Consider the following 57,671-nt stretch of genomic DNA (forward strand, 5'->3'; position numbering starts at 1 on the left):
GGGTATTTGTACGGCTGTCCTCCTCATTTGCAATCTTCCTCATAGGACAGAGGGGATTTCTTCCTTCCGCAGCATCTCATTCTTCTCCCAGCTTGCGAAGAAGTCTTCCCATACGATATGGCAACGATCTTCATCTGTCCCCATCACGATGCCGATGGTTCCATCCACTACGAACACGACACGATCGCCGATGCGAAACATCGCGATCACCCTAACCGAAAGATGATCCCGTGACCACCTTTCGGATACTCCCACTTAATATTCTCATGCGGGCAGCCAATTCGGCAGCTTCCGCACTCATGACATCCCTCATACCCCACATGCATGCGAATATCTTCCCACTTATATACCTCTGCCGGGCAAAAAATCGTACAGATTTTGTCCGGACATTTCGTCGCGCAGGTATCATAATCCAACACATGCAAATGGGAGTTCGTGTCTGCTTTGAACCGAATCAAATATTGCTTCTCTTCAATCGACTGTCCCTTGGCTGCATTACTCATTTCATCACCCTCCATGCTTGAAACAAGTCGCGAGCAATCTTCATCTTCTCTCCTGCCGTACCGATCCCTTGCCAAATCTTCCGCTGCTTTTCTCGCTTCGACGTTCCGTCGACCGTAAACATTTGGCTTGCTGCACGGTTCAACATCGGGATATATTGCTCGAAGTAATGCGGGTACTTCTCGAAATGATGCGTCGCATCCTTATACTTCTTCAAATCTTCACCGACAAAGGAATCGAGCAATCGGCGCTTATATACATCCAACGTTTTTTCGGTAAAATCCCCTGCAGCGATCGCTTCAATAATCGTCTCAGCCGCGACTACACCAGAGGTCATCGCCATATTCGATCCTTCTCGGTGAATGGCATTCACCAACTGGGCTGCGTCGCCAACCACGAGCACGCCATCCCCGACGATTCGCGGCATGGAGCGATATCCTCCCTCAGGAATCAAATGGGCGAGATACTCCTGTTGATCCGTTCCTTGCAGATACGGACGAATCATCGGATGTGTCTTCACATATTCAAGCAATTCATAAGGTTTCAGCTTATGCTTGATGAGGCCTGACAGCATCGTGCCAACCCCAATATTCAAGCTATCCTTATTCGTGTACAGCCATGCGGTTCCGAGGATGCCTTTGGTAGAATCACCAAATATCTCAATGGTACAGCCTTGATCGCCTTCCAGATTGAACCGGTCTTCAATAATCCTCTTATCGAGCTTCAAGACTTCCATGACGGCTAGCGCCACTTCATCCGGCTTGAATTCCTTATGAAAACCGAGAGACTTCGCTAGCAGCGAATTCACGCCATCTGCTAGTACCACTACATTGGCGTAGATGTCTCCTTCAGGACGATCTGTACGCACACCAACTACGCGTCCGTTCTCGACAATACATGCTAAAGCGACCGTCTCATTCACAAGGACAGCGCCTTGCTCCACCGCTTTATCCGCGAACCATTGATCAAATTTCGCACGCAGCACCGTAAAATTGTTGTAGGGTTCCTTTCCCCACTCCATCCCTTTGTAACTGAAGGTCGCAGCAGACTCCTTATCCAGCATCATGAACCGCTGCTCAACGATCGGGCGCTCAATCGGGGCTTCCTTATAGAACCCGGGAATGATATCTTCCATCATCTTGCGATATAACACACCGCCCATGACATTCTTCGAACCAGGATATTCCCCCCTCTCCAGCAATAAAACGCTTACATTGTTCTTGGCTAAAGTATATGCGCAAGCGGTTCCGGCTGGACCGGCGCCAACCACGATCACATCAAATTTTTCAGCCATATTCCACCTCTTTCCCGAGTGCTTGTTGGAAGGCCTGGGTTAATAGGGGCACAATCTGGAATGCATCGCCCACAATCCCATAATGGCAAGCCTGGAAGATCGACGCATTCGGATCTTGATTGATGGCAATGATCAGACCGGAATTCTGCATGCCCACCAAGTGTTGAATCGCCCCAGAGATACCAATGGCAAAATAAATCTTCGGGGTCACGGTGACACCCGTCTGTCCGACCTGAGCGTGATGTTCAATCCACCCGGCCTCTACAGCATCCCGGCTTGCGCCCACGGATGCGCCGATCGTATTCGCGAATTCCCGAATCATTTCGAAGCCAGCTTTGCCGCCGAGGCCTTTCCCTCCAGCCACGATGATATCCGCCTCATCCAAGCGGATTCGTTGGACGGCAAATCGCACGATATCCAACACTTTCGTACGAATCTCTTCTTCGCGAAGCTCCACAGGCTCCTCCATAATTTCACCAGCACGGCTATAATCCGGTTCTAAAGCTTTTACAACCTTCGGACGAACCGTCGCCATTTGTGGCCGATCCTTCTTGCATAGAATCGTCGCCATGATATTACCGCCAAAGGCCGGACGACTAGCCTCTAGCAGCCCTGTTTCCGCGTCCACATCGAGCATCGTCGTATCTGCGGTCAATCCCGTTGCCAGATCCGTCGCCACCGCACTCGCTAGATCCTTGCCCGTCGAAGTGCCACCATAGAGGAAGATTTCAGGCTTATACTTCTGACAACCGGCGATAATAGCCTTCATGTAGGATTCTGTCCGATAGTACTTGAAGATGGGAGCATCGTACACATAGACACAATCCGCGCCATAAGCAATCGCATGTTCTGCGAGTGGTTTCACACCGTCGCCGATTAAGATCCCTGCTAGCGACACGCCCCTCTTATCGGCTAGACGCCGTCCCGCCCCCAGGAGTTCCAGCGATACAGGGACAATGGAGCCGCTTTTATGTTCAAGGAACACCCATACGCCATGATAATCTTCAATATTCACTGTGGTCCGCCTCCTTTACGCATGCCGACATCCCGGAACAATGTCTTTCTCTCCATGAGTATCGAGAATAACCGCTGCACCTGTTCTTCGCTTGTGCCTTGGAGCATCTCGCCCCCCTTCGGCTTCTCAGGTGGCCATACCTTTGCAACAATCGTCGGGGATCCTTTCAGTCCCAGTAGTGTCCGATCGACATCGCCCAAGTCATCGACGGACCAGACGACAGGCTGATACCTTGCTGCTCTCAGCATATTCGGAAGGGTCGAATACGGAATCTCATTAATCTCCTTCTCGACGGAGAGTAGACAGGGGAGTGAGGTCTGGATCACTTCATACCCATCCTCCAGCTTACGGTGCACAATCGCAATGCCCGCTTCCTGCTCAAGCTCCACAACTTTATTCACGCTCGTTAACGGCGGGATGTCCAACCGCCGCGCAATGCCCGGACCCACTTGGCCGGTATCCCCATCGATGGTCATTTTGCCGCAAATGATCAAATCGATCGGATGAAGGGTCCCAATCTTCTCAAGTGCCTTGGTCAATGAATAACTCGTAGCCAGCGTATCCGCCCCGGCAAACGCACGATCCGTAATCAAATATCCCTCGTCCGCTCCGATCTCAATGCATTTGCGAATCGCCTTCACGGCTGGCGGAGGCCCCATCGTAACGACGGATACCTTCCCCCCATATCTCGCTTTCAGCCGAACAGCTTCTTCCACCGCATGGGCATCATACGGATTTAGGATGGCAGGAGCGCTGGAACGATCCATGGTGTTCGTCTTGGGGTTCATTTTGATGATTTTCGTATCCGGGACCTGCTTAATACAAGCGACAATGTGAAGCATAAGCAACCACTCCTTTATCATGGCTGGATCGACACATTTCTTCTTATCACTTTATTGTTGCAACGCCTGTTCTATGCCCGCTAATAGACAAAATAACCCCACAAAGTGGGGATTTGGCTTCGAAGCTGATTCAGGTACTTTGCGGGGGGCCCCGGAAATGCAAAAAAATCGCCCGTACGGCCCCTATTCAGAGCCTTACAGACGATTTATGCCATGAAATATTTATTTGATTAAAGATAAGAATTCATTCCGAAGCGTTGCGCTCTTACGGAAGCTTCCCCGTACGCCGGAGGTCACTGTCTTGCTGCCCGGCTTCTTCACACCACGTGCACACATGCACAAATGTTCTCCCTCGACAACAACCATCACCCCATGGGGCTGCAGCACTTCTTGCATAATATCTGCAATTTCAGACGTAATGCGTTCCTGCACTTGCAGCTTGCGTGTCACGGCTTCAACCAAACGCGCCAGCTTGCTTAATCCAGCAATTTTACCGCTTGGAATATATCCAATATGGATCTTTCCGAAGAAAGGCGCCATATGATGCTCGCACTGGCTGTAATACGTAATGTCTTTCACGATCACGAGTTCTTCATGTTGTTCATCGAACGTGACGCCAATCACTTCACGTGGATCTACCGCATATCCTGCAAAAATCTCTTCATACATGCGAGCGACACGCGCAGGCGTCTCGATCAGACCTTCCCGTTCAACGTCCTCGCCAATTAATTTCAGAATTTGCTGCACATGGTACTCGATCTTCTCGCGATTCTGTTCCACGTTTTCATTCACGTAATCTTTTGCTCCCGACAAGATGTTCCCCACTTTCTTACCACAATAGATAAGAGCTACCCTCTTAACGCGGTCGTTCATCTTCGAATGGACCGCGGGTAAAGGTTTTTCTCACGTATCGCTTACTTAAATTTACGGCCCCCGCCTTGACTCTTCATCATTTGCTGCGCCTTCTGCATTTGCTTGCTATTCATGTTATAACCCATTTGCTTCGCCATCTTGGCAAGCATTTGCGGATCATTCTGCATCTTCGTCATTTGTCTGCGCAGATAGAATACGCCGATGACAAATCCAAGAATCAATCCCACAACCAACGTAATAATAGGCAATGCAATATTCATTGTATACGGTCACCCCAACTTGTTATTTAACACCTTAAATCAGATTAAACATTCAAACTGTCGAATGACATTTTGAAGAACCTCTTGTAGGTGCATTATTTCCACATATCATAGCATGTCACTAACCCACTGACAAACTGAAAATCAATCCTGCCGCTGCTCTAGCGCAAGAAGGATTTGTTTCTTATCTAACCCGCCGCCGTAACCTACCATCGCACCGCTTGCGCCAATCACGCGATGACAAGGCACGATGATCGATACCGGATTCTTATTATTCGCTCCGCCTACCGCGCGAACGGCCTTTGGCTGGCCAATCTGTTCTGCCACTTGCTTATAAGACCACGTCTCCCCGTAAGGGATTTCCGTAAGGGCTTGCCAGACTTTCCGTTGGAAAGGAGTTCCTTGCATATCCAGCGGAATATCGAACGTTGTACGCTGCCCGCCAAAGTACTCTTTCAACTGGCCTACAATATCATCCAAAGCCGCCGAGTTAGGTATCAGTTCAGGATGTTCGTACCAACGGCTTGTCCATTGCTGAATTTTCTCTTCACGATCGGCATATGTGCCAAATTCAATATGACAGAGCCCTTTCATCGAACGAATGAGTGTTAAGGTTCCTATAGGAGAATCCATCTCTCGGTAAAATAACGGCTCCGTGTCTGCACCAAGCTTCACTCGCGCACGTTGAATAGCTTCCAGCACCTCGATATGCGATTCCCGTTGTATGACATCATTCAATACATCCATGGATGCTTCTCCCCCAATCTTGCTCAAAGCCCACGCTGCTGTATAACGCAGCTCATATCTCGGATCTTCCCGCATAACAGTATGCAAATGTGGAATGGCAGTTGCGTCCTTGAAATTCCCTAACCCAATAATCACATTGCGCTGAATTGGTTTCTTACCGCGCCATGAGGAGGCATTACTGCCAAATCTCGCTTTGAATTCCTTGTTGCTTAAGCTGAGTAACGGAATTAATAACGGCTTCACGGTCTCCGGATCCGGTTGCAATTCCGGATGCTGGGTCCAGTTCTTGCCGCGATTCGGCGGACAGACAATCTGACATGTATCACAGCCATAGAGTCGGTTCCCGATCTTCGTCATGAACTCTTCGCTTAACGTGCCTTTGGTCTGGGTGAGAAATGATATGCAGCGCTGAGCATTCAATTGCCCTGGCCCTACAAGTGCGCCTGTTGGACAAGCATCAATACAGCGATTGCAATCCCCGCATCCCTCTTCCACAGGGGTATCCGGCTCAAAAGGCAGATTCGTGATCATTTCCCCCAGATACATCCACGAACCCAACTTGGGCGAAATAATCGAGCAGTTCTTCGCGCTCCAGCCAATCCCTGCCCGCTCTGCAACGGCACGATCGGAAAGCGCTCCGGTATCTACCATACTCTCCATCCGGGCTTCCGGAACCCGTTCTTGAATAAATGCCTCTAACCTTGCCAACCGCTCGCGAAGTGCTTGATGATAGTCTTGGCCCCAGGCGGATCGCGATAAGATACCGCGATATGCACCTGGTTCGGATTTCGGTGGATCTATGAGCTTGGACGGATAGGCGACCGCAATGGCAATAATCGATTGTGGTCGATCGAATAAGAGTGCCGGTTGGACACGCTTGTCCAGATCCGGCTCCTCGAACCCGGATTCATATCCCTTGGCCCGATGCTCGATAAGCCTATTTTTCAGCGTCGTGAACGGATCCGCCGATGCGAAACCGATGCTATCGATCCCGAGTGACGGAGCCGCTTCTATGATGTCTGACTTCAGTTGCGCCCATCGTTCAGCCTCTGCCTGCGCAGTCGGCTTCCATGGTTCCGACACTTGTAATTCACCTCTTTGTATTATTTATCGCTAAGTTAACACGTTCCAACTATAACCATCGGAAATTCGATAGCGGCCACACAATCATATCTGCCCTTCCAATAATGTCTGAGCTGTGCACAGGCCCGAATCGACGGCTATCCTTGCTTTTCTCGTGATGACGGTTATCCCCCATCACAAAATATTCATCTACTTGCAAGGTCAAATGAAACGGCTTATTATCTTCAATCCCGGTGTTCGTATAAGATTCGGACTGAACGACACCATTCACAATTAATTGATGGTTGGATATTTGCAGTTCGTCTCCCGGTATGGCCACGACTCGCTTCACCAGATACTGCTTCCCAACATCCGGTGAGGGATCACGCAGAATAACCACTTCTCCACGTTTGGGTTTGGCGAAAGCGTAGACAATTTTATCGACAAACAGTCGATCTTGTTCATGAAGAGTCGGCTGCATCGACTCCCCCTTCACCTTCGACAGATTAAACACGTAGGTCTGCAGCAGCACAACGATGACCATGGCGATGATCAGCGCTTTGATCCAATCAACGAGATTCGATCTCCATTTGCGCGGCGGTCCTGCATTCGTCTGAAGTGATTCCTTCTCCGTGAACACCGAATTATCCATAGGCAATTACTCCCCGACGTATTGTTGTCTCCATAAATCGTAATACGACACCACAAGATCATCTTGAAACGGAGCCTTCTGATTCTGGATGCGGTTCAACAATTGTGCGAGGCCCTCAGTCACTTTGTTCTGAACAATGTCTGAGTAGTGGTAACTTACCTTATGTCGTTCATATTCATCGCGGTCTACTATATCTATATGCCCATTGGCGTAAAGTACAACATCCAAATCATAATCAATGTAGGTTACAACATTTCCATGCATGTACGGCGGTGAAGCAATATTGCAATAATATCGCACGCCCGTCTCTTCCATTAAAGCAACGATATTGTACCATGCTCCTGGGATAAAAAACGATACCGCTGGTACTTTGCTGACCCACTGCTTGCCATCTGCCTCCATAATCGGAGTCTGGCAATTGATTAACACAACCATATTCTCATGGGTATGGGACGGGTCTAAGCTTTCCCTGGGAATCAACCAATTTTTTAGCCACTGGCGATGTAAATGTCCATTATGTTTGAAGCTTTTTATCAATATAGGTGTGTAAGTTAAATTCTCCATAGTAATAGAAAAGCATATCTTCTACCCATTTGCAATGGCGTTCGAAGATATGCTCTATAAAGGATGATTCTGCTCGATTAACCGGTCACGATTCTAAGTTTCTGAAAAGCCTGGAGTACACTTGCAGCTCCAAAGCCCATCGATGCGAATAACGGTAAAATCGGTTCGTTGTGTTCGTCGCCAGCAATACAAATCTTTTTCACATTACGGCCTTCAAAACGCTGCTGCATCGCCGTAATCAAAGATTTGCCGACGCCTTGGTTACGCGCCTCTGGATGAACAGCTAGTCTGTAATAGCATCCATGATTATTGTCTATAGTTCCGATAATAGCTCCCTTGACTTCACCATCTTGATGGTGTACTAGGACAAGATCGCTATCCCACGATAACTGCCTTGCAAAAGCCTCCATTGTCTGTTCGTAGCACGTCTCTGACAACGCCTCCTCAAACAACTGAGTTACCTGCATATAATCCGACAACTGAAAGGAACGAACATCCATGCTTAAATCTCCTTTATTCATAAGCTGAAATGATAAACACGAGACCCAGAAAACTATATTGTTATAATACAACAAAAATCGACGAAAATCCTCTTATTTTTTTAATAAATCCTTAATAATCTTCAAAATACTCCGTTTTTCTCTTGAAAGCGCTTAAAATTAACCGCTTTCAGAAAATGGGAAAAATCGTTTCCATTTCGTGTTTCTCTAGGCTTTTTTCTGCATTTATAATCTGGATTTATGAAAAGTTTCAGAATAAGCTGGAAAATATGAGAAAACCTCTATTCGAGGTACTTTCGAAGATGAGCGACCGCGTTTAGAGGTAGGTTTTATCGCCAAATAGAATTTTTTAGTTTCGTTACGTCGAAACTTGATAAATTCTATTGTGGTGGGAAAAGCCTCTATTCGAGGTACTTTCGAAGATGAGCGACCGCGTTTAGAGGGGCAACCCCACGATCCCTTATTGTGTGAACCTCTATGTTGGTGGATAGGTGAGATGGGTTGGTGCTTCAGTTCAGCTGTCGTAGATACGAGATCTTGACAAATTAAATAAACACCTTGTATATAACGGACATGAGAGACCTTATTGTCTGCTATGCTCATAGATTAGACGTTTTTTCGGACTCAGATGCACTTATTCCATTCGAATCATGAGTATATAGCTTATGTTTAGCATAATAAGAGCTGCTGTGTCCGTTCACCCTGCATTTTGAGTGCTTTTGGCATCATTAAGGTCTCCTGTGTCCGTTAATGTCTCACTCCGTTCCCTGCACCTAATTTGATTTCGGCATCTCTCGAATCGCATCCATCCTCATTCCTTCTTTCATAGAAAATGAATACATCATGCGCCCGCAGAGTAAAAGTTTATACACGCTCTCTTAGGAGGCAATTGGCGGTTCTCGTAGGCGCAATATGACGGGTTTTTATTCAGGATCGAATCCCAGTACTACCTTCATCATTTGATTTGTTATTACTCATCTTTGACGAAATGATTTCTCTTGCGTCCATTTAGTTTCGATACGTCGAAACTTTATAAATTCTATTCCATTTAGGTTTCAACTTGGGAATATTGGGGTAATTTATTAGAGTTGGGTGGATGAATCGATGATCGGATTTTGCGGTTTTAGTCGATTCACAGACTTTACATACATTTATGTTGATTTATTATGTTAAATGGGTTTTAATTAAGAAGTAAACTACATATTTCGGGAGGGTATTTATTATGGCACATCAATTACCAGCACTACCTTATGCTAACAATGCACTAGAACCACATATCGACGAAACAACAATGATGATTCACCACGATCGTCACCATAACACGTATGTAACAAACCTTAACGCAGCATTGGAATCAGCTCCAGAGCTTCAATCCAAAAGCGTTGAAGATTTGATCGCAGATTTGAACAGCGTACCTGAAGCGATCCGTACAGCAGTTCGCAACAACGGTGGCGGACATGCGAACCACTCCTTGTTCTGGGAAATTATCGGACCAAACGGCGGCGGCGCTCCAACTGGCGCGTTAGCGGATGCAATCAACAGCGAGCTTGGCGGCTTAGACAAGTTCAAAGAAGATTTCGCAAAAGCAGCTACAACTCGCTTCGGTAGCGGTTGGGCATTCCTTGCTCTAACAAAAGAAGGCAACTTGAAAGTATACAGCTTGCCTAACCAAGATAGCCCAATCATGGAAGGCGATACGCCATTGCTTGGTCTTGATGTATGGGAGCATGCTTACTACTTGAAATATCAAAACAAACGTCCTGACTACATCGCAGCGTTCTGGAACGTTGTGAACTGGGAAGAAGTTGGCAAACGTTACGCAGCAGCGAAAAACTAATTTCGCAGCTTAAACACAGAACAACCAAAAAGGCTCGAACCTCTGCAGCAATGCAAGGGTTTGAGCCTTTTTTCATGGTAACTGTTACACCATAGCGAAATACGAATTCAGAATCGTAAGGAACACCTTCGGGAAAGCTAGCTCCTCCATATCCTTCGCTTCAATATACCGATAGTTCGCTGGCAATGACGAATCATTCGCTGCAGCAGTACATCGATACACGCGCAAATTCCAATGGATATGGCTAAAGGTATGTTCCGCCTGCATGTGGAAGTGATCCGGCACAACCGAAATACCTTCTTCATACAATACACCGCGCAGCATGTCCATTTGTTCGGCGTCATCGGCACCTGCGAGGGCCGCTTGTTGCGGAGCTAATTCATGAGGCAGCTCCCACATGCGAGCCAGAAGTCCTTCCGAAGGACGTTGACGAATCAGAACTTTCCCCTTCTCTGCCCCCACACCTTCCACGAGCGCAACCGCACGATACTCCGGACGCGGCGGCTTCGCCTTCGTCTTCACCGGCAGCGATTCCTCCATCCCCGCAATCCGTCCTGCACAGTGCTCCATCACGGGACAAGTCAGACATTGTGGAGATTTCGGCGTACAGACGAGTGCCCCGAGCTCCATGAGCGCCTGATTGAAGTTCGATGCTTCCCCTTCCGGGATCAACTCGACCACCAAGCCCTCCATGAAAGCGCGCGTGCTCCCCTTCATAATATCTTCTTCAATCAGAAAATATCGGGATAATACGCGCATCACGTTGCCATCAACCGCAGGCTCAGGCTGATTGTAGGCAATACTGAGAATCGCGCCCGTTGTATACGGACCTACGCCTTTGAGATCGGAGACGGCTTTCTTATCTGATGGGACTTGTCCCCCATACTGCTCCTTCACTTCCCGCGCAGCGGACTGTAAGTTGCGGGCACGCGAATAATAACCAAGCCCTTCCCAACACTTCAACACATCCTCTTCAGGCGCATCGGCTAAGGCTTCAATGCTGGGGAATTTATCAATAAACCGATGAAAATAAGGAATAACGGTATCCACACGTGTCTGCTGGAGCATGATTTCTGAGACCCAGATATAATAGGGATTCCGATGCCGACGCCAGGGTAAATCTCGCTTGCTTCGGTTATACCAGGCGAGCAGTTCACGGCTAAAATAATGTTTGGCTTCAAGACTATAGGTGTTCAATGTGTAAAAATCTCCTTCTCGTCTTACGAAATCCTGCGAAGAACGCAATATTTCTATTATACAGGCAAGTCGATTGGGTTTGAATATGGAATATATGCAAAAAAGGTTCAAATTATGTTCGGAAGGCAGGCTTGTTAGTCGGGAGACGCTAGCCTATACTGAGGAAGGAAACAATTTATTGGAGGAATCTACCATGACATTTCATACAAAAATACGTTCGTTCTGCATCATAGGCTTACTCTCCATCACGCTTCTGGCTCTAACCGCTTGCGGAAGCACAAGCAGCAAAAGCGGAGGTAATGAAACTTCATCGTCAGCTTTGGATGGCCCTGCTGAGACGATGCAGCTCTTTAAGCAAAAATGCGTGAGCTGCCATGCTACAGATTTGAAAGGCCGTATGGGCCCGGATACCGATCTCACGCAAATTGGAACCAAGATGACCCAAGAACAAATCGTGAAGCAAATTACCGAAGGCAGTACGCGTATGCCTGCTTTTAAGAAAATGCTCGAAACCGCGGAAATCGATCAGCTTGCGGAATGGTTAGCGACCAAAAAATGAGCAAACCTCTATCGTGGCCTTTCGAAGATGAGCGACCTACAAGTTTTGCTTGCAAAACTCGCTTCGAAGGCAAGGTAGGTTTTATCGCCAATTTTATCACCAATTAGAAAGTCGTTTTCGTGTGTCGAAAACTTATCTTACTTATGTGGTAAATAGGTGTCTATCACCCGATGGCACTCTTACCCATCAACCCGGCGCTCGAATATTGCGAAAGCGGATGCCAGCGTCGGCTGATGGGTTATACTGACATGAATGTGATAGGTTTGATGTTCCGAATGATGATCAGTTGGTGCATCCATTAGCCGGCGCCACGCTTGTTCTGATAATGTGCAATGCGGTTTGCCTTGATGATCGGGCAGGATTTCGATATCCATAAAGCCGACCTTATCTCCGATTCCGCAGCCTAAGGCTTTGACAACCGCTTCCTTTGCCGCAAAACGACCTGCTACAAATTCAACGACTCTCCCGCTGCGCTGTTCTGCAAGCTGCCGCTCCTCTTCCGTTAGGATCCGCTCCAAAAATCTCGGCCAAGTGGAACGTTCCCGCATCTGTGAAATTCTCGCAATTTCAACTAAATCATGCCCAATCCCGTATATCATGAACATCCTCCCTCTTCGCTAGGCTCCATGTATTAACCCGTCCTATGATTCTCGGTTCATTATAACAGAACGGCTTTCTGATGCCTATGTGACGACGAAGTAAACCAGGCTTACTTACTCAGCAGTTCCCGAGAACAACTTGATTTTGGGTAGATTAGAAGTATAAGCTTGAACATATTCGTTAAAATCAATGTTGGGCCAGGTGTAAGGAGGTTCCAGAATGGACAGAGAACGTCAACAAGAGCTGCGAGAAAAGGACCGACAATATGTCTGGCATCCTTTTACCCAAATGAAGGACTATGCAGCGCAAGATCATGTGTTAATAGAGAAAGCCGACGGAATTATGCTCTATGATGCGGACGGCAAATCGTATTACGATACGATTTCATCCTGGTGGTGCAACGTCCACGGGCACGGCAATCCGCGCATCAAAGAAGCCATTCGCCGCCAGCTGGAGCAATTCGATCATATCATGTTCAGCGGATTGACCCACCAGCCGGGGATCGAGTTGGCAGAACAACTCGTTCAGGTTACACCGGATGGGCTAACCAAAGTATTCTACTCAGACAATGGATCGACCGCCGTGGAGGTGGCGATCAAGATGTCTTTCCAATACTGGCAGCAAATCGGTCAACAATCGAAGACGAATTTCGTCTTCATGGAGAATAGCTACCACGGCGACACCATCGGCGCGGTGAGTGTGGGCGGGGTGGATCTCTACCATGCGATGTTCAAGCCGCTGCTCTTCAACGCCATCCGCGTGCCTTCGCCGGATGTGCGCCAGCTCGGCAACGAGCGGACGCCAGAGCGCGAAGCCGCCCTCGTGGCGGACGCGCTCGATGCCGTGCGCACGCTATTCCGCGAGCGCGCGCACGAACTGGCGGGAATCATCGTGGAACCGATGATTCAAGCTGCTGGCGGCATGGTCATCTACCCTGCCGCATATCTGCGTGGACTGCGCGAGCTCTGCGCGCAGTTCAATGTCCACCTCATTGCCGATGAGGTGGCCACGGGGTTTGGGCGAACAGGCCGCATGTTCGCCTGTGAGCACGCGGGCATCAGCCCCGACATCCTTTGCCTCAGCAAAGGGCTGACAGCGGGGATGATGCCGCTCGCGGCGACGTTGTGCCGCGAGGAGATCTATGCCGCGTTCTACGATGATTACGCGACACAGAAGACCTTCTTCCATGGGCATAGCTTTACAGGCAACCCTGTTGCCTGCGCTGTAGCCCTAGAGAGCTTACGGCTGTTCCGAGATGAAGCCGTCTTAGAACAGTCGCAAGCCGCAGCGAATACCTTAACGGAGCAAATGAACACTTTCACCAGCTTGCCGCATGTCGCTGATGTTCGTCAGCTCGGGATGATCGCGGCACTCGATCTGTATCGTGATCCAGAGACTCGCACGCCATTCGCTTCCGACCTGCGGATAGGAACCCGGATGTATCATGCAGGTCTAGCAGAAGGGCTCATCTTACGGCCGCTCGGGGATACGATCTATTATTGGCTCCCATTATGTACGACACCTTCTCAAATCGAAGATATTGTCGAGCGAACACAACGGGTCCTTCGTCAAGTGACGGCACCGCTATCTTAAATTGGAGGTATTAAAATGATGTCTACTTCATTCCATCTTAAGCTAGAGCCTCATCGCACGATTCGTTACAGTGTATTCTCAGGAAATCAGCCAAATGAGACGGGGTCTACGGCATCCTCTCGCGGTCTGCTCATCCTGTCTCATGGGTTCAAAGGGTTTAAGGATTGGGGTATGTTCCCCTATGCTGCCGAGCAAATCGCCAAGCTTGCCGGCGTGGATGTCATCACCTATAACTTCTCGCATAATGGCGTTGGGGAGCAGCTAACCGAGTTCACTGAACTAGACAAATTTGCGCGCAATACGCCTCATCGACAGTTAGAAGATCTGAAGGCTCTCATCTCCGCTGTACATGCCAATGAGGGCATGCACTCTATGAGCCGTCCCCTCTTCCTTCTAGGGCATAGCTGGGCGGCTAGCATGAGTTTGATTCATGCCCTTGATCACCCCGACACCGTAGCCGGCGTGATTGCTTGGAACGGTTCATCGCATCCTGACATCTTCTCCGAACAAGAGAAGCAAGAGATGCGCGATCACGGTGTTGCCTATACGTTAAATGGGCGAACGAAGCAGCAGATGCCCCTTTCCGTTGAAATACTGCAGGACTTAGAAGCCCATACAGACCAATATGCCATCGTGGACCGCATCTCACAGGCTTCTTTTCCTATTGCACTCATCCAAGGGACGGACGACTTCGAACGGCTGCGGCGCGGATCCGAGATGCTTATACAGCAGAACCCGCGTATAGAATGGATACAAATACCGGGTGGCAATCATACCTTTACCACTGTACATCCTTTTCAAGGTACAACCGCACCGCTTGAAGCCGCGATCCATGCGACAAGCCAATTTATAATAAGCCACCTCTCATAGAAGAATATAGGAACACCAAAAGAGAGAGCTTTCCGCGAAGGAAAGCTCTCTTCTATTTATGCCATATGCGTTGCTTGAGCAGGTTCTGCATTGCTGTTTTGCGGTTTCGGCTGGAACTTAGCCGATCCGACGCTTAACGCCGTGATGACACCGATTACGGCGACGCATAAGCTTAGAATAAATCCATGATTAATCGCCGTTCCCATGGAATCTCGCAAAAATCCTAGAATTTGAGCAGGCACCTGACTAGAGGCATGCACGAGCAAATCTGGTTTCGCTAACTGATCAACTTTGTCAGCGGGAATGTGATTCGCTGCGGCTCCATCTGCAATAATTCCTTTCAGATTGTTGTTGACAATCACCGCCATGATGGAAGCTCCCATCACGCCGCCGATATTACGCCAGAAGCCAACAATGGAGGAACTGATCCCCATATAGCGCTTGTCGACGCTTACCAGCATCGCATTCTGACCGACACTCATCATTGGCCCAATAGCTCCGAATCCGAGCAGGATCATCAAGCCAATCATATAAATATTCTCGATATGATGAGATACCAGAATAAGCATGATGGAGGTGGCAACACCGAACAACATCGATATCGTCATGATCGTACGGAACTTTAATTTGGTCTGAAGAAATCCACAGAGAATGGTACTCACAATCATGGATGTCATCATCGGCGTAAGAATCCCGTTGGAATTCGCATGGCCTAATACGGCAACTGAAAAAATCGGCAGATAGCTAATCGCACTGAACATCATTACCCCCTGGCAAAAGCAGATAATGCTCGTTCCCAGCACGAGGCGGTTTTTGAAAATTTCTAAAGGCAGCACCGGTTCCGATGCCCGGCGTTCTACCTGAATAAAGGCTATTGTCCCTAGTATTGCCAGTATGAATAACCCGATAATCTGCCATGAAGTCCAGGCATAATCTTTGCCACCCCACTCCATCGCAAGCATGACAGAGATACAGGAGAATACGAGCAGAATTGTTCCCATATAATCAACTTTGGGCTTCTTATCTGAACGAGATTCTTGCAGTGCAAATAATAAGACGATAAACGATAAAATCCCGATCGGCAAATTCACGTAGAAGCACCAGCGCCAGCCAAAATGCTCGGTAATGAACGTCCCCACCTGAGGTCCTGCAACCGAGGATAGCCCGAAGATTGCCGCCATGACCCCGCCTAACTTCGCACCATCCTTCGGATCGCTGAAGATGCTGAAGATAATCGTGAAGCTGATCGGAAAAATAGCTCCAGATCCGATCCCTTGAATCGCACGGAACCAAATCAACTGATCCAAGCTCTGGGCAACCCCGCACAGCGCGGAACCGAGAATAAATAACCCGATACCAATCAAATAAAACAATTTTCGTCCGAATAAATCCGACATTTTGCCAAGTACTAACATCGTGCTCGTCGAAGCCAGCATATACGCGGTAAATACCCAGGACATTTGATTGAATCCGCCAAAGTCATCCAGAATATGCGTGATACTTGCGGATACGATGGTATTATCCAACGCCGACATCAATAGCCCAAGAGCCATCGCCAGTATGATAAGTCCTTTTTTTTGTTTGGAAAAGTTCATCCTTCCCTATCTCTCCCTACTCCTCTAAATTGTGAAGTTTTTCTAGACCTTTTTTCAAAAAAGCGAAACTCATCTTCAGCTGTTCCATGCCAAATTCAGCACATAGGGCCTGCGTCGGCGAACTATGATGGATGAACTGCTCATACCCGGTAGATAAAGATTGATGGCTCGCTTCCAATTCTTCAATTTTCCGTTCAAACCATCCGATAATGACTGCTTTATCCACAAATTCACCAAAGAATAAACGCATTAAGAAGTCGGAACGATAGACCTCCGATTCCATAGGGCTGTGTATATACTCCTGAAATTTCTCCCGCCCCGATGGTGTAATCGAATATATATTTTTGTTCGGCTTCCCCTCCTGAATGATGCTCTCCTTCGTAATGTAACCTAAAGCCTCCATCTTGCTCAGTGTTGGATAAATCGTGCCAAAACTCGCATCATAGAAAAAGGAGAACGTACTCTGAAATTTTTGCTTCATATCATAGCCGGATTTAGGTCCTTTCAGTAACATCCCGAGAATAACATCTTGACTGTTCATGTTAGTTCACTCCAATTCACATGTGTTATCGTATACCTTCCGTTAAGATCAATATATCAGTTCGATATATATCAAGTCAATATATATCCACAAAAAAATACCATGAATTTACATCGACTTGTCCAATCGACCGTAATTCATGGTATTTTAGCATCGCTAACGTATAAGTTCATTAAATGCCCGGTATCGCCGAACGTTTATGTTCGGTTTTCAGGTATTGTTTCTCCAGCTTCTTACGAGCGGCTTCGGACACGACTTTGCCCTCTAAGTAGTCGCTGTTCTCCTCGTAGGTGATGCCTAACTCCCCTTCATCGGTCTGGCCTTCCCAGAGCCCAGCGGTAGGAGCTTTGTCCAGCACGCTCTTCGGTACGCCGATATGCGCAGCGATTTGACGAACTTGACGCTTATTCAAGGAACTTAGCGGCGTAATATCGACTGCACCATCGCCCCACTTCGTATAGAATCCGGTAATGGCCTCCGAAGCATGATCTGTACCTACGACAAGCAGATTCAAGTCGAAAGCCAAGGCATATTGCACAACCATTCGCGTACGCGCCTTCACGTTGCCTTTTCCGGGGATACTTAGGTGGCGATGGATCTGAAGCGATTTAAAAGCATACTCCGTTTCCAAGGCAATCTCATTCACAGCATCTTCAATATTCGTCTCCACCGTATGCTTCAATTGAAAGGCTTGCGCTACTTCATAACTATGTTGAATGTCTTCTTGTGTCCCGTAGGGCTGGAACACGCCGAGTGTCATATAGTCACGACCGGTCTCGCTGCTAAGTTCATTGGTCGCTTGCTTACACAGCCCCGTTACTACGGCGCTATCAATTCCCCCGCTGATCGCAATAAGAAGACCCGTAGTTCCCGCTTTTTTCACATACTCTTTCAGAAAATCTACCCGTTTACGCACTTCTTCCTCGACGTTAATGGCCGGCTGTACACCGAGCCGATCGATAATCTCCTGTTGCAAACTCATCACGACACCACCCTATGTAAAATAACCCCACAAATTATAAATTCAAATAGATTAAATTGAAAAACTCCCCACCGTTACACCCAAGTAAACGGCGGGGAGCATGATCTGTTCCTTATTTGCAATAACGATCAAATGCGGCCGTCAATTCTGCTGCAATCTCTTCGGCACTGCGGTTCTCAATGCTATGACGCTCAACAAAATGAACAAGTTCTCCATCTTTCAGAATACCGATCGAAGGAGATGACGGCGGATATGGAACCAAGTATTCACGAGCTTTCGCAGTCGCTTCTTTATCTTGGCCTGCAAATACGGTAAATAAGTGATCTGGAGTTACTTCATGTTGAAGGGCTTGAGCAACACCTGGTCTACATTGGCCTGCAGCGCATCCACATACGGAGTTCACAACAAGTAATGATATACCTTTAGCTGTTGGAAGCTGTTCAGCCACTTCCTCTGGTGTTGTTAATTCTTGAATTCCTAATCTAGTAAGTTCATCCCGCATCGGTTGAACCATATCTTTCATATATCGATCAAAAGACATAGACATTTGCTTTCACTCCTTACGAAATCTTTGCAACAGTAATCCTATTGCTAATCTTTATTATACATTCATAAAGAATGAAAGCAAGGGAAACCCCTTGCTTTGACAACGATGCAGAAATGTCTTTTTATTTATGCTGCAACGATTACGTAGCTGGTCGGTTAGGACTGTCTACATCCGTTTTCTTATCCATTCCATCTTGGGAGGGTTTGTAAGGACCTGCGCTCTTATGTTTATCTTCTTCTTTTCCTTTTGCCACAGCTTTGGCCTCCTTTCCTATACATCCCCCCTATTATGTACTGCCCAATTTAGATTTATCCTTCACTATACTTGCGCTGAATGTTCAGAAGCCATATCCCCATGAAGGACATGACGATAAAAATACATTGTAACGGGTTAAGTCCAAGCCATATGGAGAGAGAATTCGTTACCGTCCGATCCACAAGCGTCACGACCATCCCTCCAATGCCGCCCCCTATGAGAAAATGCGAACACTGTGAGCCTTTCCTTAAAGAGGCTGACCCCATAAGCAACCAGATTGTAAGCCCAAGGAGCAAGGCTGTTCCTAACATATACGACATACTCCGATCGAACCACACTTCAATGGCACACCCTATGGAACCACCGATGGATAACCCATAGGGCAGCACATTGAGCAAAATGGAGAGCGAAATCTTCTTCTTTTGTATCCGTGTATACGTGATAACCAGAATACCAATCACACCTAACAACCAACCGTTCCAGGAGCCACCGCTCATGAAGATAAGCGCTTTCGGACTATGCCACAGGATGGAGAAATCTTCTAGAACGAATCCGAATTTATAACAAATCAGAAAGATTATGATATAACTCGTAAAGAGGTCCAACCAGGCATCCAATTTTTCGCCTTCACGGCGAAGTCTCCATATCATCAGTAAGAGTGCGGCAGCGATCATGATCATCAACGATATTGTATGTAGTTGTAATAAAAACGGCCCGATAGACCACACATTATTCATTCAAAGCCCCTACTTCCTATCGTTCTAAGCCACATGCGCTTGAAACGAAACGATAAACGTCGTACCCTTCCCTTTCTCGGATTCGACTGTAATCCGTCCCTTATGTCTTTCAACAATGCTGAGACATAACGAAAGCCCGAGACCCGTGCCCTTGGACTTCGTGGTATAGAACGGCTCGAACATTTTGTCCAGCTTATCCTGAGGAATCCCTTCTCCTGTATCTTTTACGATCAATTGTACCGTATCTTTCTGCAATAGGGTTTCAATCGTAAGCGTTCCTTTATTATTCATCGCTTCCATGCCATTTCGCACTAAATTGAGAATTAATTGCTTAATTTCTTTCTCATTCAGATGAAGGGGTGGAATGTCATCCCCTAAATTCATTTCAATTCCAAGTCCGCGTAGATTCGCGTCCGCCCAGAGCAATGGGCTTAAATCGCGAACGATATCATGCAGATGGCTCTCTTCCTTCTCTACGATCCGATTCTGCGCCAAAGATAGGAAGTCGTTAATAATCGTATTGGCACGATCCAGTTCTTCCAGCACGATACGATAGTAATCATGCAATGCTGCATCGCTTTTTTCTTTCATGAGCTGCACAAATCCCCGCACCACTGCCATCGGGTTCCGTATCTCATGCGTAATACTCGCAGCCATTTGTCCAACCAGACTCAGACGCTCAAGGTTCCCAATCTCGGATCGCAGCATTTGTAGCTCTGTCACATCATGGGCCATCCCTACGGCACCAACAACTTCATCTGTCTCCTGATTACGAATGCTCGATGAGGTCGATATCAAGATCTTCCCGTTATATTGCAATACCTCGGCCGTTGTCTCCTCACCTTGCAGCGAACGGGCCAGCTGAATGCTAGGATAATGGATATCATAATGCTTCATCACATACCCAAAGGATTTGCCTATTAAATCATCACTGCGGACCTTCTCGGTAGAAGGAAATAATCGCAGCATCATATCATTAATGGCCGTTAGATTCCCCATCTTATCCACGGACATAACGCCCAACGGGGTTGCATCGATCAACTGTTTCATTTTCTGCGCTTCTTGATGGAATTGTTGCGATAAATCTTGCAGCTGCCTTTGCAGGGATAACTTATCAAGGATGCTTTCGACGAACATGAGAATTAAATACGTTGTCAATATGCACACGCAACTGAAACCGATTTCAAACATCAACCACGGTATATCGTTCTTTTCAAAGTCAAAGCCGTAATGAGAAAAGTAAACCCAAAAATTGACTGCCCCTCCAAACAAAATCAGATATGTAATGATACGTGTCCGTCTTGGTGTTTTCGCATGACGAAATTGTGGAATAAAGATAAGAGCTAGCGGAATTAAATAGAGGCCAATATCATTAGGAAAATCCCACAGTTCCCCGTGGTTAAAAAAAATAAAGTGCGCACCGATATAGATCAAGGTCATGACCGCGCCGGCACGATACCCGCAGTACAATAAACCGAATAAAAAGGGAATCATCCGGAAATCGTAGTATTGCTCATTCGGGGTACAGTAAGAAAAAACCATAGACAGCAAGAACGAAATCGTGCAGAATATGGCGAATATCACTCGAAACGTAAAGATTTGACCGGTAATTTTCGGCTTCATTGCCCATACTTGCAGTAAAAATGCGGGTAATAAGGCAATCAGCTCTTGTAAAAAGGTTTCTTTTAGAGGAGTGGAAATCACTGTATGGATCACCGGCCTAAGAATAGAGTTAGAGTTACAAAAATTAAAACACAAGTTACAAGTTTTTACAATATCCGCGAATTTATTTAAACAATATTTTATTCATTCGGCTAAAAACGTTACAATAGGGTGATGGATAGCGAAAGAAAGGAGATGTCGTTATGACATATGATGTCATCGTAGTAGGCGGTGGACCCTCCGGTCTCATGGCCAGTATAGCAGCTGCTGAACACGGAGCCTCGGTACTCCTTGTAGATAAGGGTGACAAGCTAGGCAGGAAACTGGGGATCTCTGGTGGCGGGCGATGTAATGTCACGAATGCCAAGGAAATCGATGAACTGATTCAATATATTCCGGGAAATGGCCGGTTTCTATACAGTGCTCTTGCTCATTTTAGCAATAAAGATATCATGCGATTCTTTGAAGATCTCGGCATTCGGCTGAAAGAAGAGGACCGCGGCCGGATGTTCCCTGTATCCGATAAAGCCAAGACGGTTGTGGATGCCCTGATAGGTAAAGTGCGTAAGTTAGGTGTCGAAATTCGGACCAATCGCCCTGTCGAAACCGTGCTTTATAAGAATGGACAGGTAGCAGGTGTCAAATTAAAATCGGGCGAGACGCTTCGCAGCCATGCGGTGATCCTAGCTACCGGTGGAAAATCCGTTCCTCAGACAGGCTCGACGGGTGACGGTTATGCTTGGGCAGAGGCAGGTGGGCATACGATTACGGAATTATTCCCGACCGAAGTGCCGATCACCGTACAAGAGCCTTTTATCCGCAACAAGGAATTGCAAGGTCTATCCCTACGGAATATTACTTTGTCCGTCTGGAACCCGAAAGGAAAAAAACTCGTTGAGCATGAGGGAGATATGCTGTTTACCCACTTCGGAATTTCAGGACCTGCCGCCTTACGTTGCAGCCAATTCGTTGTCAAAGCGCAGAAGAAATTCGACACCCGGCTCGTGAAAATGACAATTGATTTATTTCCCGAGAAATCTGTCGAGCAGTTGTATCAGGAATCGCTTGCACTAGCAAAGAATGAAGCGAAGAAAGCGGCCAAGAATGTTCTTAAACCATTACTTCCAGAACGAATGATTCCACTTCTGCTCCAGCTCGCAGGGATTAAGGAAGATACGACTTACGACAATATCCCGAAGCAGCCTTGGCTAGAACTTGCTCAACTGCTTAAATCCTTCCCGCTTCAAGCGAACGGTACCCTCTCAATTGAAGAAGCCTTTGTTACGGGCGGCGGCGTGCATTTGAAAGAAATCGATCCGAAGACGATGATGTCGAAAATAGCTGACGGCTTATTTTTCTGCGGCGAAATCATGGATATTCACGGCTACACGGGCGGGTATAATATCACTGCGGCATTCACGACCGGCTATACGGCAGGCATGAGTGCTGCACAACGCTTCACGTCCTAACGACGATTCAAAAAGAGCTGACTCCCCTTCGCCAGAAGGAGGGCCAGCTCTTGTGGTATATCGAATCTAGGATTTAACCTCACCTGAAAAATGATCTGTTGTTTCATCATACCAGGCGAGATGATCCTCATTGCGTAAATCTAAATTTTCAAAATTATCGGCATTATAAATCGAGGATGCATCTGCATACCCTTCCACCCAATCCTCATTCACAACATGTGCAGGGACAGCAATAAAGCCATCGACTTGATAAGCCTCATCAAAAGGCATTTCTGACATGGTAGACTGTTCTTGCAGATCTCCTCCGAACGCTTGCGCAATCTCAAGAGCCGAAGTTAAATCCGCATTCTCGACATGAATATGCAAGCGTGTCCCGCCATCATCATCGAATACCGGTTCATATCCAAGTTCCTGCAGGGTCTCATGTGCAAGATTTGCGCTCTGAATATCGCTAAACTGAAAGGCAATCGCTGTATGCCGCAAGTGATCACGTCCTCTTCCTTTAAGTTCAACCGTGTAAAGATCAAAATCACGGAAGGTCTACTGCATACTATGCCCGAAAACCCCATTTTTCATCAAAGCTTAAATTGCTGAATCTCCATGGAGGTCGAAATCTCTTTTTTTTATGTATTTCAATTCCGGTTCAATGTGATAAAAGTTATTTAAATTTAACTTATTTATGACTTAAGATAGTTCTGAGAGAGAAACGGATTGTGTAAAGGCGGTGTTGAGATTGCTGAAACTTGAAGACGTGAATACGGAACAATCGCTCCAATTATTCCACGTGTTTGCAAAGGCATTTAAAAGTGTGTCCGAGCACTCGTATATGAGTTGTAAAACACAAGGATTTAACCCGACAGCATTCGCGGTTTTAGAGGTTCTTTATTTAAAAGGATCACAACCGATTCAACAAATTGGCTCGAAGCTTCTATTGCAGAGCGGTAATGTTACCTACGTCATCGATAAACTCGAACAGACAGGCCTCTTACGCCGCAAGCATTGCTCCAAAGATCGCCGTGTTATTTATACGGAATTGACGGAGGAAGGAAAAGCCGTTATGGACAAAGTGTATCCTGAACATTCTAAGGCGCTATCGAATGCACTCCAAGGATTAAATAAAGAAGAGAAGGATTTAACCATACGCCTTCTCAAAAAACTCGGAATGGCAGCGGAGAACATTACTCCGGTGACCGTCAAAAAAACCTGACTTCGATATTACGAAGTCAGGTTTTTCTTTAGGTTGAAATCGGCAAAGGTTGCTATAAATTGAGCCGCTGGGATGGGACGACTGAATAAATAACCTTGGAACTTATCGCAACCTTGGCTTTGCAAAAATTGCAGCTCCTCCTCGGTCTCAATTCCTTCGGCAGCTACTGCGACATCCAGACTATGACCCAGTTGGATCACCGTCTTCACGATCGAAGCATTGACTTCGTCGGTTGGCAAATGGCGAACGAAGGATTGGTCCAATTTCAAAATATGTATCGGCAGCTTGTGCAGACGGCTTAGGGAAGAATACCCGGTTCCGAAATCATCGATTGCAATCTGGATGCCTCGCTCTTTCAATTGCCCTAATACGGAAATCGCATGCTCCATATGATGCTGGACATAACCTTCCGTAATTTCTAATATCAAATACTTCGGATCCATTCCTGTCTCCTCGATGACACGATCTACGACTTGAACGAAATCTTGATTGGAAAATTGCCGCAAGGATACATTCACGCTCATTTGTATCTTAGGCAACCCTTCCCTTACCCAGATAAGATGCTGCATACAAGCCGTGCGCAGAACCCACTCCCCGATGGGAATAATTAAGCCCGTCTCTTCTGCGAGCGGGATAAATTGTGCCGGTGACACAAAACCATGCATCGGATGTGACCAGCGAATGAGTGCTTCTGCAGCAATGATCGTGCCTTTCTCATCTAACAGCGGTTGATAATACAGAAGCATCTCATCCCGCTCCAACGCTTTGCGCAGATGATTCTCGAGCATCATTCGTTCCGGGATTTGGTCCACGGTAATTTGATCGTAATACTGATAACAAGAACCGCCCTTGTCCTTCGCTACATACATCGCCGTATCGGCATTCTTCAACATGGAGGTGAGACTGTCGCCGTCCTGCGGGAACAAACTCACACCGATGCTGGCAGCAACGAACAATTCATGCGATTGTACGTGAAAGCCTAGCGATAGCTTCTCAATGATGGCTTCTGCGTAGGTATTCACATTACTCCGTTCCACATCCCGAAGCACGACGACAAATTCATCGCCTCCCAGACGTGCACACATCGCCTGTGTACTATCACGGAATATCTGATCCAAACGTTGAGATACTTCCGTAAGCAATAGATCTCCCACATCATGGCCTAATGTATCATTCACATGTTTGAACCGATCTAAATCGATAAACATGACCGCGAGGGTTTGATTGCTTTTAACAGATTCTTCCAGGCTCCGTTCCAAATCCAGGGAGAAATGATAGCGATTCGGCAATCCTGTTAAGGTATCGTAGTATGCCAGCTGCTGCAGTCGTTCCTCGGATAGTTCCAGCATTTCGGTCTGTTCGATCAACTGATCGTTCATCCGCCTCATCTCAAGGAACATCTCTACAACACGATCCGCCATAATTCTGAAGTTCGTGACTAAAGCAGCCACCTCGTGAATCGCGGTACGCGGCCAGGCGAACACTTGCTGGCGCTTCAGCTTATCCGGTAGATCCGTCGTCATCTTCGTCAGTTTGTTCAGGGATAACATCAGATACGAATTAAAAAACAACGAGATAATCGTAGCAATCATACAGAACGAGAACATGACAATGAACTTGTTCGTATAGGCCATAATCGTACTGTGCTGGTAGTACGAGATGGGCAGCGCGGCAACAATTTGATTGGGGCTGAATCCTGCAATCTCTGTAACTAATACATAGTAGCCATTATTCCAACGCCATGTTTCATAATTGTAATGCTCGTTTTCCGGAATCCATCGGTAGAATTCACTTGCATATCTAAGTCCCGTTTTATAATAACCCACCTCATGCGAATCACTGCTGCTTGAAAGATGTTGGAGGCCGTTATTGAACACTGTATAATATTGCTTCCTGAACCAATCGCCGTCCGTGGAGGATGCAATGTTGTTATCTGCATAGAGCAGCCCCATCTTAATGGCCCCGTTCGCCGAGTTTCGGACAAGCTCTTCTGTAATTTCTCCGGATTGAATCGATTCCTTGATCTTTGAAGTGGAACCCTTGCTCTCCCGCTCCATTCGATTCATTTCGTTCATCATATGCTGGGTCTGTGTCTGCATGAATAGGAGAGAATCATGCTCTACCCGGTCCCGGATTTGAGAGCTATCCAAGTACATATTCAATAAAAAAGGGCCAATAACCGCAACGATGGATAGGTGCGTGAGCAATTGATTCAAGTAGATCATGCGCTTCTTCATCTGAGGGAATAGCCTTCTCCACGGCAAATACGTAATGATGACATCCCCTAATAATCCATTCAACAAGCCGCTCATCGCGATCATGAAAATTTGCAGATACATCTCGGAAGAGTAGATTCCGATCTGCAAATAATAGAGTAATCCCGTAAGCGGCGCCCCGATGATCAGCCAGAACAGCCCGTCCCAAATGAATAGAAATCTTTTTCTTTTTCGCGAAAATACAGCACTGACCAGAATCACTTCAATGCAGATAAGAATAAGATATATGGGGCCGTCCAGCCAAAAGTAAGAAATTGCACTCACGATCAGGACTGCTGCCCCCGACCAATAGGGACCAAACAGATTTAAAATGACAAATAGAAATGCGCTGCAGAACATAATATGCGCACCATAGGAGAAGTTAATGACCCAATGCGTTCCCAGCGTCGCTAATCCTATACATATAATTAAGGCGCTAAATGCACGAAGGGACGATATCGGATTCAATTTGTGGTGGATAGCAAGCACCCCTAACAGCAAGAATATGGAATTGTTTCCTTATCTTATTTCGACATCCATTTCAATTTCCCTACTACTTTGTGTATTTTTTCCTATTCATTTTAATATTTTCGATCCAATTATGTCTATAGGCGTAGGTCGAATGTCCCTAATCTATCATGCATAGAACGAAAAAAATCACCGACAAATAACTGCCGATGATTTTCCTATATCATCATTATGCTTCTTAAGCGTTAACTGCTTCATATCGCTTACATCAGGACTATCGTTCTTGTTACCCACGGCTCAATCCATTGTCGATCATGCGTAATGATTAGGATGGCCGTGCCTTGCTCCGCCAACTCCGCACAGAACTCGAATATGCTCGTGGTATTTGCTGCATCTTGACCACTTGTCGGTTCATCCAGAATGAGCAATTGTGGTTGTGTCATACACATCGATGCCACGCTTAACAGTCGCTTTTCGCCATGACTCAGTTGGAAAGGATGTTGGTCTCGCTGCGCATATAGGCCGATTCTCTCGAGCATTCTCGTTCCTTGTTCTTCGATGTCAGACAAGGAGGTCTGTTCCTGCTGCATTCGCAAGCTATAGACACACTCTTCCCACACCGTATCTGCAACGAATTGATGTTCTGGCTGCTGATGTGCAAAGCTTAACCATGATGCCCGTTCATAGATGGAAGTACGGCTTACGTCCTTTCCCTCCAGGAATATCGTTCCTTTATGACTAGGCAATAGGCCCATTAACAACTTCGATAGCGTCGTTTTCCCGCATCCATTAGGACCAGTGACCGCTAACATTTCACCCGGAAACACTTCGAAGGAGCAGGGTTGTAATCCGCGCTGCCCCATAGGATATTGATAAGCAAGCTTTTTTACTTCCAACAAAGGTGTTGATGCTGTCGGCTTCCCGCTAGGATTCCGATGGAGATTAGGTTTAGCTTGCTCCCAGATCGACGTACGGACCGCATCGTTCAGGGGCATATCCTGCATCATTGCTCCTGCCTCCATGGTTATGATTCTTGTTGATCCCCGTGGAATGCAGTCCGGTCTAGAAGCTGTCGCAATGACAGTTACGCCTTGTTCATGGATAGATCGGAGCAGCTCAAACATCGCTGTCTTTGTCTCTGGATCTAGACTCGATGTAATATCATCCATAATGAGAATGGACGAGTTCATGGTTAATACCGATGCAATGGCGACACGCTGCTTCTGACCGCCGGATAAGTGGTTGACATTTTGGTTCCGATAGAAGGTCATGCCTACCTGCTGTAGCGCATTTGCTATTCGGCGCTCAATTTCTTCGGGTTCAACACGCAGGTTCTCTGGAGCAAATGCGAGCTCATCTTCAACCACGCCTACAACGAGTTGGGCATCAGGATCTTGAAAGACCATACCCACCTGCTCTGCGAGGCGATGGACTTGTTCTGCCTCCAGACCTACGGGAAGATCACGCATCATCACCAAACCTAGGCGGTCGCCGCCTAATTGGCCTGGAATCAATCCATTCATCATCTGGCATAGGGTAGATTTTCCGCTGCCATTAGGTCCATAAATCGTAACAAATTCTCCTTGCTCAATCTCGAATGAAACATCCTGAACAGCGGGTTGATCAGCATGTTCATACGTGTAAGTCACACGATCAAATGTAATGACAGCATTCATGATCTCAATTTCGCGTCTTTAACGATGTTAAAGGAACGCAACAGACCCGTGCGCACCATGGCATCTCCAATCATTTTGGTTAACATCCCGCACAGGATCAACCCACTTAGACAACGCACGATGAATGCGATCGTAAGCTGTCCCATCCCCCATTTCAAATAACCGAACATATTCGCCGCGAAAATAAACCAAAGTGGTACCGCACATAATCCGAGCAGCATCGTTACCCCCATGGTCCAACGCTTATATTTAAAAATAGCACATACCAGCTCAACAGCAACGGCATAACATAACGCCGCAACAAGCGAAGCCGCGATACCGTAAGAATTACCGAGCAAGGTCTGGACAATGGCCCCGAGCATATACGTAATAAACGCAGTCCCCGGTTTACGAATAATATACATCGCCAAGACCCCATATATCATATACAGCCCGACAATGGTCGAGGTAGCAATAGGTCCTCCTAGTGTCGTTAAGAACTGGTTCACCGTAGACAAAAATGTCGAAAGGACGGCATTTGCCATAGCAAGAACAGCCATCAGAACAATTTCAAGGGTCGTAAAACGCTGAATTGCGCTTCGTTCATTCATTATAGATCTCTCCTAATCTTTCTCTAAATTCTTTCATTAAACATAGTAAAGTACAATAAAGGTACTTCCTATAAAAGCTACTATCATGATGAGCGAAAACCAAGTTGTTTTTATCGTTTTCATATACGTTCGACTCGAGTATGCGCCAAAGCCTTTGGCGTCCATGGCGCTAGCAATCATCTGCATCCGACGAACCGAATTAACAAATATCGCAATCGAAAATATCTTCCATGCTTGAATGCGTTCGCTTACCCCCTTGGGAGGTCTCATTCCTCGAAGCTGATGGGTGGAACGAATGATCTCCGTCTCTTCGGTCAGAATTGGAAGAAATCGTAGTGATAACGATACTGCGTACGCGAATCGATAGGGTACACGCAATTGTTGCGTAAGCATCAACACCACATCCCGGGGATCTGTTGTCGCTAAATAGATTACCGATGTTAAGAATAAGGTGAATAAGCGACAGGTGATCGCGGCTGCGTAATCTAGCGCCTCAAGTGTCAAGTGGACAGGACCTAACTGAAGTATCGTTGTATCCCCGGGAACCCATAGGAGTTGTACGAAAAAAAATGGGATTCCGAACAGGAGCAAGTAACGTGTGACCCGCCCTAGAATGCGAACCGTCCTCTTCCCGTATATTAGCCCGCATAGGATAACAATGCCGAGAATTACTCCCTGAACGAGCGCGGACTGATAGGTTAATGCTAATACCGTCATGCATATCACGCCAATAAGTTTGGACAGTGGATCCATATGTACATCTCCGTTAATCATTTTTGTCTATTAAAACTCCCTCGTATCTAATCTATAGCTTACACCTCACATTGTGACGAATGGCCATCCAATTGTAAACCTATTATAAATAAGTTGGTTGACAATTGGAATAGGAAGCACAAAAAAACTTCCTTTTCTAACATCTAACGATGTCAGAATGGAAGTTCTCATGGCATTAAGATTGAAACTCAGCGGGTTGAATCTTTCTTGTTACGGAACCCAACTTCGTAGATTCGGAGTGTAATATAAGTATTAATCCATATCGCGCCTACCATGATCATCACACGCAAGATCACCTGAAAGCAGCCGACATGTTCGGTTGTCAATCGCATGATCATCAGAAAGGGGGTGACATAGGGAATCAAAGACACCACTTTCATGACGAAGTCAAACTGGCCTGTAGGTACTCCTAAAAATAAAAAGATCACCACGGCAAAAAGTAGAAGTACGATAATGGAGGTCAGACAGGCATATGTTTTGCTTAACAAAGAGCCAGCGGCAATATACAGACTTGCGTATTGCAGGAACCCCAGGATGAAGAACAGGACCAGGTATACTGAGAATGTCGGTGTTAAGTAACTGAGGTTGATCCAAATGTTCGTATAGAGCATAACACCTTGAACATCATAATAGTTCAGTACGACAATCGTGAGCAGCATATATAGAAAAAGCTGTACACAACCTGCCGCTCCAAATCCGGTCATTTTCCCCAGCAGACAGATACCGTAATCCCGTCGTTCGATCAGCTCTATCTCCCGATGTCGGATACGGTCGTGCAGAATGGACTTTCCCAGGCCAGCTCCGCAGCCGATGATTCCCACCAATAATATTCCCATGATAACGAGGGATAGAGAATACTCCTTGACATCCAACGGGATGGGCTTCACGATTCCGTACCTCACGGCCCAATATAGCGCTCCTGATAGTGAGAGGATGGTCACTATCGTTGTACATATATAGAATGTAGATTGAATGCATTCCGTAAATGCACGAACGGTCATTCGCCAAAATAACCTCATCGCTCTTCTCCAGTTAAGTTCATCATTTCCCCCATTTCTGCCCTTCATCTGTGAACTACATAAATTCTTTGATATGAATTAATCCTAGTCGCTTCGCAACGATGATCGCTTCCGATCTGGAACGAACATTTAACTTCTCAAATATTCGAGTTAAATTGTATTCAACGGTCCGTTGGCTCATAATGAGTAAACTTGCGATTTCTTTATTGCTCAAGCCATTGGCTACTTCCTGAAGAATTTCTTGTTCCTTCTCATTGATGGATACATCCTCCACCTTCTGGCTTAATCCACTGCCCGAGCGAATGTCGTTGCGGCGCAATTGCTTCAACAACGATATGGGAATCACCGCTTCTCCCCTTAAAGCACAACGAATCGCCGCAATCAATTGGTCGCGCGACGATGTTTTGCTAATAAATCCAGCTACGCCGGACTCAATTAAAATATTGTAATGGGCACTGATATCATAACCAGAGTATATCAATACGATCGAGTCTGAATTGATCGATACGACGCGACGCGTTAATTCTAACCCGCTAATTCCCGGCATATTGAGATCGAATAACATGATGTCATATTTATGTTCCCGAATACATTCCAAGGCCTCAAGACCCGAACATACGACAGTGACATTCATATCCGATTCTTTCTCAATCATGATTTTGGTTCCTTCACCAACAGAAGGATGATCATCTACTAACAGAATTTCAATCATTCAATCCCTCCCTAGCTGCAACTGCACATTGTGAGTTCACGGATGTCTGATAGGGTAGTGTAATGATGACTTCAAACCCTTCGCCAATCGCCGAATGAAACATCGTCTCACCCTCGAACCCTGATACACGCTCACGTATACCTGATAGGCCCATATGTTTGAATGAAGATTGGAGTCGGAGCATGTCCATGCCTACGCCATTATCTCGATATACATATGCGATATGTTCATGATTTTGACGGAGCAATATCTCAACGTTAGACGCCTTCGCATGTTTGGTTGTATTGCGCAACAATTCCTGCGTAATACGATAGATCGTTAACACATACTCGTCATCAAGCTCAAGATTGAACCCTTCGTAGTTAAAATCTATCGAATAATTGGAGTGAAATTGAGCATAGTTGCACAAGTTATCAATGGCCTCGACAACACCCATTTCCTTTAAGAACGGCGGGCGAAGCTCATTACAAGTCTCTCGAATCTGATGCACAACATCCAACAACCCTTCTTTGATCTGTGTGAGCCTGTCGCGTACTTCGGCATTCAGATCAGTCTCATCCATTATCATCTCAAGTTTACGATACCATAATAACTGGTCTTGAAGAGCGGAATCATGTAAATCTGCAGCAAGACGTCGTCTTTCCTTCTCGGTTAGCTGAAAGAGCATCCGCAATACCCATGCTGGCGCCTTCGCGTGCGAGCGTACCTCTAAGTCCATAATTACACCTTCAATTAATTGTAGATTCTCGTATACCATGCTGACATAATTTGAAATGGTTTGAAGCCACACCAGCTCATCGCGATTGAACTGGACGCGGTTTACTTTATTACAGATCCATAGTAAGGTATGCCCTTTCTGATGCTTCCCAATCACGCAACACAAACCGGATTCGAATTTGATGCAATTCCCGATCGTGTAATCATGGATCATATCTTGCAGCTCCGTGAGTAACTCGGCCTGCTGCTCTTCCAGGATATCGCCCTGCATACGCTTCAACAGAATCCGTTCTTCCTCATGCTCCACTTGAAGGAGCGCTGCTGCTTTTACCGGAAGTACATCCAGAACTTCACGTAATAGTCTTTCTTCCAGATCCGGAACCTTCATGATCTTACTAATTTGACTCGAAAATCGATCCAGACTGGATTGGAAATTATAAGTTCCGATGAACAACTTACGACGAAAACGGAAATCCAACATATCTTTAACATACAAAAATAAAACAACGCCTATGTATACAGTTAAGAACAACTGGGCCCATTTGATCATCACTTCATCGATCTGACTCATGAAAAAATAGACACCAATGAGAATAATCGTAGTTGGAATGACGGATAAAATACAATAATACCGAAGTCGGCCTAATACAAATTCAATATCCATCAGATGATTCGTCGCAATTAAATACACATAAATAATAGGTATTAGAAACAAAAATATTGCAGCAATACTCGCCGATATGATTTCTTGATCAAAAATGATCGAAGGCAGCGCATATAAAAAAACAAATGGAAAAAAAGATAATAAATTCCCAAATATCATAAATTTAAACAACGGACTATAGGTCGTATTACGGTATTTGCGAAAGCTATTAAAGAGAACCCACATACTCATCATGATGCCGATTGTAAACGAAATCAGCAATAATTCGCCAGGAAAGCCATTCTCAACATAATCTCCCAATCTCGTAAATGCGGAGAACATATTAAATAAAAAGATAACAAGATTAATGGCGTACAGGCATATTATGACTCTTAATTTCACAATCTCTAAATCTCGCTGCTTGAAATACCGGTACAAGAAATGGAGGAATATGACGGGGATCTGCGAAAGGAGAGCCGGCAGAGTTATGAACCCTAAAATGTTCTTTTTCGCAGAAGCCCCCGCACCTACATAACTAATAGCAACGGCTAAAAAAAAGAAAATGAGCAAGTGCGCTGCTGCATCCTCTCTTTTTTTATGAGGAGAAATAAAGAGAGGCTCAGCAGAAGGAAATACAAGCAAAGGGGCAGAACTGTCTGATCCATCGAGATCGGGAGATTGGAGGTTGGAAAGGAATACTCCATTCGAACTCCAGCTCGTTCCGTAACCATCGAATGGACGGTAGACAATAACCTCAGGTTAGGATATATTTCAACATTCACATGATCAATGGAAATGACACGATCTCCTTGTCGAATTCCTTGCTGATAAGCGAGACCGTTGGACTCGATTTTCTTAACGATCCATGTATTGTCGCTTCCTTTACTCACTTCTATACCAATATCAGCGACCTTAATATCTGCGTAAACAAGATAACTTACGAGTAAAGTCGCCGCTATAAGTACAACGAACATGCCATATTTCCTAACGTACCCCATCATTTACTCCATTTCCTTACGTTGTGTCATGTATTAATTGTAATACCAGTAGGTCTTTCTAACATTTTCTGTTCCAGGCAATTGACCGCCTGACATTGTATCTACGATTGTTCTTTGTTGCACTGGCGTTACGCCCACTAAGCTTGCTTGTCCATTACGTACGAGTTGTGTTACTTGCGGGTTATTCGTGAGGTAGCTGATCATTTGTTTAATCATTCCATACTCCACCTTTTCGACTAATTTTGTGATACATTTTTACTATACCACCATCGTCCGCATTTGGGTTTGCAAACCGTATTGCGGTTTTCCGCAAAGGTCATTGCGGTATTTGCGGGATTGGTAGAATTACACAAAATCTCCCAAACGTTGTTTCCAATCCAAATCAACAGGCAAATCCTCAATGAGGGTCATGCATTCTTGTTGGATGAATCGAAGGTGCACTTGCGCATACGAGAGACATCCACCCTGTTCTACAATGTCCATAATCTCGTGTTTATTGGCATAAATCTGCTCAACATCCTCTTGATCTGCATAATAATCACGCAAGACTTGAAGTTCGGGACGCTCATCGTCTAAGAGATATAGAACGGGAAGTGTTCTTTTACGGAAAATGAGATCATTCCTCGTATCCCAACGTCGAATACCTTCCATATCATTACGAATCTGTGCCGATACGCCTAAGAGTTCCCCATAGGCACCGACCGTCTCATCCAGTTTCCCCGTAGCTAAGACCGCTCCAATCTGACATGCGCATGCGACCAATGCCCCAGACTTCGCCCGAATCATGGCAAGACAATCCTCTTCTTCTGTCACTGAATTATCCACGTCGATGTACTGCCCGCCGACGGCCTGATTCAATCGTTGGTGCAGCAGCCACAGCGCTTGCGATTTGATCGATTGATCAAAGTTCGTCTCGGCAATAGCCGTCGTACTTAGCGCAATAAATCCAATGGCTGCGTTCATGGACTGTGCATGATCTACGTTCATCCATGGTACACGCTCATTGTCCTGATCTTGTAAATCATCAAAGATATCCAAGGCCAAAATCAATAATTCCACTGCAGCGGCTGCCTGGCCGATGTCTCGTGATGTTCCACCAAACATCTGGTAATGAAATATCGTTAACTCAGCAAAAATCGTTGATTCTGTCATCTTATAAGCAACAAAAGATAACATAAGATCGCGAAGCTCTGGCGGAGTTACATGTCGATGCACGATTTGCTGAATCGCAGATTCGATTTCCAATCTGTCCATGAAGACGACTCCTTACCCTGATATTGTCATACCAATTCTATCTTGTATATGCAAAATAGGCTAGTATAAATCACGAGTTTTTCCTAGTTGCGTCCTGTAAATTCGACAAAAAGCGGCTTCCCATGACCCGGATAAACGACGAAATTATTCGACATTTGACTAATCACTTTGCGATAAGCCTCCATTTTCGAAGAACCCAGCTCCACTTCAGGTTCAAAGGGTTGTTCAATCGGTTGCATCATAAGTTTGCCGGAGAACAGCATTTCATTGCATTTCACACAGATGCAGCCTTGCGTCTGATCCGCGGTATGAATAATTTCTAGCGTCTGCCCGCCGAAGTTCAACTTATTCCCATCCTGTAATCCGATGTCCACATGACCGTAGGGTTGCCGGTATTGCATTAAGAACGAGTCTCTGTAGATCTGCTTCGAGACGACCCATTTATCAAATTCATGCATAGCCACTTGCGCGCCTGTTGCTTCCTTAAGCTCTTCAAGCGCGATCATATGATCCGAATGTCCCTGTGTGATAATAATATATTTAATCCGTACACCAGCCCGTTCCACAGCTGCCCAGATTTTCTTAAATCGTGATCCCGGATCAATGATGACCCCTTCACCTTGACTTGCGAGAATATAACCTGTCGTTCCTGAAATACCCTGCGGAATCCGTTCCACATGTAATTCTGATGCTGCGGGATATGTATTGGAGTTCATGCATCGTGACTGGATATCTGAATGAATACGCACGTGCTTCCAAAAATCATGAGGGACTGAAATATCGCTTGCCGGGTGTTTGATCATCATGGTAGGTTCTGAATGCACAGCAGATCTCCGCTGCCCAATAACAAACCGATAAACATTTTCTTTTCTCACTCTAGTCCCTTCTTTCCTATGCTAAAGAGTACGTCCATGTGCCCTGCTATATTAATAGCATAAAAAAAACAAGCGACTTCTGCACCGAAAATATAGCCAAAATAACCCTAAATATTTCTTGCGGTACGACCGCAATTCCCGCAACATTCCTTTGCGGTCACCGCAAGAAAAATGTCGAAAAATGCAAGAGGAGTGAACGAATTACATTTGGCTCTTCAACATTTTCTATTTTATTCGTTAACTATGTTCTATTCTAGTTATAAAATCCGTTCCCCCAGCAGGGAACAAATGAGTTCCATCGCTAATTTAGAAGTTTGTTGATGGGTATCCAACGTCGGATTCACCTCCACGACATCCGCAGACGTAATACAACCCGATTCGCTTAACAGCTCTAGAGCGAAATGCGCCTCCCGATAGCTGACTCCGCCGCGTACTGGTGTACCCGTCCCCGGGGCTTCAATCGGATCTACACTATCGATGTCAAAGCTTAAATGCACGCCATCCGTATCTTTCCCAGCGATTTGAACGGCTTGCTGCATGACGGCTTCAATCCCCATGCGATCAATTTCATGCATCGTATAGCACGCAATGCCTTGCTTCCGAATAAAGTCTTTCTCACCCGGATCTAAGTCTCGCGCACCAATGATCACGACATTCTTAGGATTTACCGGCTGGTACTGTCCTTGTTTATCGGATATACGCCACTCCGTCCACCCGAGGGCTGCAGCGAGCGACATCCCATGCACATTCCCCGATGGGCTTGTCGTTATCGTATTTAAGTCGGAGTGTGCATCAAACCAGATGACCCCTAGCTTAGGCCATACGCTAGTCAGCCCGGCAATGCTGCCCATCGCAATACTATGATCCCCGCCTAACACGAGGGGAAATATTCCTGAACTTACGACGCGGCCCACTTGATCTGCAAGACGGCGACTCACTTCGAGTACTTCGGGAAGATAGCGTGCTTTCGGATCGATGACCGCTGCTGGCTGCGTCGGACAGGAGATATCGAATTCGGATGAAATATTGACTCCTGATTGCTCTAATCGTCTTTTAAGCCCTGCTTGCATAATACTCTCGGGCCCATATTGTGCACCTGAACGTCCGGCGCCTAATCCAAAGGGTACGCGAATAATCGATACTTGCTGGTTAGCCATTTGACGTGCCCCTCTCCTCTTCTAAATACACGCGGGATGAAGTACCTTATGAATCCTTTCCAATGCCCAATCGATTTGCTCGTGTGTGATAATCAACGGCGGAGCGAATCGAATCGTCCGTTCATGCGTCTCTTTGCAGAGGATGCCAGATGCCATCAAGGATTCGCAATACGGCCTTGCTGATGTCGTAAGTTCTACACCAATGAATAGCCCTCGACCTCGAATTTCTCGCACGATGGGACTATGGATACGATCTAGTTTCTCGATAAAATAAGTACCCAGCTCTTCCGCTCGTTCCGCTAACCCCTCCTCCTCCAACACGTCGAGTGCAGTGATTGCCACTGCGCTTGCGAGCGGATTCCCGCCAAACGTCGATCCATGCGACCCCGGACCAAATACGCCTAAGACCTCACTGTCGGCTGCCACTGCAGAAATCGGCATCACGCCGCCGCCCAGCGCTTTTCCTACAATATATACATCTGGAACAATCTGTTCCCAATCGCATGCAAAGGATTTCCCCGTCCGTCCCAGCCCTGTCTGGATTTCATCAGCCATCAACAAGATATGATGCTGCTTGCAGAGTTCATGAGCCCTTCGCAAATAACCCGTAGGAGGGACTATTATCCCCGCTTCTCCTTGTATCGGTTCTACCAGAAACGCAGCCGTATTGGTCGTTATCGCAGCTTCCAGCGCATCCGCATCACCATACGGTATGATCGTGAACCCCGGGGTATAAGGACCGAACCCTTCACGATATTCCGGACTGGAGCTGCACGAGGTCATCGTGACGGTCCGACCATGAAAATTATCCGAGCATACGATGATTTCGGCTTGATTCTCCGGAACCCGCTTCATTTGATACGCCCAACGCCGGGCGGCCTTTATCGCCGTCTCCACCGCTTCTGCTCCGGTATTCATCGGTAATATCATGGACTTGCCGGTATAGGCGGCTAACTTTTCATAGAAGGCTCCTAAGGGCTCACTGTAAAATGCACGGGAAGTCAGCGTCACTCTGTCCGCTTGATCCTTTAAGGCCTGAATGACTTTGGGATGCCTGTGGCCATGATTCATGGCGGAATACGCACTGAGCATGTCCATATAGCGCCTTCCCTCTGTATCCTCCACCCAAACTCCCTCTGCCCGCGAAATGACAACCGGCAGCGGATGATAATTATGTGCCCCGTAACGATCTGTCTGCTCGATAATGATATCCGAGTGGGTCATGAACATCCCTCCTTCAATCGAATAGCGGCTTCTCTCTTTACCATCATATTCGCGGGTGCCCATAGATAGTGCGGGCTGAGGATCAGGAAATTATTATGGTGGAGGAATATTGCAATGATGGCATGCTCCGGAAAAGGATCTCTCTTCAAACTCTTGTCCGCCCATTGCCTTGATTTGATTAGGATGGGAGCAATAGGCTACCAAATGCCGGACGTAAACTTTTACGAGAGATTCCTTTTCCTACGCATTTCATTGCTACATTCGAACCTCCAAGATATTTTCCTGACAGCCCGCTAAAGATAAAAAAGCCTTCAGGAGGATATCCTGAAGGCTTCTATCTTAAAATACAAAGTCGTCGTCGCTTAATGGCTCGACATTCGTGGTACGAACGTATCCGTTCCCTTTTTTGGAGAAGAAGTCATGCTGCTTCGTACGTGTGCTTAGTCCGTTCAATACGATCGGATTCACTTCTTCTTCTTCGAACTTCGGTTCCAATCCCAAGTTCATAAGCGCTTTGTTGGCGTTATAACGAACGAAGGATTGAACTTCCTTCTCTAGGCCAATGCCTGTATAAATCTGAGTCGTATAAGACTCTTCATTCGCTTGTAATTGATCCAGCAAGGCATACAATTCGCGCACGGATTGCTCTTGCTCTTCCACGCTCAGCTTCGCAAATACTTCCTGTGCCAAGACCCCAACGTATAGACCATGGATGCTCTCATCGCGAATGATCAAGTCGATAATCTCGCCGCTGCTTGTCATTTTACCTTGACCTGCAAGATACAGCGGATAGAAGAATCCGCTATAGAACAAGTAGCTCTCCAGCAAGACGGAAGCGGCCATCGCCATGTATAAATCACGATCCGTCTCGATCGATGTATAGAATCCGGAGATCATTTTCGCTTTTTTCTGCAAATGCGGCTCATCTTCTACCCATTTGAACAACGCGTCGATTTCTTCGCTTGTTGCCAGTGTCGTAAAGATACTGCTGTACGACTTCGCATGGATCTGCTCCATCATGCCCATGAACGCTAACACCGCTTTGCGCTGCAATCCGTCCACATGCTCCAAGATTTTCGGCATTCCGACGCCGCCTTGAATGGTATCAAGCAGCGTAAGTCCACCAAGGACTCGCATATACGTATCACGTTCTGCCGGTTGAAGCGCCACCCATGACATTTTATCATCAGAGAGCGGAATTTCTTCATCGGTCCAGAACTGCATAATATTCTGATTCCAAAATGTAGCTGTAAAATCGTCATCCGGACGATTCCAATTGACTGCTTTCATGTTCTTCCTCCTAGAGCTCATTCCCTTTAGTTAACATCGTGATTCAAAGCTCAGTTCCATCTGCCTTAAACGGAGCAGCTGACGCATTCCTCAACAGATAGATGATTTGTACGCGTATAGTAAAGTGATTTCAAACCTTTGCGAGCGGCATAGAGATAATATCTAGCAAGCTCACGTGTCGTCACGTTACTATTCACGTGCAATACCGTTGAGATCCCTTGGTCTACGTGTTGTTGAATCGCTGCAATCACATCGATCACTTTGAACTGATCTATTTGGTACGCTGATTTATAGTAGAAATAGTTATCTTTTGCCAAGTAAGGCATAGGATAATAGGTCGTTGAATTCGCATACGTACGCGTCTCGATATGTTCTACGATCGGCATCACGCTCGATGTTGCATTTTGAATATAAGAAATACTTTGTGTCGGCGCAATCGCCAAGCGGTACGCATGATATAAACCATGTTCTTGCACTTTCACCTTCAGGGCAGCCCAATCTTCTGGCGATGGAATATCCATGCCTGCGAAGAGCTTCTGTACTTTCTCTGAGGTCGGACGATAGTCTGTTTCTATATATCTAGTAAAGTAATTCCCGTTCGCATACTCCGATTTCGCACAATCACGGAAAGTCTCACCACGATCACGCGCAATCTCCATACTTTTCTCTAGGGAATAGAAGTTTAACATCATAAAGAATGTAGAAGCGAAGTCTTTCGCCTCTTCACTGTCATAGGCAATCTTGTTCTTCGCCAAGAAGCCGTTCAAGTTCATCGCACCCAAACCTACAGAATGCATTTCATCGTTCGCTTTGCGTACGCCAGGTGCATTCGAAATGCTAGTCATATCACTGACAGCCGTCAACGCTTCAATACCTTCATAGACGGATTCTTTCACTTTGCCATGCTCCATCACGTTCACGATATTTAATGAGGCTAAATTACAGCTGATATCGCGGCGGATGACATCGCCCTCACCGTAGTTGCCGATCTCGGACGTTTCTTGAAGCTGGAAGATCTCTGTGCACAGGTTCGACATCTTCACCGCGCCGATGCCTTTCAGTGCGTGAGTCGCATTCGCATTGGATTTATTCATAATGTACGGATATCCGGACTCCAGCTGAATCATCGCAATCTTCGTTAACATATCACGCGCGCTCATAACGACTTTTTTCTTCACTGCCGGATTAGCCAGCAGCTCATCATACATCTCATCTAAGTTCATATCATCTAAGTGTACACCATATTCTTTGTATACGGAGAATGGTGCGAACACGTGCAATTCTTTATTTTCTTCTGCAAGACGATAGAATCTATCCGGCACGATCAGACCAATGGATAATGTCTTAATACGAGACTTCTCATCTGCATTGATTTTTTTACAGTCCAAGAACTCGATTACGTCCCATCCGAAAATGTTGTAATATCCTGCTCCCGAACCTTTACGTTGACCCATTTGATCGGCATAGGAGAACGCATCCTCCATCAGCTTCAACACCGGCATGATGCCTTTTGCTGCGCCTTCTACACCCTTAATCGGTTCACCGCGACCGCGAAGCTTCGATAAGTTCACGGCGACGCCGCCGCCGATTTTAGACAATTGCATACATGTGCCAAGCACATAGTTAATGGAGTTAAGAGAATCGTCCATCTCCAATAAGAAGCAAGATACCATTTCTCCACGGCGTTTTTTACCAGAGTTCAAAAATGTTGGTGTGGCAGGTTGTACACGTTGTTCCATCATGGCACCAGCGAATCGTCTTGCTTGCTCCGCATTGCCATCTGCTAGATGAAGAGATACCATCGCAACGCGATCTGCATACTGCTCTAGATACTGGGTGTGGTCATTGCTCTTCAACGCATAGTCCACATAAAATTTAGAAGCTGCCATATAGGACTGGAATTCGAACCCAAAACTTCTTGTCAGTTCAAATACTTCCTCGACCTCGGCAGCCGTATATTTCTCATACACATTCTCGTAGTATTCATGCTTTATCATATATTTCACTTGTTCTTGGATGGTATCGAAACGCAAACTCTTACGCTCGACTTCCTCCATAAACGCCGTTACCGCTTCATGATCTTTCTCTAATTTGAAAAATCCATCTGCGTCGCGCAGCATAAGTTGGTTATTTAATTCAATATGACGCAATGCTGTTCACTCCCTCTACAAAACGTTGCACATCATTTGTCGTTCCTGATAATTCAAATTTAGAGATGACGGGCACATCGTACATCGACGCAATTGTATCCGCGCTCTTCGCGAAGCTTAACCCCCAATTTCGATTACCGCTTGCGGAAACACCTTTCAATTGCGAACTATTCCGTTCTAAAAATGAATGTACTTTCTCCGGCACTTGACCAAATCCGGTTGTATACGTTACAAGCACAAATGGCTCTTCGATTGTCGTATGCTCGCTAATCTCAACCGTCTTCATATTCAATTTATGTACAAACCGGCGTACATTCCCTGTTTTGGAATCATATGCGATGACCATGTTTTCTCCCAGTCCTCTCTCTTATTCTCACAAAAAAAGCGCATCCTGCTAGAAGATGAGCAGAACGCACCTAACCGACGAACATGACAATGTTCATGTTTCGGTACTAGCACGTCCTATCTCCCGTAGGCGTATTGTGTGCTGATGACAGGCAGGTCTCCTGGCTCTAGCGTCATCGTGTCCGTCCACCTTCCCGATTAATTTGTACTAATCAGTGGTTCTTGGACGACACTCTTCTATCACAGTGGCGGGACCGCGCCGGATTTTAACCGAGCTTCCCTATTAATCTTTGCACTCTATCTCCTAAACGTGCAAAGAACCCGTTCATCACGATATGTAGTTGTGCTTAGTTAATTTACATCAATATATTGTGCTTGTCAAGATGATACACATCCTGTATTTTTGTGTTGAAGGATGTAAAAGTGCCTTAAAACAAGGGTTTCTACTCCTCCAAAAATATTAATTTTAAAATAAATTTTAGACTTGATTGGGATTGCATTGTAATCTAATTAACATGAAGATATAGTAATAAAGTAAAATGTAATCATTACACAAATGGAGGTTGCTCCAATGCAATTAGATACAACCGAAAAATCACTTCACGTCTATGAGGCCTTAGCCAGCAGCGTACGGCTTCAAATTATACAGCTCCTTGCCAAACAACCGATGAATATTCGCGAACTCGCACAAGCCGTCGGACTTACGAGCGCAATCATGACCATGCACATCAAAAAATTAGAAAAAGCCGGCATCATCCGCACGGACAAACAGCCAGGTAAAGGAGGCATACAGAAGGTCTGTACCCTTCAAGTGGATCACGCTGAGATTACTTTCCCTACCCGAGAGGAGCAAATACGCGATTATCATCAGAGTGAAATCTCCATCGGGCATTACACAGATTTTCAAGTGGAACCTACCTGTGGTCTTGCCACAGTAGACAAATTCATCGGTGAATTCGATGATCCGCGCTATTTTCTCGATAACGAACGGTTCCAAGCCAAGATCTTATGGTTCGGCAACGGATACATTGAGTACAAAATTCCGAACTTTCTGCTCGCGAACCAGAATCCGCTTGAATTGGTCATTTCGCTTGAAATTGCCTCCGAGGCGCCGATGACGAATAATAACTGGCCTTCAGATATCAGCTTCTACTTGAATCAAGTCAAGTTAGGAATCTGGACAAGCCCTGGCGATTTCGGAGACAACCGAGGCAAATATAATCCACCTTGGTGGCCGGATAATGTGAACCAATATGGGCTGCTGAAAAACTTAATCATTAACCGTTCAGGAACGTTCATGGACGGCAATCCAATCTCCCCGGTTACAATCGATCAGATTGGCATGCGAGACAAGCAGTGGACATTCCGGATTGCGGTGGAGAAGGATGCAGAGAATGTCGGCGGATTAACACTGTTCGGCAAAAACTTCGGCAACTACAATCAAGATATGATGTTCCGACTCTATTACGACAAAATGGGAAGTTCTCCGAACTCCCTCGTGGAATAATTTCGACAGGAAAAGACAATAGAAAGAGCCGTACCGAAGAATCGACTTCGAACGGCTCTTTCTATTATAGACTTATGAACTATTTTTTCAAGCGAATTACATGCCAAGAGGCTCTGGATAATTGTGCCTCTACGATGCCGTCATTTAATTGGGACACTCCATTCGAGTGTGGACGTACCGCTTCCTCGTCTGCTGTGTTCACTGCCTTTAAGTTGTCATGCTCAAGCACGATATGTTCCACAATGCGATACCCCTCAAAACTGCGGACATCCACCGTCAAATTCAGTGCTTCGCTCAGATGGCGATTCACGGCAAAGATCGTAACCGCCTCTTCTTCTTCATTATAGACCACGGCTGTGTCCAAATATGGAACGTCTGTAAAATCTTTCGCATCATATTTCGGCGTGGAAACGACCGGTTTCAAAGAAATACCGCGACCGTATTGCGATGCATGCATATAAGGATAGAAAATCGTCTGCTTCCACGATCTGCCGCCTGTCTCTGTCATAATTGGCGCAATGACATTTACGAGCTGTGCCATGCAAGCCATCTTCACACGATCCGCACGGCGAAGAAAGGTCATTAACATACTGCCTACGAGCAAGGCATCCTCAAAGTTATAGACATCTTCCAATTGAGGCGGAGCAATCGTCCATGGCTCTAACTTCTTGTCTGCTTCATTGGAGTGGTACCATACGTTCCATTCATCAAAACTTAGGTTCAAGGTTTTTTTACTGCGTTTTTTCGATTTAATATAGTCAGCCGTTGAGATCACGGTATGAATGAAGTAATCCATTTCCATGGAACGCGCTAAGTAATTGGACGTATCCCCATCATGGTTCCCAAAGTACTGATGCAGCGATACATAATCGACTGCTTCATATGTATGTTCCAAGGATACCGCTTCCCATTCCGGGAATGTTGGCATCGAAGAAGACGAACTGCCGCAAGATACAAGCTCGATCGATGGATCCACAAGACGCATCACGCGCGCTGTCTCCAACGCAAGGCGACCGTATTCATCCATGGTTTTATGGCCAATTTGCCAAGGTCCATCCATTTCATTTCCTAAGCACCACGTTTTAATCTTATGCGGCTGCTCATAACCATGCTTCCGACGGAGCTCACTCCAATACGTGCCTCCAGGATGGTTCGTATACTCTATCAAGTTACGCGCAGCATCGATCCCTCTTGTTCCCAAGTTTACAGCCATCATGACTTCTGAGCCTACGTCCTTCGCCCACTTCATAAATTCATTCGTGCCAACTTGATTCGTCTCAATGGTACGCCATGCCAGCTCTAGCCGTCTTGGACGATCTTCAACGGGACCCACGCCGTCTTCCCAATTATAGCCGGATAGGAAGTTTCCGCCGGGATAACGAATGATCGGTACATTTAATTGCTGAATCAATTCTTTGACATCATTCCGAAAGCCCATTTCATCGGCAGCGGGATGTTCAGGATCATAAATCCCTCCATATACAGCGCGTCCCATATGCTCAATGAAAGAGCCATAAATCCGTTCATCGACTTCCGAAATCTTAAATGCCTTATCCACGATCATTTTCGCTTTTAAATTCGACATCGTTATCATCCTTCCAAGGCGATATTTGTTTAATGAATATATTAAGTATTAATAAAAATATTTATATTCATACGTTAGCAAATTCATTCTGGAAGGTCAACACTTTTGTTAATTGCACGGCATTAGATTAATGTGATCCTTGCTAGCACCTCTCGAAGAATCATACCGGTGTAGGTGAGTGGTGGTTATAAATGGTACCACGTCATGAAATAAATGTATCTGAATCTTCGGCATCCACGATACGAACGAGTTTTCATCGCTTCAGGCTACCTGTTACAATGAAATACATCGAATACAGAAGGAGCTTGAATGTATGGGGATCTTTTTACCACAGCAAATCCGTGTCTACCCCTTCCGCGAAACGATGGACCCTGCGTTCTGTCAGCTTTATTCCGTGGGTCGTGATCTCGTCACGGATCATCAATATCATTGGGATGGCATGACTCGGGCAGACGGACCACTCTTTTTATTTCAATATACGTTAGCCGGATGGGGACATATTTTGATTCACGATAAAATACATCGGGTCGAGCCGGGTGATGCTTTCCTCGTCGAAATTCCGAGCCCCCACCGATATTTCCTACCCGAAACAAGCCCTTTATGGGATGTGAGCTTCATACTTTTTCACCCGGGTCACCTGGCCGAGCCCTGGTTACAACTCCTGCGCCATTGGGATTCGATCAAGAATATCCCTGATTCAAGCGCGATCATTCGCCATTTGCACAGCATCATTCATGCAGCCGATAAAAACCGTATTACGGACGGGTACCTCGCCTCCTCTTACGTCTATCAATTCATTATGGAATTGTTCCGTGATCAGGATACTGAGCAAGCAGAATCCTATGATTGGCCGCTAAAAGTGAGACAAGCCGCAGACTATTTAGAGGCTCATTACAGTTCGCTTCAGAGTCTCGCGGATCTCGCAGAACATGTTGGATTATCCAAGTTCTATTTCAACCGCTTATTCACCCGGCATACGGGATACTCTCCCTTGACCTATCTTACAAAGGTACGGTTGGAGCAAGCCATAGATCGATTGAGGAATACAGATCTGAATGTAGAGGACATTGCGCTGCAAATCGGATATTCCAGCAGCAGTTATTTGATTAGAGTCTTTCGGCAGTGGTTCGGTTGTTCCCCTCATGAATTTCGTTCCCGCGAAAGAGCAATATTGTACTAGATTCAGCAAAACATTCGCATGGCGATGCCGCATGCTCTCTTTTATGATGGAATAACAGAGCCATACATGAGAGAGGATGATTTCGATGAACTTCTTAAAAATTGCGAATACCCCACCGATGGGGTGGAATAGCTGGGATTGTTACGGGGCAAGTGTGCGCGAGGATGAAATCCGCGGGAACGCCGCATACATGGCAGAACACTTACAAGCATACGGCTGGGAATATGTTGTCGTAGACATTCAGTGGTATGAACCGGGAGCTAATTCTTCGCAATACCGTCCATTTGTCCCCCTAGAAATGGATGAATACGCTCGGCTTATGCCAGCCGTGAACCGATTCCCATCCGCCATAGACGGCAATGGATTCGCACCCTTAGCAGCTTATGTTCATAGCCTGGGCTTAAAATTCGGGATTCATATCATGCGTGGTATTCCGAGGCAAGCCGTACATGCGAATACGCCGCTTCTTGGGACGACAGCTACAGCAAGAGACATCGCACACACGAATTCCATCTGCCCATGGAACACGGATATGTACGGTGTTGATGCATCCAAGCCTGGGGCTCAGGAATACTACAATTCCTTGTTCCAGCTATATGCCTCTTGGGGCGTTGATTTCGTCAAGGTGGATGATATCGCAGCATCACGGCTGTACGACTCGCATCTGGACGAAATTCAGCTCATCCGACATGCAATCGATCAATGCGGGAGAGACATGGTGCTCAGCCTATCGCCAGGTCCTGCGCCCATCGAATATGCAGAGACGCTCATGAAGAATGCGAACATGTGGCGCATGACGGATGATTATTGGGATCACTGGTCTCTGCTCCTCGAGATGTTCGACCGCTGTGAACAATGGTACCCTCATGTCGAGCCTGGAAACTGGCCAGATGCAGATATGCTGCCCCTCGGTCATATCGGGATTCGATCCGTCGATGGCAGCGGAAGTGATCGATGGACAAGATTTACGCAGGATGAGCAGAGAACCATGATGACGCTCTGGTGCATCTTCCGGTCACCGCTGATGTTTGGAGGCGAGCTTCGAGATAACGACGACTGGACGTTATCCTTGTTGAACAATGAGGAAGTGATCACCGTATTACGCGAGAGTCATAGCAATCGCCCTCTGCTTCGTGAGGGTCAACACATCGCTTGGACTGCAAAAGGGCCCAACGATACGACCTATCTTGCCTTGTTCAATGTAGGTGACGAAGCTTCGACGGTGACGGTAACATTAGACCAACTCGGGTTATCCAGTCCGCAGCAAGTTCGAGATCTATGGACTCGAGAGGATCTATCCTCTGTGCAGGATCGTGTCGAGCATCGGATTTCTGCCCATGGCTCGATGCTGCTGCAATTACGGTAGAAGCTAAACCCTTGGGTCACCATAACATGCAACAGCCCGCCTTCTTTGAGAGGCGGGCTGTTATGTTTCTTTTTCTAATGTATTCATTCCATCGATGAATCATTGTTCATGCATCACGCTTTGCTCTCGAAGTGCATCAAGAAGTCGTTCCATGAGCTGTACACCTTGCGACAAACTCTGTCCATCCGGTTTTTTGACACGTTCTCTATAGGTTAGCGTCGCGTTGTGTTCCTTGATCTTCAGCCGTATTTCGGCATGTGGATGTTCGAGGAGCATATCACTCAGTTGCTCATGCTTCAATAATGACCTTAGCATACTCGGATGGGTAGCTCCTCCTTTGAATACTTTCATGAGGGCTGAATTCGGCATCGATGTAGGACGCAATCGTTGCTGCAAAAAGGAATAGGCTAGTCGTTTCGCTGAACAAAGATAAAACTCCAACTTTCGTCGCGGCCGATAAGTATACGTTAACTCCATCGTATCCGCCGAACTTCCATTGTTATTCCCTGCTTCAATAATTGTAACCTGTATCGTTCCAGCTCCGTGTCTGGCCCCTACCGTTACATGCTGGGATTTATAGCTGAACCCTTTGAAGGAAGCTTCATGGTATGTCCCGTTGAAATCATGCGCATATTGACGGAGAATCCCCGTACTCTTCGGCTCCCACCACTTTTTGCGAACGTGTTTCTTCGATTCAGTCTGCATCCGGCTCCGCCTCCTTCCTCTGCTGCTTCACTGAAGGAAGACGACCCGCCTCTTTCAGCGCTTCACGCAGCAAGTATTCCATATGACCATTCACGCTTCGAAATTCATCCGCTGCCCAGCGCTCCAAAGCCTCGTAAATGGTCGGGTCAAGGCGCAGAGGAAAGCTTTTCTTTTTGCCTGCCATGGTGAATGGATCGCTCCATTAATATAGCGTACTCGTATTTATCACGGGCTGGGCAGACCGATCCGACACGACCGCTACGAGCAAATTATTAATCATGGCTGCTTTGCGCTCATCATCGAGCTCAACCGATCCATCCGCTTCCAGCCTTTGAATGGCTAATTGCACCATGGATACGGCACCCTCCACAATTTTCTCACGAGCAGCAATAATTGCCGTTGCTTGCTGACGCTGCAGCATTGCACTCGCAATTTCTGTGGAATAGGCCAGATGCGTTAATCGAGACTCAATGACGTTAACCCCTGCGGTTGCAAGACGATTTTGCAATTCCGTGCTCAATTCGAGAGCAATCTCTTCCGTATTGCTGCGTAGGGAGAACCCGGCACCTTCCGCACCGTCATACGGATATTTGCTGGCAACATGACGTAAAGCCGTCTCGCTCTGAATCTCAACAAACGTCTCGTATTCGTCCACTTCAAACAATGCTTTCGCTGAATCTACGACTGAGAATACAACGACCGCTGCAATCTCTATCGGATTCCCATCTACATCATTCACTTTTAATTTTGCACTGTTAAAGTTACGTACGCGTAAGGACACTTTTTTATGCCCCGAGAACGGGATAGTTAAATAAAAACCGCTTGTACGAATCACACCCAGATATTGACCGAAAAAGGTAATCACGTTCGCTTGGTTCGGTTGCACAACTGTTAAGCCTGTCATCAATAACAAAGCGATCACTTCGAGCACGATACCTAAGACGATGAATGCAGCATTTCCGTTGTTCCCGCCATTCACTAACAAATATACGCCGACGCCGATTAACACCAATACCAATAACAATCCAATAAACCCGTTCACATAAGGACTCTTCTTCTCCTGCAGCATAAAAGCTCACTCCTTAATATCTCTAAGATATCTTTATGATATCACTTTTTACTAATATTGTAAACTATAGCGGGTGGTTATATCTTAAATCCACGTAATGACCATATCAAAAAGCCTGCTTCGTCCTAATAGGTGCAGCAAGCATTTTGAATGGAGAGAATTGGGGAGGTCCAACCGGCTATGTTGGTTTTGTGCAATATAGCAATATGGCTCCGCACCATCAACTTTCTCGCGGATCTATGCTAGATTTATCCAGTATAGCTTCACCAACATCACTACTTCGCGCCTATCCTGGATTTCCAATATAGCTCCTCGCCATCAACTTTTCGCGTACCTCTATGCCGGATTTATCCAATATAACTTCATCACCAACACCTTTCCCCCACCTATACTGGATTTATCCAACATAGCCTCATCACCAACACCTTTCCCCGTACCTATAATGGACGTTTCCAATATAGAGGGTGGAAATTAGCATTCAGGAGGCATTTTCGGCCCATTCCATTGGATTTATCCAGTATAGCGAGTGAAATCGCACCGAAAGAGCCTAAGTTAGTGGATTTATCCAGTATAGCGCGAGTATGCTGGCCCAGAATGAATCGCTTAGCTCGTAACGCTAAACACACTATGCTAGTCACGTACCATTTAGCACGCAGCGCTAAACACATCATGCTAGTCACATACCGTTTGCGCATAACCCACCAGTTACTCCTCCGAGGTCGCCTCCGCTTTTAACCAACACAAAAATGCTATCGCCCTCTCCCTCCGAGAGTGCAATAGCTCTTTTGCATGCGATACCTGCCTTACACGGACAGGCCGCGAATATCAAAATACTGCTTCGCATTATTGTAGCAAATATCTTCGATGATGCCCCCAATGAATGTAAAGTCGCTTGGCAGCTCACCCTCTTCGATCCAGGTTCCCATGAGATTACATAAGATCCGCCGGAAGTATTCATGTCTGGTGAACGACAAGAAGCTTCGCGAATCCGTCAGCATACCCACAAAGGTACTCATGAGTCCAATGCTCGACAAAGCGGTTAATTGGCGAATCATGCCATCCTTCTGATCATGGAACCACCAGCCTGAACCCATTTGAACCTTGCCGCGAATCCCTGCCGCCTGGAAATTGCCGATCGCCGAAGCAATCATTTCATATTGGGTAGGATTTAACGTGTAGATAATCGTCTTCGGTAACTGGTTGAATTGCTCCAGCTGATTCAGGAACGCATTCAATGACCGTGCCAGATCATAGTCTAGAATGGAATCATACCCGGTATCTCTCCCGAGCAGCTTAAACATACGCTCATTGTTATTCCGAATCGCTCCAATATGGAGCTGCATCACCCAACCATACTGATGGTAAAATCCAGCTAAATGCAGCATGGTGAAGGATTGATGCTTATGGATCTCTTCTTGCGAGAGGGTCTCTCCATTCAACGCACGGCTGAAAATGAACGAGACTTCTTGCTCATTCGCGGGAACGTACGGGAGTGTCTCAAATCCATGATCTGACACCCGTCCCCCCTGCTCATGAAAATATCCGACCCGCTCCCCGAGGGCCTCAATAAATTGCGTATAGGTCGTGATCGTCTGACCGGATTTCGTACTCCCACTCAATTCCTGCACGTAATCCTTGAACGTCGCATGGACGACATCCAACGCTCGGTCGGGCCGGAAGGACGGAACGACAACCGTATCGATATCCGGATTTTTCGCAATCTGTTGATGATGCTCTAACGAATCCGTTGGAGCGTCTGTTGTACAAGCGACTCTAACATCGAACTGCTTCAGAATACCGTTCGTGCTCATGGACGGATCCTGCAGTTTCTCATTGCACTTCTCCCAGATCCCTCTTGCAGTGTCCTCAGACAGCAGCTCATGAATACCGAAGTACCTCGCAAGCTCTAAATGCGTCCAATGATAAAGCGGGTTGCCTACCGTATAGGGAACGCATTTCGCCCACATCATAAATTTGTCTTCATCGGACGCATCCCCTGTAATGAAACGCTCTTCTATGCCAAGCCAACGCATGGCACGCCATTTATAGTGATCTCCGCCTAACCAAATTTCTGTCATATTGTTAAACTGTCGGTTGCTTGCAATTTCGGCCGGAGTCAAATGATTATGAAAATCATGGATCGGCATCTTTTTCGCATAATCATGGTATAAAATTTGGGCGCTCTTGTTCTGAAGCAACCAGTCTTCATGGATAAATGTAGACATTGAGGTCCCTCCTCATATCTTTAAAATGATTGACGCTTCCATACTACCATACTTGTATGGTAGTATGGAAGCGTGGAATATGAAAGGTGGTCACCTGGTGGATTTAAAAGTAAAAATACAGCCGTCTTCAACACGCGATGCCGTGTACCTGACGCTTAAAGAACAGATTTTAACCATGGAACTCGCACCCGGTACGAGCATCTCGGAGAAAGAGATCTCCCTCTTGCTTGAGGTCAGCCGTACGCCGGTGAGAGAAAGCTTCCAGCGTCTTGCTCAGGAAGGCTTATTAGAAATCTACCCGCAGCGTGGAACCACGGTCTCCCTTATCGATCCAGAACTCGTCGAGGAAGCCAGGTTCATGCGTGAACAATTGGAACGGGCCGTCATTCGCTTAGCAAGCCAAAGCTTCCCTGACGAATTCTTATCGAAGCTGCATATGAACGTCTCACTTCAGAAAGTTTCGATGGAACATCAGGATTATAAACAAATGTTCGAGCTTGACGAAGCATTTCACCGCACGATCTTCGAAGGCTGCAAGAAGAGTAATACGTGGGCCGTCATTCAACAGATAAATGCTCATTTGAATCGCAGTAGAATGCTCAGACTTTCTGCGGATCACCATTGGGATCATCTCTACCTGCAGCATCAAGAAATGGTTCAAGCGATTCAAGCCAAAGACGCGGATCGCGCGGAGCAGTTAATGAAGGAACATCTACATTTAACGATCGACGATCTCGTGCTGCTGAAAGAAAAATATCCAACTTATTTCAAATAAACGAAAGGTGTGAAAACAGATGAGAATGACATTTCGCTGGTATGGCGAAGGCAACGACTCTGTATCGCTCGATCAAATTAGGCAAATTCCAGGCGTAGAAGGCATCGTCTGGTCCCTGCACGATATTCCAGCCGGGGAAGAATGGCCGATGGAACGCATTATGCAAGAAAAAGTATGGATTGAAAAGCACGGCTTTCATATCGACGTGGTCGAAAGTGTGAACGTACATGAAGATATTAAGCTGGGGCTGCCATCCCGGGACCGCTATATAGAGAACTATAAGCGCACGATCGAGAAATTAGGTCAAGCTGGCGTCAAAGTCATCTGCTATAATTTCATGCCAGTGTTCGATTGGACACGCACGGATTTGTTTAAGGAAATGGAAGACGGCTCCACCGCGCTATTTTTCGAAAAAGCACTGGTTGATCAGATGGATCCGATGGAGTTGGTCCGTAAAATTAATGACAACTCCACTTTCACGATGCCTGGTTGGGAACCGGAACGTCTGCAGCATTTAACAAAACTTTTCGAAGCCTATAAGAACGTATCGCAAGAAGACTTGTGGGATAACCTGAAATATTTCCTCGAGCAAATTGTGCCAGTTGCCGAAATTAACGGAATCAAAATGGCCATCCATCCGGATGACCCGCCATGGCCTATCTTCGGCCTTCCGAGAATAATGACAGGCAAAGCGAGTATTCAGCGCATGCTGAACCTTGTGGACAGCCCGTCCAACTGCCTGACGATGTGCACAGGCTCTTTGGGGGCCAACCCGGATAATGATCTTGGTGATATCATTCGTACCTTCGCAGATCGGATTCCGTTCGCTCATATCCGTAATGTCCGTGTATATGAGAATGGCGATTTCATCGAAACCTCACATCGTGCTTGTGACGGCTCCGTCGATATAACCGATGTCGTTAAGGCTTATCACGAAAATGGGTTCACAGGCTATGTACGCCCTGACCACGGCCGACATTTATGGAATGAGAAATGCCGCCCAGGCTACGGTCTATACGACCGCGCGCTTGGCATTATGTACTTGTGGGGCGTATGGGATTCCTTAGAACGCGAACGTATTCGCGCGGAACAACAATAGGAGGCGAACGAGGATGAATTTGGCGAAACATCCGACACTAGAAAATAAAGTCGTAGTCATTACCGGTGGTGCTGGGGTGCTGTGCCGTGTGATGGCCGTTGAGCTTGCTCGTCAAGGCGCGCATGTGGCCATCCTGAACCGTACCGTAGAGAAAGGACTTGAAGTCGTCGCGGATATTGAAGCTATCGGCGGTCGTGCAATAGCTATAAGCTGTGATGTTACGAATGCTGAAAGTGTTCAACAAGCCGCAGACACGGTCACGGAGCAACTCGGAACCTGTGATATTCTCATCAATGGTGCTGGCGGGAATCACCCCAGCGCGAACACGACGAATGAAATCTTCCACGTTGAAGATTTAGAGGCTCCAGATCTCACAACGTTCTTCAATTTAAGCGTTACGGGATTCCGACATGTCTTGGATTTGAACTTCGTGGGGACATTGATTCCAACGCAAATTTTCGCAAAACATATGCTGAATAAAGCAGGCGCCACCATAATCAACATTTCTTCGATGAGTGCGCCTTCGCCAATGACGAAGGTTCCTGCCTATAGCGCAGCCAAAGCAGCCATCAACAACTTCACACAATGGTTGGCCGTTCATTTCGCAGAATCGGGTATTCGTGTCAACGCGATTGCCCCAGGCTTCTTCTTAACAAAGCAGAATGAGAACCTGCTCAAGAATCCAGACGGCTCACTTACAGAACGCTCTCATAAAATCATTACGCATACCCCGATGCGGAGGTTTGGGAAACCTGAGGATCTGCTCGGAACCCTCCTCTGGCTCGCCGATGATGAGATGTCCGGCTTCGTGACAGGTACGGTCATTCCGATCGACGGCGGATTTATGGCATACGCTGGCGTATAAACAAGCAGAAGCGCCCTCCAGTATCCTTTTCAAAGGACGGAAGGCGCTTCTTTGAACAATGACAAACCCGATAATTAATACATGCTGTGTGACTATTCACACAGCCATAACGCTATCACTATATTACGCTGAAATCGTATCAACGACTTGGTCCCCGTGATGTCAATTCATACGTGATGTGGGGCTGTCACATTAGAACTGTAATCGGTTTCAATGTATAGGAGGAATGTAGCATGGTGGATGGAAAATATGGACTTGGTATCGTAGGATTTGGAGGCATGGGCAGTCAGCATGGACGCATGCTCGAAGATAATCAAAAGATTCGCGTGGTGAGCGTATGCGACCTCAAAGCGGATCGTCTGGAAGCCGGTCGAGAGCTTGGCTATAAGACTTACGAGGCATTCGAAGATATATTGCAAGATGCGGAAGTGGATATCATTCTGCTCGCCACCCCGAACCATCTGCACAAAGACATGGCCATCGATGCCTTCGAAGCCGGTAAACATGTGATCTGTGAAAAACCCGTCACGTTAAACGCTGACGAAATGCGCGACATTATCGCAGCCACGGAACGCACTGGGCGTAAATTTATGGTCCATCAGAATCGCAGATGGGATAATGACTATTTAACAGTCAAAAAAATCTTCGATGAACAATTAATTGGCGACGTATTCAATGTCGAGTCGCGAATTCACGGTTCCCGCGGGATACCGGGCGACTGGCGGCATGTCAAAGCCTACGGTGGAGGCATGATGCTGGACTGGGGCGTGCATTTGATTGACCGCATCATCATGATGTTCAACGAAAAACTATCGAAGCTATATTGTGAATTCAGCTATGTCTGGAAGGATGAATGCGACGACGGATTTAAGCTGCTCTTGACGTTCGAGAGTGGAAAAACCGCTCTGATCGAAGTCGGTACGCTCAACTATCAATCCTTACCGCATTGGTATGTCTGCGGAACCGAAGGCACCGCCTCCATTCGGGGCTGGAACCTGGAGGGCGAAATGATGCGCTTGGAATCCTTTGAAGAGAAGGATGCGAAGCCGATTGTCGCTGGAGCCGGCTTTACGAAGACCATGGCGCCTCGCGGAGAAGATAGCGTGGTGAAGCTCCCGCTTCCTATCGTGGAATCTGATGTGAGAGAATTCTATGCCAATTTCATCGATGTGATCGAAGGGCATGCCGAACCATTCATTAAGAATGAAGAAGTTCTGCATATTATGGAAATCATCGATGCCGCCTTCGTATCTGCTGAGACAGGAGAAGTCATCAAGTTCTAATACCATGCTCCAATAAATAGAGGCTCCTGCGGATACATCTGATCCGACAGGAGCCTCTTCGTTATGTGGATGTAAAATACCTGACTTCCCTTCTAACCTTGCACGGGTTGAATATCCAGCCATTCCATTCTAACGGGATGATGCTGTGCCTGCACAACGATGGTATGCGTACCTTGTTCCATCGACACCATCGGTTTGACGACAATGGTCTCCCACGCCTCACCGATTCCATCCAGAGATACCGATTGCTGATCATCCAGCGTAACGAGAAGCTTACCCTCGCCGTGCGGGGAAGATAATAGCAAGGTCAGCTCGTATCGGGCTTTACTCTCCTCTGGCACGATCATAAACTCATAGGCTAGCCAATCACCGGGAGCAAGCTCCACGCAAATCCGTTCGTCATCATGCCAACGATGTCCGCCGCCATGCTGGAAGTTCGCCTTGTCCCGCTCGCCTTCCACGAAGAACATCTTCACCCCGTCCTGAATCCGGAACCCGATATGCTGCTCCACCTTCGCTTTGACGCCAAAGCTCACATCTTCTCCCCGATAACCGTAAAAAATCGACGGTATGCGAACTGGGGCTTTGCGGAGCAATGCATTCACGATCTCCGGATGATATTCGCAGGCGTGGAAATCGATATGAGCTAGATAAGTCCATAAAATCTTCTCCGCCGTCGCCAGATCCGGTTGATCCCCGCCTTCCAAATACTGAACTAACAACTCCCAACCTGCCGGCTTCATTACAGAACACGGAGAATTCGCTGTCTCCATCTTCTTCCACGTCCAGAAATTCCATGAAATATCATGATCTTCGAATAATCGGAACGCCCCCGTATACCATTCCTTATTATTCTCTCCACCCTCGCCCATGAAGATCGGCACATCCCAAGCCTCTCGCGTATCCAGATACTTCTGAATGCTCTCTGTATCCGGGTTGTTCCAGTACTTATGGAATTGCAGCATGAGGTTATCGTCGATCTTCTCGCCGAAAATAGACCAATCCGTGGACCAATGCACGCCTTCAAGAATAATCATATGCTTCGAATCCACTTCCCGTATGGCAGCTACAATATCCTTATACAGCGGCATAACCAAATGATTGTATTGTGCAAAATAGTCGGGAAGTGGTTCATTCAGCAGATCGTACCCTGCCACAATCCATTCGTCCTTATACCGTTCAGCCAGCATTCTCCACAACTCAATCGTCATACGACGGTAATGTTCATGGATAAATAACTCGGGTTGATCCTGTTCAGAATCGTCGATATTCGCACCTGTCTGACCGCCGGGAGCACCATGTAGATCAAGGATTACATACAGGCCGTAAGATCGGCACCACGCAATGATACGGTCAATGAGCTCAATACGACCGGCTCTGAATGTGACCGGCTCACCATCTTCAATGAGCATACGCGCATTGATCGGTACCCGAACGGAGTTAAATCCTTCGACAGCAATCTGACGAATATCCTCTTCCGATGTGTAACGATCATAATAGATCTCCCAGAACTGCTCAGCCTTCTCCCGTCCGACCAAGTCCTCCACCATGCGTTCAATGCGACGCGGACGATCCCCTTGCACAGGCATCCGCCACATATAGCCTTCGGGCAGCAGCCAGCTCCCCAATCCGACCCCGCGGAGCAACAGTTCATACCCTTCCCCGTTCCGTATCTTGCGACCCTCTGCCTTTACAAAACCTACAACCTCGTTGCGCACGGCATTCATTTCGTTCCCTCCAGTTCTTCATCGTCATTTATTTGCGATGCAAAAGTTCACGTTGCGTACGATATTCTAACGGTGAGATCCCTTCCATCTCCCGAAACACGCGCGTAAAATGCTTCACGTTCTCAAAGCCGACCTTGGCGCTGACCTCATAGACTTTGAAATCCGTTGTCTCCAGCA

The 57,671-nt window shown here is 46.5% G+C and carries 56 protein-coding genes and 1 riboswitch (1 of these 57 only partly in view); of the genes, 13 read left to right on the top strand and 43 right to left on the bottom strand.

Annotated features, from left to right (window positions below; genetic code table 11):
* Positions 1 to 39 precede the first annotated feature (39 nt).
* The 11 genes from BVG16_RS33185 to BVG16_RS19660 form a co-directional block, all read right to left on the bottom strand.
* Complete coding sequence (locus BVG16_RS33185; protein ID WP_198957507.1) at positions 40 to 201, bottom strand: hypothetical protein; 162 nt, start codon at positions 199 to 201, stop codon at positions 40 to 42.
* A gap of 5 nt (positions 202 to 206) precedes the next feature.
* Complete coding sequence (locus BVG16_RS19615) at positions 207 to 503, bottom strand: ferredoxin family protein (protein WP_078500772.1); 297 nt, start codon at positions 501 to 503, stop codon at positions 207 to 209.
* Complete coding sequence (locus BVG16_RS19620; RefSeq protein ID WP_078500774.1) at positions 500 to 1,795, bottom strand: FAD-dependent oxidoreductase; 1,296 nt, start codon at positions 1,793 to 1,795, stop codon at positions 500 to 502. The genes BVG16_RS19615 and BVG16_RS19620 overlap by 4 nt, the downstream gene beginning before the upstream one ends.
* Entirely contained in the window at positions 1,788 to 2,810 is a 1,023-nt protein-coding gene (locus tag BVG16_RS19625) for an electron transfer flavoprotein subunit alpha/FixB family protein (RefSeq protein ID WP_078500776.1), read from the bottom strand. Before BVG16_RS19625 ends, BVG16_RS19620 begins: the two co-directional genes overlap by 8 nt.
* A complete protein-coding gene (locus BVG16_RS19630) occupies positions 2,807 to 3,652 on the bottom strand; it encodes an electron transfer flavoprotein subunit beta/FixA family protein (protein WP_078500778.1) in 846 nt (281 codons plus the stop codon). Before BVG16_RS19630 ends, BVG16_RS19625 begins: the two co-directional genes overlap by 4 nt.
* 222 nt (positions 3,653 to 3,874) lie before the next feature.
* The gene (gene folE, locus BVG16_RS19635) at positions 3,875 to 4,465 is read right to left on the bottom strand and encodes a GTP cyclohydrolase I FolE (RefSeq protein WP_078500780.1); all 591 of its coding nucleotides are present in this window, start codon (positions 4,463 to 4,465) and stop codon (positions 3,875 to 3,877) included.
* A 101-nt stretch (positions 4,466 to 4,566) separates the two neighbouring features.
* On the bottom strand, positions 4,567 to 4,785 hold the full coding sequence (locus BVG16_RS19640) for a YneF family protein (RefSeq protein ID WP_078500782.1): 219 nt from the start codon (positions 4,783 to 4,785) through the stop codon (positions 4,567 to 4,569).
* Positions 4,786 to 4,929: 144 nt separating this feature from the next.
* Entirely contained in the window at positions 4,930 to 6,615 is a 1,686-nt protein-coding gene (gene queG / locus BVG16_RS19645) for a tRNA epoxyqueuosine(34) reductase QueG (RefSeq protein WP_078500784.1), read from the bottom strand.
* A gap of 49 nt (positions 6,616 to 6,664) precedes the next feature.
* Positions 6,665 to 7,246 (bottom strand): signal peptidase I, encoded by a 582-nt coding sequence (lepB, locus tag BVG16_RS19650; RefSeq protein WP_078500786.1) that lies wholly within the window; start codon positions 7,244 to 7,246, stop codon positions 6,665 to 6,667.
* A 6-nt stretch (positions 7,247 to 7,252) separates the two neighbouring features.
* Positions 7,253 to 7,675: a DUF402 domain-containing protein gene (locus BVG16_RS19655; RefSeq protein ID WP_332888799.1), complete on the bottom strand. Its 423-nt coding sequence runs from the start codon at positions 7,673 to 7,675 to the stop codon at positions 7,253 to 7,255.
* A gap of 212 nt (positions 7,676 to 7,887) precedes the next feature.
* On the bottom strand, positions 7,888 to 8,310 hold the full coding sequence (locus BVG16_RS19660) for a GNAT family N-acetyltransferase (protein ID WP_078500788.1): 423 nt from the start codon (positions 8,308 to 8,310) through the stop codon (positions 7,888 to 7,890).
* A gap of 1,222 nt (positions 8,311 to 9,532) precedes the next feature.
* On the opposite strand from BVG16_RS19660, the gene BVG16_RS19665 reads away from it, so the two are divergent.
* A complete protein-coding gene (locus tag BVG16_RS19665; RefSeq protein WP_078500789.1) occupies positions 9,533 to 10,147 on the top strand; it encodes a superoxide dismutase in 615 nt (204 codons plus the stop codon).
* Positions 10,148 to 10,231: 84 nt separating this feature from the next.
* On the opposite strand, the gene mutY is transcribed toward BVG16_RS19665, so the two are convergent.
* Entirely contained in the window at positions 10,232 to 11,344 is a 1,113-nt protein-coding gene (gene mutY / locus BVG16_RS19670; protein WP_078500790.1) for an A/G-specific adenine glycosylase, read from the bottom strand.
* 193 nt (positions 11,345 to 11,537) lie between these two features.
* On the opposite strand from mutY, the gene BVG16_RS19675 reads away from it, so the two are divergent.
* Positions 11,538 to 11,903, top strand: coding sequence for a c-type cytochrome (locus BVG16_RS19675; protein ID WP_078500791.1), 366 nt, complete (start codon positions 11,538 to 11,540; stop codon positions 11,901 to 11,903).
* 179 nt (positions 11,904 to 12,082) lie between these two features.
* Here the strand turns inward: BVG16_RS19675 and acpS are convergent, their stop codons facing one another.
* Positions 12,083 to 12,502: a holo-ACP synthase gene (acpS, locus tag BVG16_RS19680; protein WP_078500792.1), complete on the bottom strand. Its 420-nt coding sequence runs from the start codon at positions 12,500 to 12,502 to the stop codon at positions 12,083 to 12,085.
* A 220-nt stretch (positions 12,503 to 12,722) separates the two neighbouring features.
* Between acpS and bioA the strand changes: the two genes are divergently transcribed.
* Both bioA and BVG16_RS19690 read left to right on the top strand, forming a co-directional pair.
* The gene (gene bioA, locus BVG16_RS19685; RefSeq protein WP_078500793.1) at positions 12,723 to 14,096 is read left to right on the top strand and encodes an adenosylmethionine--8-amino-7-oxononanoate transaminase; all 1,374 of its coding nucleotides are present in this window, start codon (positions 12,723 to 12,725) and stop codon (positions 14,094 to 14,096) included.
* Positions 14,097 to 14,111: 15 nt separating this feature from the next.
* On the top strand, positions 14,112 to 14,966 hold the full coding sequence (locus tag BVG16_RS19690; protein ID WP_233147105.1) for an alpha/beta hydrolase family protein: 855 nt from the start codon (positions 14,112 to 14,114) through the stop codon (positions 14,964 to 14,966).
* Between the two features lie 56 nt (positions 14,967 to 15,022).
* Here BVG16_RS19690 and BVG16_RS19695 read toward each other — a convergent pair whose 3' ends face one another.
* The 6 genes from BVG16_RS19695 to BVG16_RS19720 all read right to left on the bottom strand — a co-directional run bounded on the left by BVG16_RS19695 (position 15,023) and on the right by BVG16_RS19720 (position 21,327).
* Positions 15,023 to 16,561 (bottom strand): MDR family MFS transporter, encoded by a 1,539-nt coding sequence (locus BVG16_RS19695; protein WP_078500794.1) that lies wholly within the window; start codon positions 16,559 to 16,561, stop codon positions 15,023 to 15,025.
* Positions 16,562 to 16,577: 16 nt separating this feature from the next.
* Positions 16,578 to 17,102, bottom strand: coding sequence for a PadR family transcriptional regulator (locus BVG16_RS19700; protein WP_078500795.1), 525 nt, complete (start codon positions 17,100 to 17,102; stop codon positions 16,578 to 16,580).
* Positions 17,103 to 17,274: 172 nt separating this feature from the next.
* Entirely contained in the window at positions 17,275 to 18,084 is an 810-nt protein-coding gene (gene nadE, locus BVG16_RS19705; RefSeq protein WP_078500796.1) for an ammonia-dependent NAD(+) synthetase, read from the bottom strand.
* A 112-nt stretch (positions 18,085 to 18,196) separates the two neighbouring features.
* Positions 18,197 to 18,631 (bottom strand): BrxA/BrxB family bacilliredoxin, encoded by a 435-nt coding sequence (locus BVG16_RS19710; protein WP_078500797.1) that lies wholly within the window; start codon positions 18,629 to 18,631, stop codon positions 18,197 to 18,199.
* A gap of 308 nt (positions 18,632 to 18,939) precedes the next feature.
* Positions 18,940 to 19,623: a prolipoprotein diacylglyceryl transferase gene (locus BVG16_RS19715; RefSeq protein ID WP_078500798.1), complete on the bottom strand. Its 684-nt coding sequence runs from the start codon at positions 19,621 to 19,623 to the stop codon at positions 18,940 to 18,942.
* Between the two features lie 24 nt (positions 19,624 to 19,647).
* Positions 19,648 to 21,327 (bottom strand): two-component system sensor histidine kinase NtrB, encoded by a 1,680-nt coding sequence (locus tag BVG16_RS19720; protein WP_078500800.1) that lies wholly within the window; start codon positions 21,325 to 21,327, stop codon positions 19,648 to 19,650.
* A 161-nt stretch (positions 21,328 to 21,488) separates the two neighbouring features.
* Here BVG16_RS19720 and BVG16_RS19725 point away from each other — a divergent pair, with 161 nt between their 5' ends.
* Positions 21,489 to 22,754 carry a BaiN/RdsA family NAD(P)/FAD-dependent oxidoreductase gene (locus BVG16_RS19725; protein ID WP_078500802.1) on the top strand — a complete coding sequence of 422 codons (1,266 nt, stop codon included), beginning with the start codon at positions 21,489 to 21,491 and terminating at the stop codon, positions 22,752 to 22,754.
* Positions 22,755 to 22,820: 66 nt separating this feature from the next.
* On the opposite strand, the gene BVG16_RS19730 is transcribed toward BVG16_RS19725, so the two are convergent.
* Entirely contained in the window at positions 22,821 to 23,237 is a 417-nt protein-coding gene (locus tag BVG16_RS19730; RefSeq protein ID WP_078500804.1) for a hypothetical protein, read from the bottom strand.
* Positions 23,238 to 23,487: 250 nt separating this feature from the next.
* Between BVG16_RS19730 and BVG16_RS19735 the strand changes: the two genes are divergently transcribed.
* Positions 23,488 to 23,961, top strand: a complete 474-nt coding sequence (locus BVG16_RS19735; protein ID WP_233147106.1) for a MarR family winged helix-turn-helix transcriptional regulator — start codon at positions 23,488 to 23,490, stop codon at positions 23,959 to 23,961.
* An 8-nt stretch (positions 23,962 to 23,969) separates the two neighbouring features.
* Here the strand turns inward: BVG16_RS19735 and BVG16_RS19740 are convergent, their stop codons facing one another.
* From BVG16_RS19740 to nrdI, 16 genes are all read right to left on the bottom strand, one after another.
* Positions 23,970 to 26,717, bottom strand: a complete 2,748-nt coding sequence (locus tag BVG16_RS19740; protein ID WP_078500806.1) for an EAL domain-containing protein — start codon at positions 26,715 to 26,717, stop codon at positions 23,970 to 23,972.
* Positions 26,718 to 26,947: 230 nt separating this feature from the next.
* On the bottom strand, positions 26,948 to 28,360 hold the full coding sequence (locus BVG16_RS19745; protein ID WP_078500808.1) for an ABC transporter ATP-binding protein: 1,413 nt from the start codon (positions 28,358 to 28,360) through the stop codon (positions 26,948 to 26,950).
* The gene (locus BVG16_RS19750; RefSeq protein WP_078500810.1) at positions 28,357 to 28,950 is read right to left on the bottom strand and encodes an ECF transporter S component; all 594 of its coding nucleotides are present in this window, start codon (positions 28,948 to 28,950) and stop codon (positions 28,357 to 28,359) included. The genes BVG16_RS19745 and BVG16_RS19750 overlap by 4 nt, the downstream gene beginning before the upstream one ends.
* 36 nt (positions 28,951 to 28,986) lie before the next feature.
* Positions 28,987 to 29,703 carry an energy-coupling factor transporter transmembrane component T family protein gene (locus BVG16_RS19755; RefSeq protein ID WP_158081730.1) on the bottom strand — a complete coding sequence of 239 codons (717 nt, stop codon included), beginning with the start codon at positions 29,701 to 29,703 and terminating at the stop codon, positions 28,987 to 28,989.
* Positions 29,704 to 29,912: 209 nt separating this feature from the next.
* Entirely contained in the window at positions 29,913 to 30,743 is an 831-nt protein-coding gene (locus BVG16_RS19760; protein WP_144027425.1) for an ABC transporter permease family protein, read from the bottom strand.
* A gap of 55 nt (positions 30,744 to 30,798) precedes the next feature.
* Complete coding sequence (locus BVG16_RS19765) at positions 30,799 to 31,455, bottom strand: response regulator transcription factor (RefSeq protein ID WP_078500816.1); 657 nt, start codon at positions 31,453 to 31,455, stop codon at positions 30,799 to 30,801.
* Positions 31,448 to 33,385, bottom strand: coding sequence for a sensor histidine kinase (locus BVG16_RS19770; RefSeq protein ID WP_078500818.1), 1,938 nt, complete (start codon positions 33,383 to 33,385; stop codon positions 31,448 to 31,450). The genes BVG16_RS19765 and BVG16_RS19770 overlap by 8 nt, the downstream gene beginning before the upstream one ends.
* A complete protein-coding gene (locus BVG16_RS19775; RefSeq protein ID WP_078500820.1) occupies positions 33,364 to 33,816 on the bottom strand; it encodes a PDZ domain-containing protein in 453 nt (150 codons plus the stop codon). The genes BVG16_RS19770 and BVG16_RS19775 overlap by 22 nt, the downstream gene beginning before the upstream one ends.
* A gap of 30 nt (positions 33,817 to 33,846) precedes the next feature.
* Positions 33,847 to 34,029: a competence pheromone ComX gene (gene comX / locus BVG16_RS19780; RefSeq protein ID WP_078500822.1), complete on the bottom strand. Its 183-nt coding sequence runs from the start codon at positions 34,027 to 34,029 to the stop codon at positions 33,847 to 33,849.
* A gap of 129 nt (positions 34,030 to 34,158) precedes the next feature.
* Entirely contained in the window at positions 34,159 to 35,067 is a 909-nt protein-coding gene (locus BVG16_RS19785; RefSeq protein ID WP_078500824.1) for a polyprenyl synthetase family protein, read from the bottom strand.
* Positions 35,068 to 35,150: 83 nt separating this feature from the next.
* Complete coding sequence (locus BVG16_RS19790) at positions 35,151 to 35,942, bottom strand: MBL fold metallo-hydrolase (RefSeq protein WP_078500826.1); 792 nt, start codon at positions 35,940 to 35,942, stop codon at positions 35,151 to 35,153.
* A 257-nt stretch (positions 35,943 to 36,199) separates the two neighbouring features.
* Positions 36,200 to 37,099 carry an arginase gene (rocF, locus tag BVG16_RS19795; protein ID WP_078500828.1) on the bottom strand — a complete coding sequence of 300 codons (900 nt, stop codon included), beginning with the start codon at positions 37,097 to 37,099 and terminating at the stop codon, positions 36,200 to 36,202.
* Between the two features lie 21 nt (positions 37,100 to 37,120).
* Entirely contained in the window at positions 37,121 to 38,323 is a 1,203-nt protein-coding gene (locus tag BVG16_RS19800; protein ID WP_078500830.1) for an ornithine--oxo-acid transaminase, read from the bottom strand.
* A 339-nt stretch (positions 38,324 to 38,662) separates the two neighbouring features.
* Positions 38,663 to 39,613, bottom strand: coding sequence for a class 1b ribonucleoside-diphosphate reductase subunit beta (gene nrdF, locus BVG16_RS19810; protein ID WP_078500834.1), 951 nt, complete (start codon positions 39,611 to 39,613; stop codon positions 38,663 to 38,665).
* Between the two features lie 65 nt (positions 39,614 to 39,678).
* Positions 39,679 to 41,763 carry a class 1b ribonucleoside-diphosphate reductase subunit alpha gene (nrdE, locus tag BVG16_RS19815; protein WP_078500836.1) on the bottom strand — a complete coding sequence of 695 codons (2,085 nt, stop codon included), beginning with the start codon at positions 41,761 to 41,763 and terminating at the stop codon, positions 39,679 to 39,681.
* Complete coding sequence (gene nrdI, locus BVG16_RS19820) at positions 41,750 to 42,109, bottom strand: class Ib ribonucleoside-diphosphate reductase assembly flavoprotein NrdI (protein WP_078500838.1); 360 nt, start codon at positions 42,107 to 42,109, stop codon at positions 41,750 to 41,752. Before nrdI ends, nrdE begins: the two co-directional genes overlap by 14 nt.
* Positions 42,110 to 42,242: 133 nt before the next feature.
* A riboswitch (cobalamin riboswitch) is annotated at positions 42,243 to 42,448 on the bottom strand.
* Positions 42,449 to 42,679: 231 nt separating this feature from the next.
* On the opposite strand from nrdI, the gene BVG16_RS19825 reads away from it, so the two are divergent.
* The gene (locus BVG16_RS19825) at positions 42,680 to 43,615 is read left to right on the top strand and encodes an ArsR/SmtB family transcription factor (protein ID WP_078500840.1); all 936 of its coding nucleotides are present in this window, start codon (positions 42,680 to 42,682) and stop codon (positions 43,613 to 43,615) included.
* Positions 43,616 to 43,694: 79 nt separating this feature from the next.
* On the opposite strand, the gene arfA is transcribed toward BVG16_RS19825, so the two are convergent.
* Positions 43,695 to 45,200: an arabinosylfuranosidase ArfA gene (gene arfA / locus BVG16_RS19830; protein ID WP_233147107.1), complete on the bottom strand. Its 1,506-nt coding sequence runs from the start codon at positions 45,198 to 45,200 to the stop codon at positions 43,695 to 43,697.
* A 313-nt stretch (positions 45,201 to 45,513) separates the two neighbouring features.
* Between arfA and BVG16_RS19835 the strand changes: the two genes are divergently transcribed.
* Both BVG16_RS19835 and BVG16_RS19840 read left to right on the top strand, forming a co-directional pair.
* A complete protein-coding gene (locus tag BVG16_RS19835) occupies positions 45,514 to 46,380 on the top strand; it encodes a helix-turn-helix transcriptional regulator (RefSeq protein WP_078500842.1) in 867 nt (288 codons plus the stop codon).
* A gap of 85 nt (positions 46,381 to 46,465) precedes the next feature.
* Positions 46,466 to 47,746: a glycoside hydrolase family 27 protein gene (locus BVG16_RS19840; RefSeq protein WP_078500844.1), complete on the top strand. Its 1,281-nt coding sequence runs from the start codon at positions 46,466 to 46,468 to the stop codon at positions 47,744 to 47,746.
* A gap of 99 nt (positions 47,747 to 47,845) precedes the next feature.
* On the opposite strand, the gene BVG16_RS33405 is transcribed toward BVG16_RS19840, so the two are convergent.
* The 4 genes from BVG16_RS33405 to uxaC all read right to left on the bottom strand — a co-directional run bounded on the left by BVG16_RS33405 (position 47,846) and on the right by uxaC (position 51,745).
* Positions 47,846 to 48,451 carry a hypothetical protein gene (locus BVG16_RS33405; RefSeq protein ID WP_078500846.1) on the bottom strand — a complete coding sequence of 202 codons (606 nt, stop codon included), beginning with the start codon at positions 48,449 to 48,451 and terminating at the stop codon, positions 47,846 to 47,848.
* Entirely contained in the window at positions 48,441 to 48,635 is a 195-nt protein-coding gene (locus BVG16_RS19850; protein WP_078500848.1) for a hypothetical protein, read from the bottom strand. Before BVG16_RS19850 ends, BVG16_RS33405 begins: the two co-directional genes overlap by 11 nt.
* A gap of 18 nt (positions 48,636 to 48,653) precedes the next feature.
* Positions 48,654 to 49,520: an SPFH domain-containing protein gene (locus BVG16_RS19855; RefSeq protein WP_198957508.1), complete on the bottom strand. Its 867-nt coding sequence runs from the start codon at positions 49,518 to 49,520 to the stop codon at positions 48,654 to 48,656.
* Between the two features lie 803 nt (positions 49,521 to 50,323).
* Positions 50,324 to 51,745 (bottom strand): glucuronate isomerase, encoded by a 1,422-nt coding sequence (gene uxaC, locus BVG16_RS19860; protein WP_078500850.1) that lies wholly within the window; start codon positions 51,743 to 51,745, stop codon positions 50,324 to 50,326.
* Positions 51,746 to 51,842: 97 nt separating this feature from the next.
* Here uxaC and BVG16_RS19865 point away from each other — a divergent pair, with 97 nt between their 5' ends.
* The 4 genes from BVG16_RS19865 to BVG16_RS19880 all read left to right on the top strand — a co-directional run bounded on the left by BVG16_RS19865 (position 51,843) and on the right by BVG16_RS19880 (position 55,767).
* Positions 51,843 to 52,520 (top strand): GntR family transcriptional regulator, encoded by a 678-nt coding sequence (locus BVG16_RS19865; protein WP_408635355.1) that lies wholly within the window; start codon positions 51,843 to 51,845, stop codon positions 52,518 to 52,520.
* A gap of 19 nt (positions 52,521 to 52,539) precedes the next feature.
* Positions 52,540 to 53,619, top strand: a complete 1,080-nt coding sequence (uxuA, locus tag BVG16_RS19870) for a mannonate dehydratase (RefSeq protein ID WP_078500852.1) — start codon at positions 52,540 to 52,542, stop codon at positions 53,617 to 53,619.
* Positions 53,620 to 53,632: 13 nt separating this feature from the next.
* Complete coding sequence (locus tag BVG16_RS19875) at positions 53,633 to 54,484, top strand: SDR family oxidoreductase (RefSeq protein WP_078500854.1); 852 nt, start codon at positions 53,633 to 53,635, stop codon at positions 54,482 to 54,484.
* A gap of 233 nt (positions 54,485 to 54,717) precedes the next feature.
* Positions 54,718 to 55,767: a Gfo/Idh/MocA family protein gene (locus BVG16_RS19880; protein ID WP_078500856.1), complete on the top strand. Its 1,050-nt coding sequence runs from the start codon at positions 54,718 to 54,720 to the stop codon at positions 55,765 to 55,767.
* A gap of 92 nt (positions 55,768 to 55,859) precedes the next feature.
* On the opposite strand, the gene BVG16_RS19885 is transcribed toward BVG16_RS19880, so the two are convergent.
* Positions 55,860 to 57,494 carry a cellulase family glycosylhydrolase gene (locus BVG16_RS19885; protein ID WP_078500858.1) on the bottom strand — a complete coding sequence of 545 codons (1,635 nt, stop codon included), beginning with the start codon at positions 57,492 to 57,494 and terminating at the stop codon, positions 55,860 to 55,862.
* Between the two features lie 28 nt (positions 57,495 to 57,522).
* Positions 57,523 to 57,671, bottom strand: partial view of a response regulator gene (locus BVG16_RS19890; protein WP_078500860.1) — the end only. 1,411 nt of this gene lie beyond the right edge of the window; 149 of the gene's 1,560 nt are visible here — the last part of the coding sequence; its start codon lies off the right edge, out of view — the gene reads right to left on this strand; its stop codon occupies positions 57,523 to 57,525.

Source organism: Paenibacillus selenitireducens (genome assembly GCF_002021565.1).
GTDB lineage: Bacteria > Bacillota > Bacilli > Paenibacillales > Paenibacillaceae > Paenibacillus_K > Paenibacillus_K selenitireducens.

What these genes read in the sequence shown, in the direction of transcription:
- BVG16_RS19875 (WP_078500854.1), top strand. Translation starts at nt 53,633, where the DNA reads ATGAATTTGGCGAAACATCCGACACTAGAAAATAAAGTCGTAGTCATT.
- BVG16_RS19750 (WP_078500810.1), bottom strand. Translation starts at nt 28,950, where the DNA reads ATGAATGAACGAAGCGCAATTCAGCGTTTTACGACCCTTGAAATTGTT.
- acpS (WP_078500792.1), bottom strand. Translation starts at nt 12,502, where the DNA reads ATGATATACGGGATTGGGCATGATTTAGTTGAAATTGCGAGAATTTCA.
- BVG16_RS19615 (WP_078500772.1), bottom strand. Translation starts at nt 503, where the DNA reads ATGAGTAATGCAGCCAAGGGACAGTCGATTGAAGAGAAGCAATATTTG.
- nrdF (WP_078500834.1), bottom strand. Translation starts at nt 39,613, where the DNA reads ATGAAAGCAGTCAATTGGAATCGTCCGGATGACGATTTTACAGCTACA.
- BVG16_RS19775 (WP_078500820.1), bottom strand. Translation starts at nt 33,816, where the DNA reads ATGATGGGGTACGTTAGGAAATATGGCATGTTCGTTGTACTTATAGCG.
- BVG16_RS19710 (WP_078500797.1), bottom strand. Translation starts at nt 18,631, where the DNA reads ATGTCTATGTCTTTTGATCGATATATGAAAGATATGGTTCAACCGATG.
- BVG16_RS19800 (WP_078500830.1), bottom strand. Translation starts at nt 38,323, where the DNA reads ATGACCCACTCGGATATCATTATCGAGCAGACAGATCGTTACGGGGCA.
- BVG16_RS19700 (WP_078500795.1), bottom strand. Translation starts at nt 17,102, where the DNA reads ATGAACAGTCAAGATGTTATTCTCGGGATGTTACTGAAAGGACCTAAA.
- BVG16_RS19760 (WP_144027425.1), bottom strand. Translation starts at nt 30,743, where the DNA reads ATGAGGTTATTTTGGCGAATGACCGTTCGTGCATTTACGGAATGCATT.
- BVG16_RS19695 (WP_078500794.1), bottom strand. Translation starts at nt 16,561, where the DNA reads ATGAACTTTTCCAAACAAAAAAAAGGACTTATCATACTGGCGATGGCT.
- BVG16_RS19630 (WP_078500778.1), bottom strand. Translation starts at nt 3,652, where the DNA reads ATGCTTCACATTGTCGCTTGTATTAAGCAGGTCCCGGATACGAAAATC.
- lepB (WP_078500786.1), bottom strand. Translation starts at nt 7,246, where the DNA reads ATGGATAATTCGGTGTTCACGGAGAAGGAATCACTTCAGACGAATGCA.
- nadE (WP_078500796.1), bottom strand. Translation starts at nt 18,084, where the DNA reads ATGAGTTTGCAACAGGAGATTATCGATCGGCTCGGTGTACAGCCGGCC.
- nrdI (WP_078500838.1), bottom strand. Translation starts at nt 42,109, where the DNA reads ATGGTCATCGCATATGATTCCAAAACAGGGAATGTACGCCGGTTTGTA.
- comX (WP_078500822.1), bottom strand. Translation starts at nt 34,029, where the DNA reads ATGATTAAACAAATGATCAGCTACCTCACGAATAACCCGCAAGTAACA.
- uxaC (WP_078500850.1), bottom strand. Translation starts at nt 51,745, where the DNA reads ATGTCTACATTTATCCATGAAGACTGGTTGCTTCAGAACAAGAGCGCC.
- BVG16_RS19675 (WP_078500791.1), top strand. Translation starts at nt 11,538, where the DNA reads ATGACATTTCATACAAAAATACGTTCGTTCTGCATCATAGGCTTACTC.
- BVG16_RS19665 (WP_078500789.1), top strand. Translation starts at nt 9,533, where the DNA reads ATGGCACATCAATTACCAGCACTACCTTATGCTAACAATGCACTAGAA.
- BVG16_RS19885 (WP_078500858.1), bottom strand. Translation starts at nt 57,494, where the DNA reads ATGAATGCCGTGCGCAACGAGGTTGTAGGTTTTGTAAAGGCAGAGGGT.
- uxuA (WP_078500852.1), top strand. Translation starts at nt 52,540, where the DNA reads ATGAGAATGACATTTCGCTGGTATGGCGAAGGCAACGACTCTGTATCG.
- BVG16_RS19785 (WP_078500824.1), bottom strand. Translation starts at nt 35,067, where the DNA reads ATGGACAGATTGGAAATCGAATCTGCGATTCAGCAAATCGTGCATCGA.
- BVG16_RS19880 (WP_078500856.1), top strand. Translation starts at nt 54,718, where the DNA reads ATGGTGGATGGAAAATATGGACTTGGTATCGTAGGATTTGGAGGCATG.
- BVG16_RS19825 (WP_078500840.1), top strand. Translation starts at nt 42,680, where the DNA reads ATGCAATTAGATACAACCGAAAAATCACTTCACGTCTATGAGGCCTTA.
- BVG16_RS19765 (WP_078500816.1), bottom strand. Translation starts at nt 31,455, where the DNA reads ATGATTGAAATTCTGTTAGTAGATGATCATCCTTCTGTTGGTGAAGGA.
- BVG16_RS19660 (WP_078500788.1), bottom strand. Translation starts at nt 8,310, where the DNA reads ATGGATGTTCGTTCCTTTCAGTTGTCGGATTATATGCAGGTAACTCAG.
- BVG16_RS19725 (WP_078500802.1), top strand. Translation starts at nt 21,489, where the DNA reads ATGACATATGATGTCATCGTAGTAGGCGGTGGACCCTCCGGTCTCATG.
- BVG16_RS19835 (WP_078500842.1), top strand. Translation starts at nt 45,514, where the DNA reads ATGGGGATCTTTTTACCACAGCAAATCCGTGTCTACCCCTTCCGCGAA.
- BVG16_RS19620 (WP_078500774.1), bottom strand. Translation starts at nt 1,795, where the DNA reads ATGGCTGAAAAATTTGATGTGATCGTGGTTGGCGCCGGTCCAGCCGGA.
- BVG16_RS33405 (WP_078500846.1), bottom strand. Translation starts at nt 48,451, where the DNA reads ATGCAGACTGAATCGAAGAAACACGTTCGCAAAAAGTGGTGGGAGCCG.
- BVG16_RS19745 (WP_078500808.1), bottom strand. Translation starts at nt 28,360, where the DNA reads ATGAATGCTGTCATTACATTTGATCGTGTGACTTACACGTATGAACAT.
- BVG16_RS19840 (WP_078500844.1), top strand. Translation starts at nt 46,466, where the DNA reads ATGAACTTCTTAAAAATTGCGAATACCCCACCGATGGGGTGGAATAGC.
- BVG16_RS19755 (WP_158081730.1), bottom strand. Translation starts at nt 29,703, where the DNA reads ATGGATCCACTGTCCAAACTTATTGGCGTGATATGCATGACGGTATTA.
- BVG16_RS33185 (WP_198957507.1), bottom strand. Translation starts at nt 201, where the DNA reads ATGTTTCGCATCGGCGATCGTGTCGTGTTCGTAGTGGATGGAACCATC.
- BVG16_RS19850 (WP_078500848.1), bottom strand. Translation starts at nt 48,635, where the DNA reads ATGGCAGGCAAAAAGAAAAGCTTTCCTCTGCGCCTTGACCCGACCATT.
- BVG16_RS19855 (WP_198957508.1), bottom strand. Translation starts at nt 49,520, where the DNA reads ATGCTGCAGGAGAAGAAGAGTCCTTATGTGAACGGGTTTATTGGATTG.
- BVG16_RS19715 (WP_078500798.1), bottom strand. Translation starts at nt 19,623, where the DNA reads ATGAATAATGTGTGGTCTATCGGGCCGTTTTTATTACAACTACATACA.
- BVG16_RS19690 (WP_233147105.1), top strand. Translation starts at nt 14,112, where the DNA reads ATGATGTCTACTTCATTCCATCTTAAGCTAGAGCCTCATCGCACGATT.
- BVG16_RS19640 (WP_078500782.1), bottom strand. Translation starts at nt 4,785, where the DNA reads ATGAATATTGCATTGCCTATTATTACGTTGGTTGTGGGATTGATTCTT.
- bioA (WP_078500793.1), top strand. Translation starts at nt 12,723, where the DNA reads ATGGACAGAGAACGTCAACAAGAGCTGCGAGAAAAGGACCGACAATAT.
- rocF (WP_078500828.1), bottom strand. Translation starts at nt 37,099, where the DNA reads ATGGCTAACCAGCAAGTATCGATTATTCGCGTACCCTTTGGATTAGGC.
- arfA (WP_233147107.1), bottom strand. Translation starts at nt 45,200, where the DNA reads ATGTCGAATTTAAAAGCGAAAATGATCGTGGATAAGGCATTTAAGATT.